General features: G+C 64.8%; 57 protein-coding genes and 1 tRNA gene. 24 read left to right on the top strand and 34 right to left on the bottom strand.

Annotated features, from left to right (window positions below; all coding sequences use genetic code 11):
• Both K940_RS0117825 and K940_RS0117820 read left to right on the top strand, forming a co-directional pair.
• Positions 1 to 872: beta-ketoacyl reductase (locus tag K940_RS0117825; RefSeq protein ID WP_028478654.1), on the top strand; the 872-nt coding region annotated here is incomplete at its 5' end.
• Positions 869 to 2,257, top strand: coding sequence for an aminotransferase class I/II-fold pyridoxal phosphate-dependent enzyme (locus tag K940_RS0117820; protein ID WP_028478653.1), 1,389 nt, complete (start codon positions 869 to 871; stop codon positions 2,255 to 2,257). The genes K940_RS0117825 and K940_RS0117820, both read left to right, overlap by 4 nt.
• Here the strand turns inward: K940_RS0117820 and K940_RS28930 are convergent.
• On the bottom strand, positions 2,254 to 3,249 hold the full coding sequence (locus tag K940_RS28930; RefSeq protein ID WP_081706454.1) for a hydrogen peroxide-inducible genes activator: 996 nt from the start codon (positions 3,247 to 3,249) through the stop codon (positions 2,254 to 2,256). The genes K940_RS0117820 and K940_RS28930 overlap by 4 nt on opposite strands.
• 108 nt (positions 3,250 to 3,357) lie before the next feature.
• Here K940_RS28930 and K940_RS0117810 point away from each other — a divergent pair, with 108 nt between their 5' ends.
• The 4 genes from K940_RS0117810 to hrpA all read left to right on the top strand — a co-directional run bounded on the left by K940_RS0117810 (position 3,358) and on the right by hrpA (position 9,508).
• Positions 3,358 to 3,945, top strand: coding sequence for a peroxiredoxin (locus tag K940_RS0117810; protein WP_028478652.1), 588 nt, complete (start codon positions 3,358 to 3,360; stop codon positions 3,943 to 3,945).
• Positions 3,946 to 4,081: 136 nt separating this feature from the next.
• Positions 4,082 to 4,621, top strand: coding sequence for a carboxymuconolactone decarboxylase family protein (locus K940_RS0117805; RefSeq protein WP_028478651.1), 540 nt, complete (start codon positions 4,082 to 4,084; stop codon positions 4,619 to 4,621).
• A 52-nt stretch (positions 4,622 to 4,673) separates the two neighbouring features.
• The gene (locus tag K940_RS0117800; RefSeq protein ID WP_028478650.1) at positions 4,674 to 5,348 is read left to right on the top strand and encodes a PhzF family phenazine biosynthesis protein; all 675 of its coding nucleotides are present in this window, start codon (positions 4,674 to 4,676) and stop codon (positions 5,346 to 5,348) included.
• A gap of 32 nt (positions 5,349 to 5,380) precedes the next feature.
• On the top strand, positions 5,381 to 9,508 hold the full coding sequence (gene hrpA, locus K940_RS0117795) for an ATP-dependent RNA helicase HrpA (protein WP_028478649.1): 4,128 nt from the start codon (positions 5,381 to 5,383) through the stop codon (positions 9,506 to 9,508).
• A 44-nt stretch (positions 9,509 to 9,552) separates the two neighbouring features.
• Here hrpA and nrdR read toward each other — a convergent pair whose 3' ends face one another.
• Positions 9,553 to 10,023, bottom strand: a complete 471-nt coding sequence (gene nrdR, locus K940_RS0117790) for a transcriptional regulator NrdR (protein ID WP_028478648.1) — start codon at positions 10,021 to 10,023, stop codon at positions 9,553 to 9,555.
• Positions 10,024 to 10,343: 320 nt separating this feature from the next.
• A complete protein-coding gene (locus K940_RS0117785; RefSeq protein ID WP_028478647.1) occupies positions 10,344 to 10,535 on the bottom strand; it encodes a hypothetical protein in 192 nt (63 codons plus the stop codon).
• A gap of 504 nt (positions 10,536 to 11,039) precedes the next feature.
• Between K940_RS0117785 and lexA the strand changes: the two genes are divergently transcribed.
• Positions 11,040 to 11,717 carry a transcriptional repressor LexA gene (gene lexA, locus K940_RS0117775; protein ID WP_369797522.1) on the top strand — a complete coding sequence of 226 codons (678 nt, stop codon included), beginning with the start codon at positions 11,040 to 11,042 and terminating at the stop codon, positions 11,715 to 11,717.
• A 71-nt stretch (positions 11,718 to 11,788) separates the two neighbouring features.
• Here the strand turns inward: lexA and K940_RS0117770 are convergent, their stop codons facing one another.
• The 6 genes from K940_RS0117770 to K940_RS0117745 all read right to left on the bottom strand — a co-directional run bounded on the left by K940_RS0117770 (position 11,789) and on the right by K940_RS0117745 (position 18,729).
• Positions 11,789 to 12,934 (bottom strand): acyl-CoA dehydrogenase family protein, encoded by a 1,146-nt coding sequence (locus tag K940_RS0117770; RefSeq protein ID WP_028478645.1) that lies wholly within the window; start codon positions 12,932 to 12,934, stop codon positions 11,789 to 11,791.
• Between the two features lie 278 nt (positions 12,935 to 13,212).
• Positions 13,213 to 14,103, bottom strand: coding sequence for a lysophospholipid acyltransferase family protein (locus K940_RS0117765; RefSeq protein ID WP_051407320.1), 891 nt, complete (start codon positions 14,101 to 14,103; stop codon positions 13,213 to 13,215).
• 268 nt (positions 14,104 to 14,371) lie between these two features.
• Positions 14,372 to 15,820: a GTPase HflX gene (gene hflX, locus K940_RS0117760; protein WP_051407319.1), complete on the bottom strand. Its 1,449-nt coding sequence runs from the start codon at positions 15,818 to 15,820 to the stop codon at positions 14,372 to 14,374.
• Positions 15,821 to 16,012: 192 nt separating this feature from the next.
• The gene (gene dapF, locus K940_RS0117755; protein WP_028478642.1) at positions 16,013 to 16,894 is read right to left on the bottom strand and encodes a diaminopimelate epimerase; all 882 of its coding nucleotides are present in this window, start codon (positions 16,892 to 16,894) and stop codon (positions 16,013 to 16,015) included.
• Between the two features lie 129 nt (positions 16,895 to 17,023).
• Complete coding sequence (gene miaA, locus K940_RS0117750) at positions 17,024 to 17,968, bottom strand: tRNA (adenosine(37)-N6)-dimethylallyltransferase MiaA (protein WP_028478641.1); 945 nt, start codon at positions 17,966 to 17,968, stop codon at positions 17,024 to 17,026.
• Positions 17,965 to 18,729: a hypothetical protein gene (locus K940_RS0117745; RefSeq protein WP_028478640.1), complete on the bottom strand. Its 765-nt coding sequence runs from the start codon at positions 18,727 to 18,729 to the stop codon at positions 17,965 to 17,967. The genes miaA and K940_RS0117745 overlap by 4 nt, the downstream gene beginning before the upstream one ends.
• Before the next feature lie 248 nt (positions 18,730 to 18,977).
• Here K940_RS0117745 and K940_RS0117740 point away from each other — a divergent pair, with 248 nt between their 5' ends.
• Entirely contained in the window at positions 18,978 to 20,354 is a 1,377-nt protein-coding gene (locus K940_RS0117740) for a DUF349 domain-containing protein (RefSeq protein WP_028478639.1), read from the top strand.
• A 223-nt stretch (positions 20,355 to 20,577) separates the two neighbouring features.
• Here the strand turns inward: K940_RS0117740 and K940_RS28925 are convergent, their stop codons facing one another.
• Both K940_RS28925 and miaB read right to left on the bottom strand, forming a co-directional pair.
• The gene (locus K940_RS28925; protein ID WP_231390419.1) at positions 20,578 to 21,303 is read right to left on the bottom strand and encodes a hypothetical protein; all 726 of its coding nucleotides are present in this window, start codon (positions 21,301 to 21,303) and stop codon (positions 20,578 to 20,580) included.
• Positions 21,300 to 22,766 (bottom strand): tRNA (N6-isopentenyl adenosine(37)-C2)-methylthiotransferase MiaB, encoded by a 1,467-nt coding sequence (miaB, locus tag K940_RS0117730; RefSeq protein WP_051407318.1) that lies wholly within the window; start codon positions 22,764 to 22,766, stop codon positions 21,300 to 21,302. The genes K940_RS28925 and miaB overlap by 4 nt, the downstream gene beginning before the upstream one ends.
• A 445-nt stretch (positions 22,767 to 23,211) precedes the next feature.
• Here miaB and K940_RS0117725 point away from each other — a divergent pair, with 445 nt between their 5' ends.
• From K940_RS0117725 to K940_RS0117710, 4 genes are all read left to right on the top strand, one after another.
• Entirely contained in the window at positions 23,212 to 23,940 is a 729-nt protein-coding gene (locus K940_RS0117725) for an amino acid ABC transporter ATP-binding protein (protein WP_036529087.1), read from the top strand.
• Between the two features lie 50 nt (positions 23,941 to 23,990).
• On the top strand, positions 23,991 to 24,827 hold the full coding sequence (locus K940_RS0117720) for a glutamate ABC transporter substrate-binding protein (RefSeq protein ID WP_028478635.1): 837 nt from the start codon (positions 23,991 to 23,993) through the stop codon (positions 24,825 to 24,827).
• 106 nt (positions 24,828 to 24,933) lie between these two features.
• Complete coding sequence (locus K940_RS0117715) at positions 24,934 to 25,614, top strand: amino acid ABC transporter permease (RefSeq protein WP_028478634.1); 681 nt, start codon at positions 24,934 to 24,936, stop codon at positions 25,612 to 25,614.
• On the top strand, positions 25,611 to 26,507 hold the full coding sequence (locus tag K940_RS0117710) for an amino acid ABC transporter permease (RefSeq protein WP_028478633.1): 897 nt from the start codon (positions 25,611 to 25,613) through the stop codon (positions 26,505 to 26,507). Before K940_RS0117715 ends, K940_RS0117710 begins: the two co-directional genes overlap by 4 nt.
• A 22-nt stretch (positions 26,508 to 26,529) precedes the next feature.
• Here K940_RS0117710 and recX read toward each other — a convergent pair whose 3' ends face one another.
• The 4 genes from recX to K940_RS0117690 form a co-directional block, all read right to left on the bottom strand.
• A complete protein-coding gene (gene recX, locus K940_RS0117705) occupies positions 26,530 to 27,099 on the bottom strand; it encodes a recombination regulator RecX (RefSeq protein ID WP_081706451.1) in 570 nt (189 codons plus the stop codon).
• Between the two features lie 4 nt (positions 27,100 to 27,103).
• Positions 27,104 to 28,135 (bottom strand): recombinase RecA, encoded by a 1,032-nt coding sequence (gene recA, locus K940_RS0117700; protein WP_028478631.1) that lies wholly within the window; start codon positions 28,133 to 28,135, stop codon positions 27,104 to 27,106.
• A 159-nt stretch (positions 28,136 to 28,294) separates the two neighbouring features.
• Positions 28,295 to 29,188: a pyridoxamine 5'-phosphate oxidase family protein gene (locus tag K940_RS0117695; RefSeq protein WP_028478630.1), complete on the bottom strand. Its 894-nt coding sequence runs from the start codon at positions 29,186 to 29,188 to the stop codon at positions 28,295 to 28,297.
• Positions 29,189 to 29,216: 28 nt separating this feature from the next.
• Positions 29,217 to 29,678 (bottom strand): VOC family protein, encoded by a 462-nt coding sequence (locus tag K940_RS0117690; protein WP_028478629.1) that lies wholly within the window; start codon positions 29,676 to 29,678, stop codon positions 29,217 to 29,219.
• Positions 29,679 to 29,828: 150 nt separating this feature from the next.
• Here K940_RS0117690 and K940_RS0117685 point away from each other — a divergent pair, with 150 nt between their 5' ends.
• Positions 29,829 to 30,344, top strand: coding sequence for a CGNR zinc finger domain-containing protein (locus tag K940_RS0117685; RefSeq protein WP_028478628.1), 516 nt, complete (start codon positions 29,829 to 29,831; stop codon positions 30,342 to 30,344).
• An 80-nt stretch (positions 30,345 to 30,424) separates the two neighbouring features.
• On the opposite strand, the gene K940_RS0117680 is transcribed toward K940_RS0117685, so the two are convergent.
• The 5 genes from K940_RS0117680 to K940_RS0117660 form a co-directional block, all read right to left on the bottom strand.
• Entirely contained in the window at positions 30,425 to 30,619 is a 195-nt protein-coding gene (locus K940_RS0117680) for a DUF3046 domain-containing protein (RefSeq protein WP_028478627.1), read from the bottom strand.
• 69 nt (positions 30,620 to 30,688) lie between these two features.
• Positions 30,689 to 31,846, bottom strand: a complete 1,158-nt coding sequence (locus tag K940_RS0117675) for a glycosyltransferase (RefSeq protein WP_028478626.1) — start codon at positions 31,844 to 31,846, stop codon at positions 30,689 to 30,691.
• 144 nt (positions 31,847 to 31,990) lie between these two features.
• The gene (locus K940_RS0117670; RefSeq protein WP_028478625.1) at positions 31,991 to 32,164 is read right to left on the bottom strand and encodes a hypothetical protein; all 174 of its coding nucleotides are present in this window, start codon (positions 32,162 to 32,164) and stop codon (positions 31,991 to 31,993) included.
• Positions 32,165 to 32,305: 141 nt separating this feature from the next.
• Positions 32,306 to 33,517, bottom strand: a complete 1,212-nt coding sequence (locus K940_RS0117665; protein WP_028478624.1) for an NADH:flavin oxidoreductase — start codon at positions 33,515 to 33,517, stop codon at positions 32,306 to 32,308.
• Complete coding sequence (locus K940_RS0117660; RefSeq protein WP_369797521.1) at positions 33,514 to 34,152, bottom strand: TetR/AcrR family transcriptional regulator; 639 nt, start codon at positions 34,150 to 34,152, stop codon at positions 33,514 to 33,516. The genes K940_RS0117665 and K940_RS0117660 overlap by 4 nt, the downstream gene beginning before the upstream one ends.
• A gap of 206 nt (positions 34,153 to 34,358) precedes the next feature.
• Between K940_RS0117660 and K940_RS0117655 the strand changes: the two genes are divergently transcribed.
• Positions 34,359 to 35,423: an NAD-binding protein gene (locus tag K940_RS0117655; protein WP_028478622.1), complete on the top strand. Its 1,065-nt coding sequence runs from the start codon at positions 34,359 to 34,361 to the stop codon at positions 35,421 to 35,423.
• Positions 35,424 to 35,570: 147 nt separating this feature from the next.
• A complete protein-coding gene (locus tag K940_RS0117650) occupies positions 35,571 to 36,413 on the top strand; it encodes a helix-turn-helix domain-containing protein (RefSeq protein ID WP_028478621.1) in 843 nt (280 codons plus the stop codon).
• Positions 36,414 to 36,537: 124 nt separating this feature from the next.
• Here the strand turns inward: K940_RS0117650 and K940_RS28920 are convergent, their stop codons facing one another.
• Both K940_RS28920 and K940_RS32410 read right to left on the bottom strand, forming a co-directional pair.
• Positions 36,538 to 37,134 carry a PRC-barrel domain-containing protein gene (locus K940_RS28920; protein ID WP_051407315.1) on the bottom strand — a complete coding sequence of 199 codons (597 nt, stop codon included), beginning with the start codon at positions 37,132 to 37,134 and terminating at the stop codon, positions 36,538 to 36,540.
• A gap of 73 nt (positions 37,135 to 37,207) precedes the next feature.
• Positions 37,208 to 37,375 (bottom strand): hypothetical protein, encoded by a 168-nt coding sequence (locus K940_RS32410; protein WP_155980936.1) that lies wholly within the window; start codon positions 37,373 to 37,375, stop codon positions 37,208 to 37,210.
• 460 nt (positions 37,376 to 37,835) lie between these two features.
• Here K940_RS32410 and K940_RS0117630 point away from each other — a divergent pair, with 460 nt between their 5' ends.
• Complete coding sequence (locus K940_RS0117630; protein ID WP_155980935.1) at positions 37,836 to 38,102, top strand: hypothetical protein; 267 nt, start codon at positions 37,836 to 37,838, stop codon at positions 38,100 to 38,102.
• Here K940_RS0117630 and K940_RS0117625 read toward each other — a convergent pair.
• From K940_RS0117625 to pgsA, 5 genes are all read right to left on the bottom strand, one after another.
• The gene (locus K940_RS0117625; RefSeq protein ID WP_051407314.1) at positions 38,045 to 38,926 is read right to left on the bottom strand and encodes a hypothetical protein; all 882 of its coding nucleotides are present in this window, start codon (positions 38,924 to 38,926) and stop codon (positions 38,045 to 38,047) included. The genes K940_RS0117630 and K940_RS0117625 overlap by 58 nt on opposite strands.
• 95 nt (positions 38,927 to 39,021) lie before the next feature.
• Positions 39,022 to 39,843, bottom strand: a complete 822-nt coding sequence (pspA, locus tag K940_RS0117620; protein WP_028478618.1) for a phage shock protein PspA — start codon at positions 39,841 to 39,843, stop codon at positions 39,022 to 39,024.
• 201 nt (positions 39,844 to 40,044) lie between these two features.
• Entirely contained in the window at positions 40,045 to 40,386 is a 342-nt protein-coding gene (locus tag K940_RS0117615; protein WP_028478617.1) for a helix-turn-helix domain-containing protein, read from the bottom strand.
• 111 nt (positions 40,387 to 40,497) lie between these two features.
• Complete coding sequence (locus K940_RS28915) at positions 40,498 to 41,040, bottom strand: CinA family protein (RefSeq protein ID WP_051407317.1); 543 nt, start codon at positions 41,038 to 41,040, stop codon at positions 40,498 to 40,500.
• Positions 41,037 to 41,702, bottom strand: coding sequence for a CDP-diacylglycerol--glycerol-3-phosphate 3-phosphatidyltransferase (gene pgsA, locus K940_RS0117605; RefSeq protein ID WP_028478616.1), 666 nt, complete (start codon positions 41,700 to 41,702; stop codon positions 41,037 to 41,039). Before pgsA ends, K940_RS28915 begins: the two co-directional genes overlap by 4 nt.
• Positions 41,703 to 42,022: 320 nt before the next feature.
• Between pgsA and K940_RS0117600 the strand changes: the two genes are divergently transcribed.
• The 3 genes from K940_RS0117600 (at position 42,023) to K940_RS0117590 (ending at position 43,467) form a co-directional block, all read left to right on the top strand.
• A complete protein-coding gene (locus tag K940_RS0117600; protein WP_028478615.1) occupies positions 42,023 to 42,508 on the top strand; it encodes an amino-acid N-acetyltransferase in 486 nt (161 codons plus the stop codon).
• Between the two features lie 24 nt (positions 42,509 to 42,532).
• Positions 42,533 to 42,832: a YciI family protein gene (locus K940_RS0117595; RefSeq protein WP_028478614.1), complete on the top strand. Its 300-nt coding sequence runs from the start codon at positions 42,533 to 42,535 to the stop codon at positions 42,830 to 42,832.
• Between the two features lie 561 nt (positions 42,833 to 43,393).
• Positions 43,394 to 43,467 (top strand) — tRNA-Leu (locus K940_RS0117590).
• An 86-nt stretch (positions 43,468 to 43,553) separates the two neighbouring features.
• On the opposite strand, the gene K940_RS0117585 is transcribed toward K940_RS0117590, so the two are convergent.
• The 3 genes from K940_RS0117585 to K940_RS0117580 form a co-directional block, all read right to left on the bottom strand.
• Positions 43,554 to 44,126, bottom strand: coding sequence for a maleylpyruvate isomerase family mycothiol-dependent enzyme (locus K940_RS0117585; RefSeq protein WP_028478613.1), 573 nt, complete (start codon positions 44,124 to 44,126; stop codon positions 43,554 to 43,556).
• 509 nt (positions 44,127 to 44,635) lie between these two features.
• Entirely contained in the window at positions 44,636 to 44,836 is a 201-nt protein-coding gene (locus K940_RS31750) for a DUF397 domain-containing protein (protein WP_081706450.1), read from the bottom strand.
• On the bottom strand, positions 44,833 to 45,723 hold the full coding sequence (locus tag K940_RS0117580; protein WP_028478612.1) for a helix-turn-helix transcriptional regulator: 891 nt from the start codon (positions 45,721 to 45,723) through the stop codon (positions 44,833 to 44,835). Before K940_RS0117580 ends, K940_RS31750 begins: the two co-directional genes overlap by 4 nt.
• 1,292 nt (positions 45,724 to 47,015) lie before the next feature.
• On the opposite strand from K940_RS0117580, the gene K940_RS0117570 reads away from it, so the two are divergent.
• From K940_RS0117570 to K940_RS0117560, 3 genes are all read left to right on the top strand, one after another.
• Positions 47,016 to 47,666 (top strand): ArsR/SmtB family transcription factor, encoded by a 651-nt coding sequence (locus K940_RS0117570; RefSeq protein ID WP_369797520.1) that lies wholly within the window; start codon positions 47,016 to 47,018, stop codon positions 47,664 to 47,666.
• Positions 47,663 to 48,397: an SRPBCC domain-containing protein gene (locus K940_RS0117565; RefSeq protein ID WP_028478609.1), complete on the top strand. Its 735-nt coding sequence runs from the start codon at positions 47,663 to 47,665 to the stop codon at positions 48,395 to 48,397. The genes K940_RS0117570 and K940_RS0117565 overlap by 4 nt, the downstream gene beginning before the upstream one ends.
• 72 nt (positions 48,398 to 48,469) lie before the next feature.
• On the top strand, positions 48,470 to 49,042 hold the full coding sequence (locus K940_RS0117560; RefSeq protein ID WP_028478608.1) for a dihydrofolate reductase family protein: 573 nt from the start codon (positions 48,470 to 48,472) through the stop codon (positions 49,040 to 49,042).
• On the opposite strand, the gene K940_RS0117555 is transcribed toward K940_RS0117560, so the two are convergent.
• Genes K940_RS0117555 through K940_RS0117540 form a run of 4 tightly spaced genes read right to left on the bottom strand, consistent with a single transcriptional unit; the run spans position 49,039 to position 51,727 of the window.
• On the bottom strand, positions 49,039 to 49,602 hold the full coding sequence (locus K940_RS0117555; RefSeq protein ID WP_028478607.1) for a class IV adenylate cyclase: 564 nt from the start codon (positions 49,600 to 49,602) through the stop codon (positions 49,039 to 49,041). The genes K940_RS0117560 and K940_RS0117555 overlap by 4 nt on opposite strands.
• Positions 49,599 to 50,279 (bottom strand): bifunctional 2-polyprenyl-6-hydroxyphenol methylase/3-demethylubiquinol 3-O-methyltransferase UbiG, encoded by a 681-nt coding sequence (locus K940_RS28910; protein ID WP_051407313.1) that lies wholly within the window; start codon positions 50,277 to 50,279, stop codon positions 49,599 to 49,601. The genes K940_RS0117555 and K940_RS28910 overlap by 4 nt, the downstream gene beginning before the upstream one ends.
• Positions 50,266 to 50,835 (bottom strand): hypothetical protein, encoded by a 570-nt coding sequence (locus tag K940_RS0117545; RefSeq protein WP_155980934.1) that lies wholly within the window; start codon positions 50,833 to 50,835, stop codon positions 50,266 to 50,268. Before K940_RS0117545 ends, K940_RS28910 begins: the two co-directional genes overlap by 14 nt.
• The gene (locus tag K940_RS0117540) at positions 50,828 to 51,727 is read right to left on the bottom strand and encodes a radical SAM protein (protein WP_028478605.1); all 900 of its coding nucleotides are present in this window, start codon (positions 51,725 to 51,727) and stop codon (positions 50,828 to 50,830) included. Before K940_RS0117540 ends, K940_RS0117545 begins: the two co-directional genes overlap by 8 nt.
• A gap of 160 nt (positions 51,728 to 51,887) precedes the next feature.
• Here K940_RS0117540 and K940_RS0117535 point away from each other — a divergent pair, with 160 nt between their 5' ends.
• Together K940_RS0117535 and K940_RS0117530 are read left to right on the top strand one after the other, a co-directional pair.
• Positions 51,888 to 52,619: a helix-turn-helix transcriptional regulator gene (locus K940_RS0117535; RefSeq protein ID WP_028478604.1), complete on the top strand. Its 732-nt coding sequence runs from the start codon at positions 51,888 to 51,890 to the stop codon at positions 52,617 to 52,619.
• A 13-nt stretch (positions 52,620 to 52,632) separates the two neighbouring features.
• On the top strand, positions 52,633 to 53,019 hold a 387-nt coding region (locus K940_RS0117530), incomplete at its 3' end, for an NUDIX domain-containing protein (RefSeq protein ID WP_028478655.1).

The following is a 53,019-nucleotide window of genomic DNA, read 5'->3' as shown; positions in this document are numbered from 1 at the left end:
CCGCCGGCGTACTGGACGACGTGAAAATCGAGGCATTGACCCGCGAGAGCCTGGACCGGGTGCTGGCGCCGAAGATCGACGGATGCCGCGCGGTGTGGAACGGTCTCCGAGCGGCCGGGGTCAACCCCGACTTCCTGGTTCTGTTCTCTTCGGGCAGCTCCATCTTCGGTGGTGTCGGCCAGTACACCTACACCGCGGCCAATATGGCCGTGAAGTCGTTCGCCGAAGCGATCGCTCGCGAAGGCGCCAACGTGCTGACGGTCGGTTGGGGTCATATGACCGGTGCGGGCATGCTGGCCACCGACGACAACCTGACCCGCTACCTGGTCAATGCCGGATTCGATCGCGTCGACATGGAGGAAGGTCCGATATACCTGGAAGAAGCACTGCGACTGGGTGTCACTCGAGTGGATCTGTTCCCGATCACGTGGTCCCGGGTCGTGGCCACCGGTGGCGAACGCGTGGTCCAGACCGGTCGGCTTCAAAAGATGATCGCGACCGCGGCACAACAAGGCTCTGCATCCCTGCAATTGCGAGCCGATCTGCTCGCACTCGAAGAAGCCAAACGCAACGAGGTCGTCACGTTCATGCTCGCCGAACAATTGGCCGCGGTCATGGGTGTCGAGGCGGATTCGATCGACCTCACCATCCCGGTGCCGGAGCTCGGATTGGACTCGCTGATGGGGGTCGAATTCGGCTCGCTGGTCGCCCAACGCTTGGACATCGACTTGATGTCGCTCAAGCTCGGGCGCTCGTTCAGCCTCGAGCAGGCCGGCGCCGTGGTGGCCAACGCGATCATCGAAGGCGCCGGATCGCACGGCATGCAGGGGACATCGGATTCTACACCAGCAACAGAGGAGGTTCCCGCATGAGCGAGTCGGCACAGGATCTGGCACGCCGACTACTGGCAAGCAGCAGTCCTACCCCGAGCACGAAGACCTCGACAGTGACGCCATCCAAACCTACGAGGGCGACCACCGGGACGCGCACACGCCGAGGACCGGGAAAGCAGTTTGCCGACCATCCCGACGTCGTCGCGTCCATGGACCGGCGAGAGCTGACCGCCGCGATGTATGCGCAATCCAGCATGGTGGTCCCGACGTTCCTGGCTCGCACGGGGTCGAACGACACCGTGGTGCGAGTCACGGAGCCGACCCTCGCCGACACCGATTTGACGAATTTCAACGCCTACGACTATCTGGGCCTGAGCAAACACCCACAGGTGATCGAGAGTGCGAAACAAGCGCTCGACCAGTACGGCTGCTCGGCAGCGGCCGCCCGTGGCGTCGGTGGCGAAATCCCGTTGTACCGAGAACTGGAGCAGCGGCTGGCGGACATCTACGACGTCGACGACGCGTTGGTGAGTGCCAGCGGGTTCCTGACCAACGCCGGGGTCATCGGATTCCTACTCAAACCAGGCGATGTCGCGATCTGCGACACGCTCATCCACGGTAGCGTGATCTCCGGAATACAATGGTCCGGTGCGCGGCGACTGACCTTCCGGCACAACGATCCGGAGTCACTGCGCGCGGTGCTGCGGACCTCGCGCGATTCCTTCGATCGTGCACTGGTGGTCGTCGAGGGCCTCTACAGCATGGAAGGCACCGTCGGCCGGGTTCGCGAGATTGCTGATGTAGCCCGTGAATTCGATTGCGCAGTCATGGTCGATGAAGCGCACTCCTTCGGAGTCTTCGGCGACCATGGCTACGGGATCCGTGAGCACTATCGGATGGCTGGCGACAGCGTGGACATCTGGATGGGCACACTGTCGAAAGCGTTGGGTAGCTCCGGCGGGTTCGTCGCCGCCAATCGCGATCTCATCGGGGCCATGAAGTGGAATTCGCCTGCCGCTACGCTCACGGTCGGCCCGACTCCGCCGGCGATCGCCGCCACGTTGAAGGCGTTGGATATCATGGAAGCCGAGCCGGAGCGCCTGAAACGGCTCTGGTCCAACGCGACCGAATTCCAGGCACTGCTCATCGAGCGCGGTTTGGATCTCGGCTCCGCCGAGGGGACGCCGATATGCCCGGTGATGATGCCCGGTGAGATTCGCTCCGGCTACGCGTCGTCCATGCTGCTACAGCGCGGTGTCTATGCGGGCTGCATCGTCTCTCCGACGGTACCGATGGGCCAGGAACGACTGCGACTGTTCGTGACGTCCGAACACAAGGAGTCTCAGCTGGTCTCGGCTGCCGATGTCATCGCGGAGGTGGTGGAGTTGGCCAAACAACTTCCGGATATCAAGGTCAGTATCTAGCCGGTACCGGTTGGGGCTGGACGGGTACGAACTCCAGCCCGACCGCAATCACCCACGTCTTCGCCGCGACCGCTCAGCGCTCCTCGACCGGGCCGGTGCGCGCGGATGATTGCGGCCAGCTGCTCGTAGTCTTCTGCATGTGCGCTGGAACCGCGAAACGCCAAGCCGATCGTCCGGTTGGGGGCCGGCGCGGCGAATCGCACCACATCGAGGGTGCCGCGCGCGGTCTCCGCTGCCACGGCCATCTCCGGAATGAGCGTGATGCCGAGTCCTCCCGCGACACAGTGCACGACGGTCGCCAGCGAGGCGGCCCTGGTATCGCCGACGTCGACGGGATTGGCCTCCGCCAACCGACACACCTCGAGGGTCTGGTCCCGCAGACAGTGCCCCTCGTCCAAGAGCAGCAACGGCTGCGAGTCCAGCGCCGAGGGCGACAGGTCGGACCGTCCGGACAGTTCGTGACCACGGGGAGTGACGAGGACGAACTCCTCGGTGTAGAGCGGAATCTCGATCAAACCAGGTATGTCGGTGGGAAGAGCCAGCAATGCGACATCTACCAGACCGGTACGCACACCGTCGAGCAGCCGAGCAGTCTGGTCCTCGATGATCTGCGGACGAAGCACAGGCAAGCGTTTCCCCAGCGCGGGTAGCAACTCGGGCAGAACATAGGGGGCGACCGTCGGAATGATACCCATCCGCAACCTGCCGGCAAGTCCGTCTCCGGCTGCCGACGCGACGAATCGATCGGCGGCCTCCAAGGTGGCTATCGCCTGGGGAAGTAAGCGCACCCCAGCGGCGGTTACCAACACGCGTCGGGTGCTGCGTTCGATCAGCTGGATGCGCAGCCCGTGTTCGAGCGCCGCAAGCGCCTGGGATAGTGTGGGCTGGCTCACAGCAAGTCGCGCGGCGGCGGTGCCGAAATGACGATATTCCGCAATCGCCACGAACGCACGCAGCTGCGACAGGGTTGGCTGATAAGTCTGATCAGTCATGCCTATCAGTCTAGTGTGACCAATCACCTTTACCTTTTGCCGATCCTTCGGCAAGATCGTCCGTGAGCCCTTTGCACGCATACACACGAATATGACGAGGAGACGAGCATGGCCCTGCTGACCATCGGCGACCAATTCCCGGCATACAACCTCACCGCAGTCATCGGCGGTGACCTGTCGAAGGTCGACGCTCAGCAGCCCGACGACTACTTCACCCAGATCACCAGCGACGACCACGCCGGTAAATGGCGGATCGTCTTCTTCTGGCCGAAGGACTTCACCTTCGTGTGCCCTACGGAGATCGCCGCGTTCGGCAAGCTGAACGAGGAGTTCGAGGATAGGGACGCACAGGTGCTCGGCGCGTCGGTGGACAACGAATTCGTGCACTTCCAGTGGCGGGCCCAGCACGAGGACCTCAAAACCCTCCCCTTCCCCATGCTCTCGGACCTCAAGCGTGAACTCGCTACCGCGACCGGTGTGCTCAATGCCGACGGCGTCGCCGACCGCGCCACCTTCATCGTGGACCCGAACAACGAGATCCAGTTCGTGTCGGTCACCGCTGGTTCGGTCGGCCGCAACGTCGATGAGGTGCTCCGCGTGCTGGACGCGCTGCAGTCCGACGAATTGTGTGCGTGCAACTGGAAGAAGGGCGACCCGACCATCGACGCCGGCGAACTGCTGGCCGCCAGCGTCTGATCTCCGCCGAGTATCCAGAGCGTGCCCCGAACCATCGGCCACTCGCTGGTCGCGGCGAGGGGCCACGCGCTCGACCGGCCCACCCCGGCCACGAACCACCGCCCGCACCGGGCCGATCGAACAGAGGTATCGCACGATGAGTATCGAGAACCTGAAGAATTCCCTCCCCGGATACGCCAAGGACCTCAAGCTCAACCTGTCATCGATCGTGCGTAGCACGGTGCTGAACGAACAACAGCTGTGGGGAACTCTCCTGGCGACCGCTGCCGCGACTCGATCGACCACCACGCTGCGGGAGATCGCCGAAGAGGCCGACGACGTGCTGTCGGCGCAGGCCTACGACGCCGCACTCGGTAGTGCCTCGATCATGGGTATGAACAATGTGTTCTACCGCGGAAAGGCATTTCTCGGTGGCCGCTACGACGACCTGCGAGCTGGGCTACGCATGCAGATCATCGGCTCCCCGGGCGTCGACAAAGCCGATTTCGAACTGTGGTCCTTCGCGGTCTCCTCGATCAACGGATGCGCGCATTGCCTCGAAGCCCACGAGCACACGGTGCGCGCAGCAGGACTGTCGCGCGAAGTGATCTTCGAATCGTTGCGTGCCGCGGCCATCGTGGCCGGCGTCGGCCAGGCGGTGCAAATGGCCGAGGCGCTCAGCACCGCCGCGATCTGATGCCCGCCTGCGAAGTCCGCAGCGCCATCCGGTGCGGGTAGGCTCGGCGAGCATGGGCACGCACGTTGAGGTAGTTCGAGTGTTCACCGACGCCACTGGCCATTTCGGCAACGAACTCGGAATCGCCCGGGCGGCGGACGTGGCCGTGGCGGATCGGCAGGCGCTCGCGGCACGCGCCGGCTACAGCGAGACCGTGATCGTCGACGACCCGGTCGACGGTGTCGCCGGGGTACAAATCTTCACCCCGGCGGTGGAACTCCCCTTTGCTGGGCACCCGTCGGTGGGAACCGCATGGTGGTTTGCCGCCCGAGGCGTTCCCGTGCGAACCCTAGATGTTCCCGCGGGTGCGGTCGCGGTGGAGCTCACCGACGGATTGACCTGGATCACCGCTCGGGGTGAGTGGGCGCCGACGTTCACGTTCCATCGACTCGACGATGTCGAAGAATTGGCTGCCGCGCGCGCGAGCGATTTTCCCGACGGCGCGCATTATCTATGGACCTGGGTGGACGAACACCGCGGGACGCTGCGCGCGCGCATGTTCGCTCCGACCCTGGGTGTTGCCGAAGACGAGGCGACCGGCGCCGCGGCCGTGGCGCTCACCGCTCAGCTACGACAGAGCTTGATCATTACTCAAGGCCAGGGCTCCCAATTGTTCACACAGTGGGATTCCGACGGGTGGGTGCGCTTGGGTGGCCGTGTCGCCGCCGCCGAACCGGTGCGGGTCTAGCGTCCGCGGGTTTCGCTAGTCTGATCGATGCAATGACCACGACAGCCGCCACCGATTTCGCCGAGCTTCGAACCCGGCTGACGAATCTGTCACTTCGCGACGAGCACCGCCTTCGTCGCAAGCTGGACCGTGCTCGCAAGGGTGACCTCGACAAGGTGGCAACCGAGATCGCGGCCGCCGAACTGCGGATCGAAGCACGCCGCGCAGCCCGTCCGCGGATCGACTACCCGCAACACCTTCCGGTGACCACCCGCCGCGCGGATATCGCCGCCGCTATCGAGAAACACCAAGTAGTGATCGTCGCGGGCGAAACCGGCTCGGGCAAGACCACCCAAATCCCGAAGATCTGCCTCGAACTGGGCCGAGGTATTCGGGGCACGATCGGACACACCCAGCCTCGCAGACTCGCCGCACGTACCGTCGCCGAGCGCATCGCACAGGAGGTGGGTACCGAACTCGGCGATGTCGTCGGCTACTCGGTGCGGTTCGCCGACCAAGCCTCCGAGCACACCTTGATCAAGCTGATGACCGACGGCATCCTCTTGGCCGAGATTCAGCGCGACCGGCTCCTGCGCCGCTACGACACGATCATCATCGACGAAGCGCACGAACGCAGTCTCAATATCGACTTCCTGTTGGGCTACCTCGCGCAACTGCTGCCCAGACGTCCCGATCTCAAGGTGATCATCACATCGGCGACAATCGATCCGGAGCGCTTCGCCGGCCATTTCGCCGACGAGCAGGGCGTGCCCGCACCCATCGTCGAAGTCTCCGGCCGCTCGTATCCGGTGGAGATCCGCTACCGGCCACTAACGGTGCAGTATCCGGTTCCCGCCGACGGCAACACGACCGGAACCGACGGCTCCGGCGACGGGGACCACGCCCGGATCGTCGAGCGTGACCCGATCGATGCGATCGGCGAAGCGGTGACCGAATTGTTCGCCGCCGGCGACGGCGACGTACTGGTGTTCCTGTCGGGTGAACGTGAAATCCGTGATGCCGCCGATGCGCTCGGCGATCTGCGGCTGCCGCACACCGAGATTCTGCCCCTGTACGCGCGTCTGTCGACGGCCGAACAGCATCGGGTCTTCGCCCCGCATATCGGGCGCAGGGTGGTGCTGGCGACCAATGTGGCCGAAACCTCGTTGACGGTGCCCGGAATTCGATACGTTATCGACCCGGGGACAGCCCGGATCTCGCGGTACTCGATGCGAACGAAGGTGCAGCGACTGCCGATCGAGCCAGTGTCTCAGGCGTCGGCACGGCAACGGGCCGGTCGCTGTGGCCGAGTTGCCGACGGTATCTGTATCCGGCTGTACTCCGAAGAAGACTTCGACTCTCGACCGGCATTCACCGAACCAGAGATTCTGCGCACCAACCTGGCTGCAGTCATTCTGCAGATGACCGCGCTCGGGCTCGGCGATATCGAGAAGTTCCCCTTCGTGGAGGCGCCGGACCGTCGCGCCATCCGCGACGGAATCGCCCTGCTCGAAGAACTCGGCGCACTCGAACGGCGTCGAGGTTCGCCCACACCGGCGGCGAATACCGCAGGCGAGCGCAGTCTGTCGCTGACACCGACCGGGCGGGACATGGCTGCCTTACCCGTCGATCCCAGGATGGCACGGATGCTGGTGGAGGCGCACCGCACCGGTTGTCTGGCCGAGGTCCTGATCATCGTCGCGGCGCTGTCGATCCAGGACGTGCGGGAACGGCCTGTCGAACAACAGCAGGCCGCCGATGCTGCACATGCTCGATTCACCGTCGAGGGGTCGGACTTCTCGACCTACCTCCGTCTATGGGACTACCTCGGCCACCAGCGCGCGTCGTTGTCGTCCAATCGGTTTCGTCGACTGTGCCGACAGGAATATCTACACTACTTGCGGATTCGCGAATGGCAGGATCTGCATGGGCAACTGCGTACGATCACCACCGGCCTCGGATGGCCAGCGCAGCGGGTCCGGCGCCGATCCGGGATCACAGCTGACCCGCCGACTCGGACCGGCAAGAGACCACGGCGTAACGATTCCGGTCGCCCACGTGGCGACCGACCCTCCAGTGGGACACTCGACCGCCGGGCCACGACTGTGCACGACGACGACACCGACCCCTGGGACACCCTCGCGATCCATCGAGCGCTGTTGGCAGGCATGCTGTCGCATATCGGTGTCCGGGAGGCGGAATCCCGGGAATTCCTCGGCGCGCGAGGCGCCAAGTTCATGGTGTTCCCCGGTTCAGCGCTGGCTAAGAAACCTCCCCGCTGGGTCATGGCCGCCGAACTGGTGGAGACATCGCGGCTGTGGGGCCGGATCGCCGCGAAGATCGAGCCAGAATGGGCTGAACAACTGGCAACAGACCTTGTCAAACGCAGCTACTCCGAGCCACATTGGTCGGCCAAGCGGGGTGCGGCGCGCGCCTACGAGCGTGTCACGCTCTACGGTATCCCGCTGGTCACCGGAAGACTGGTGGGATTGGACCGGATCGATCCCGAACTGTCACGCGAGTTGTTCATCAGACACGCCCTGGTGCAGGGTGAGTGGCAGACTCGGCACGAGTTCTTCCACCGTAATCGAGCGCTGCTCCATGATGTCGCCGATCTGGAACACCGCACGCGCCGCCGCGACATCCTTGTCGACGACGAGGTGCTGTATGCGTTCTACGACGAGCACCTGCCCACCGACATCGTCTCGGTACGCCACTTCGACACCTGGTGGCGGTCGACTCGACGCACCGACCCGACACTGCTGGACTTCACGACGTCCACCGTGGTCAACGCGAACGCGGCCAGCTTGGACCCGTCGGACTTCCCCACCTCGTGGCGGCAGGGCGAACTGGCTTTCCCGCTCACCTATCAGTTCGAACCGGGCACCGAGGACGATGGCGTCACCGTTCGAATCCCGGTGGAGCAACTCGCACACGTCCGCGCGGTCGGCTTCGACTGGCTGGTACCGGGCATGCGCGAAGAGTTGGCCGTCGCGCTGATCAAGACCTTGCCGAAATCGGTGCGGCGCATGGTCGTGCCTGCCCCCGACTTCGCGGTCGCCGCGCTCGCAGCGCTGACTCCACGAGCCGAGCCGCTGCGCATCGGGCTGGCTCGAGAGTTGTCCCGGCGCAGCGCGGTCACGATCGCGCCCACCGACTTCGATCCGGCCGCGCTGCCCGATCACTTGCGTATGGCGTTCGCGGTCATCGACGACGAAGGCCGGACATTGGCGCGTAGCAAGAGCCTTGCGGAGGTCAAAAAACTTCTGGCCGAAGAAGTTTCCGCCTCGGTCGCCCGTGCCACTGCAGGAGCGGAACGACCTCCGGCCACCGTGTGGACCTCGGAGTCACTCGGCGACCTCGCACCGACGATTCGTCGGGAAGTGTCCGGGCAGGTCGTTACCGGCTATCCCGCACTGGTCACCGAAGGCGCGGGCGTGGCAGTCCGGGTGCTCAGCTCCCCTGCGGCGCAGGCTGCCGCGATGGGCACGGGCACTCGAATGCTCCTACTGCACGCATTGCCTCTGTCCGTGCGCACCCTCACCGCGGATTTGTCGCCCACGGATCGGCTTGCGCTGAGCCAGAGTCCGCACGGTTCGCTGGAGGCTCTGGTCGAAGACTGCCGTGCCGCCGCTGTCGACGAGCTGCTGACTGCTGCGGGTGGTCCCGTACACAGCCCGACCGAGTTCGACTCGCTCGTCACGCGAATCCGCCCCGACTACACCGCCGCGGTCGCCCGTGTCCTGCGATTGGTGGTACCGATTCTCGGCAGCGCCCAGCAGGTTTCGTTGGCGCTCGCACGGACCCGCGAACGCGACATCGCCGAGGACGTCCGCGACCAGGTCGACAACTTGGTATTTCGTGGTTTCGTCACCGAATTCGGCAGCGCCAGACTACGCGAACTGCCCCGCTATCTCCGGGCGGCGGCGCTGCGACTGCAGGCCTTGCCCGGATCGGCGGCTCGTGACCGCCGCAGCATGGCCGAACTCGATCGGGTGTTGGCCAGCTACGACCAGCTGATCGAATCGCTCCCACAACACCGCCGGCACGCCTCGGTAGTCACCGATATCTGGTGGATGGTGGAAGAGCTACGGGTCAGCCTGTTCGCACAGCAACTGGGTACTCCCTTCCCGGTGTCGGCCAAGCGAATCGAGAAGGCGATCGCGGCAGTCCGACGCTGAGATGGTGAAGCATCGATCGGCGGCCGACTGCCGCAGGGTCCCGATCAGTCGGCAGCCGACAACGCCTCGGCTCGCGCCTGGCGCATCTGCTGGATTTCTCGTTCGAAATCCGCGGCAGAGGAGAACGAGCGGTACACCGAGGCGAATCGCAGGTAGCCCACTTCGTCGAGGTCACGTAGCGGACCCAGAATCGCCAGTCCAACCTCGTGGCTGGGTACCTCGGGAGAACCTTTGGCCCGCACCGTGTCCTCCACCTGCTGTGCGAGCAGGTTCAGAGCGTCGTCATCCACTTCACGACCCTGGCACGCGCGGCGCACCCCACGGATGACCTTCTCGCGACTGAACGGCTCGGTGACCCCGCTGCGTTTGATCACCGACAACAGGGCGGTTTCCACGGTGGTGAATCTGCGCCCGCACTGCGGGCATGCGCGGCGACGGCGAATAGCCGCGCCTTCGTCGGCTTCACGCGAGTCCACGACCCGGGAGTCGGGATGTCGGCAGTACGGGCAATGCATCCGAAAATCCTTCGTCAATGCGCATACTCGCGTCCGGACCTGCACCGATCACGACGATCGGCCCGGCGAGCACGTGTACAGAGGGCAATACCCCAGCGCCGGAATTCCTCGCACAACACGCGGAGTACCGGCACAACACCTCGAGAATACCTGGTGAAGTACTCGAAACCAGGTACTCACCCCGCCCACCGACCCTACACCGTGCTCATCGGTCGATCAGTGAATGCGCGGCGGCGACCAGCAGTGGGAAAACGCATGGCCGGCCGTTCGCCGATCCTCGGGTCCACACGCGGAATCCGGGTCCCGACGCCCTCCCACGGTCAGCGCCCCTGGGCGTCGCCCCCATCACCTCGCCCGCTCACCACACCAACCGGCGATTCCTCGAACCCGCCGACCCAGTCACCCGCACGCGCATGCGCCACCACGATCAGGCCCATCACGACGACAGCTGTGCACAGGGCCGCGGCGGTGAGAACCGCAAAGCCGAGCTTCGCCCGCTCGACCCGATACATCGGGTCGCCACCACCGGATCGCCGGCCACCACACGCCGGGGGCCCACCTGTGCGCCCCGAACAATGGTCCTGCACCGAGCCCCGGCCAACGCGCCGGCGGCCGGACGCCGCGCCCGAACAACCTCTCGCCGAGATAGTGCTGATTGCAGTGCTCATCGGATAGACCTCCGTCGTAGGCGCTCCATTACCGTTCGAGCCAGTGCCGTTCGTTCGAATACCCGAACCGAGAGCATTCGATCAAACGTTCGAATACGTGATATCCGAGTTCTACCACGCGCGCCCGACACGATCGCGGCAAACGGCCGACACATGTCGAACAGATGTTTGATACATCCGCGCGACCGGACTAGATTCTGAAGAACCGAAGACACAACGACGAACACACGCGCCGGGCGCGAACGAATCTGGCGCACAGGAGAGGCGGTTGCGGTGAGGCACACGGGCGACACGGGTAGCGAGACCGGGGGCGGCGGCGACGCGTCGGGTACCGCTGCGGATCTCACCGTGCGTCAGCGCAAGGTACTCGAGGTGATCCGGACCTCGGTCAACGAGCGTGGCTACCCGCCGAGTATTCGAGAGATCGGCGACGCCGTGGGACTCACCTCCACCTCCTCGGTCGCGCATCAACTCCGCGCCTTGGAGCGCAAGGGCTTCCTGCGGCGCGACCCGAATCGGCCGCGCGCAGTGGATGTCCGGGGTTTGGACGAGGCAGTGCGGTCGGTGACCAAGCTGCCGGTCACCGCGGTCGATCGAGTCACTGCGAGCGAGCAGGTCGTGGAGCCCGTGGCGGCCGACGCCGATCGGCCGGCGCCCACCTTCGTCCCGGTACTCGGACGCATTGCCGCCGGCGGACCGATTCTGGCCGAACAGGCCGTCGAAGACGTCTTTCCCTTGCCGCGCGAGCTGGTCGGCGACGGTTCGCTGTTTCTACTGAAAGTCGTTGGCCAATCCATGATCGACGCGGCGATCTGCGATGGCGACTGGGTGGTCGTGCGACAGCAGAACGTCGCCGACAGCGGCGACATCGTGGCGGCGATGATCGATGGAGAGGCCACCGTGAAAACCTTCAAGCGCATCGGCAAGGACGTCTGGTTGATGCCGCACAACCCGGTGTTCGACCCGATCTCGGGCAACGATGCTCAGATCTTGGGCAAGGTCGTCACGGTCATCCGTAAAATCTGACGCTCGAGTCGGCCTGCTCGGATCCGAGCAGGCCGACTCGAGCAATGCGCAGCCGACGCCGGAGGTCGGGCTCAGGACAACTTCATGCTGCGTCCGATGATCTCCTTCATGATCTCGGTCGTACCGCCGTAGATGGTTTGGATGCGAGCATCCACATACGCCTTCGCGATGGGGTATTCGTTCATGTAGCCATAGCCGCCGTGCAGTTGCAAACAACGGTTGATCAGATCGACCTGCTCCTCGGTGCTCCACCATTTGGCCATGGCGGCTTCCTCCGCGGTGAGCTTGTCCTCGTTGAGCAACTCGACGAACTTGTCGACCATCAGGCGCACGGCTGTGGTCTTGGTGGCGAGTTCGGCGAGCACGAAGCGGGTGTTCTGCAAGCTACCGATGGGCCTGCCGAACGCCTTGCGGTCACGCACGTACTCGATCGTGGTATTCAGGCAGAATTCCATCGCTGCCGCCGCCATGACGGCGATCGACAGCCGCTCTTGGGGCAGATTGTGCATGAGATGGATGAACCCCATACCCTCGGTACCGAGCAGGTTCCGGCCGGGGACGCGCACATCGCTGAAACTCAATTCTGCGGTGTCCTGCGCTTTGAGCCCGATTTTGTCCAAGTTGCGACCCCGCTCGAAGCCGGGCATCCCACGTTCGACCACGAACAGACTGAATCCCATCGCCCCTTTGTCGGGATCGGTCTGCGCGACGACGATCACCAGATCGGCGTTGATGCCGTTGGTGATGAAGGTCTTGGAACCGTTGAGAATCCAATCGTCCCCGTCACGCACCGCGCGAGTCTTGATGCCTTGCAGGTCCGAGCCCGCACCGGGCTCGGTCATCGCGATCGCGGTAATGATCTCTCCGGAGCAGAAGCCCGGCAACCACCGCTGCTTCTGTTCATCGTTGGCCAAGCTCAGTAGATACGGGGCTACCACATCGTTGTGCAATGCGAAGCCGAGACCGGAATACTGGCCGTGTACGGTCTCCTCGGAAACGATGGCGTTGTAGCGAAAATCCACCACCCCGCCACCACCGTATTCCTCCGGGACCGCCATGCCGAGAAAGCCCTGTTTACCCGCCTCGAGCCAGACCGATCGGTCGGCGAATCCCTGCTCTTCCCATGCATCGTGGTGCGGGGCCACGTGCGACGCGAGAAATTTGCGGTACGACTCGCGGAACAGTTCGTGCTCAGGTTCGAACAGTGTGCGCTCCACGCCAACCTCCTAGTGACCACGCTGGTCGATCCACACTGACCAGTCGTTGCCTCATACCGTACCTGCTAGGAGAATCGGGATTCACTTCTGGGCGTCGATGACGGGCACCTCCCGAAGCGTCGACAGGGAATTAGCGGCCCCATCTCGACTATTGCACCACCAAGGCGCTACGCCGGGACGTTGACACCACATGAATCCTGATTAATGCGACCGATCGGTCTGCTGAGTGTGCACGCCACACCCCGAGGATCGGCCGAATGGCTCGCGAAGCGCAGAGTTCAGCGGGTCAGCCACCTGCGGGCACGTCCGGTCAGAGTACGGCCCGCGTCGCGCTCCCGTTCGGCGAACAAGAAGTTCATCTCCTCTTCCAGCGCTTTGCGCACCACGTCGCGCAATTCCACCGCCGCAGTATCCATGTCGTCAGCATCGAGCCACGGCGCCGGATCGATCGGTGCGCCCGCAGAGAAGTAGAACCGCTCGGGGCGTGGGATCACAGTAGGGCCGACTCCCCGAACCAGTGGTGGCGTCAGCTCACGACTGAGACCGAGCGCCTCGACGGTCCAACGCAGAGGACGCAAGACCGGATGGTCACCGTCGACCACGATGTCGAAGGCGTCATCGACGCCGATCGACGCGACCGGAACGATCGGAGCGCCAGCGGCGATCGCCATGCGCGCGAAGCCCGTGCGACCCTCCCATTTCAGAACGTACTTCTCGTTCTTGCGACGCACGGCCTCACGTCCACCTCCGGGAAACACGATGGCCGCCTCGCCACGCTGCAGCAGAGTCGAGCAGTTGGGCCTCGTCCCACGCACCGCACCGAAGTGGTGCAGTATATGGCGTACTCCAGGGACGTCGATCAGGACGTTCTCGGCGAGACCCCGGATGAGGCGACCGCGGCGGCGAAGTATTTCGCCCATCAACAGCGGAGCGTCGACGACACCCAGCAGATTGTGGTTGCCGACGAGTAGCACCGAACCGTCGGCGGGAATGTTCTCGAAGCCGTAGCAGCGCGGACTGGTCCACGCCCGTATCGGTCCGAGCAGGGTATCGATCAGCCATAGGTCGGTATCGGTCAACGACACCGAGAGCGGAGCACCGTCGCTGAGCGTCGGATCCGCGCTGCCGGGGTGAGGAGTAGTAGTGGAATCGAAGCGGCCGTGCGACATGAACCCTCCTGATGTCGACTCGACGATAGCGTAGCGAAATCGACTGCGTCGCATCGGTTGTGCTCGCGAATTCGCGAAAGTTCTTCTCCGATCAGCGATCCCTGTGCCCGTCAGGCCGCAACGTCGCACGGAACGTGCATGTCATGGGCGCATTTGCTGGGAAGCACGCTGGCGTGCGCAGCTGCGATGTGAAAGTACCCACATCGCAGCGGCACTCGTGCACGGGCAGTGCCCCGGATCTCCCGCCACCGGCCGGCGAGAACCTATGTCACACCGAGACGTGGTCGGCGACGTGTGGCACAGAGGACGTTCCGGCGTGCGCATAGTCCGCCAAGGCCGCGGCCAGGGCATGTGGGACGCGCGCGTGCACCCGGGTTCCGCTCTCCTCGTGGTGGGAACTCACGATGCGTCCGTCGGCATGTATGCGTGACAACAAATCACCCCGGGTATACGGCAGCAAGACGCTGATCTCCACATCCAGCCCCCCGAGTGCTTCGGCGAGCCGCTCGCGGAGCGCGTCGATACCGGTACCGCCGTGCGCGGAAACGAACGATGCTTCCGGCAACAGTGCACGCAGATGAGTGAGGTCTGTCGGACCAACCGCGTCGATCTTGTTGACCACCAGCAGTTCCGGCGGGGTGGGCAGGCCGGAATCCTTGATCACGTCCGTGACCACCTCGCGCACCGAGGCGATCTGCTCGGCCGGCAGCATGTCCGAACCGTCCACCACGTGTAACAACAGGTCGGCGCCGGAGACCTCCTCCAGGGTCGACCGAAAAGCCTCGACGAGCTGTGTCGGCAGGTGACGAACGAAGCCTACGGTGTCGGTGAAGACGACCTCGCGCCCATCGCGCAACTCGGCCCGCCGGGTGGTCGGGTCGAGTGTCGCGAACAGCGCGTCTTGGACGAGTACTCCGGCTCCGGTGAGTCTGTTCATCAGGCTCGATTTGCCGGCGTTGGTATAGCCGATGATCGCCACGGACGGGATGCCGCTGGAGGTACGACGCGCCCGCTTGGTGTCGCGTGCAATCTTCATGGCACGGATCTCACGACGCAGCTTCGACATGCGCTCACGAATCCGGCGGCGATCGGTTTCGATCTTGGTTTCGCCTGGGCCACGCAGACCCACGCCACCGTTGCTGCCCGCACGACCACCGGCCTGCCGGGACATGGACTCACCCCAACCACGCAGTCGCGGCAACATGTATTCCATCTGGGCCAGGGAGACCTGTGCTTTGCCTTCGCGTGAAGTGGCGTGCTGGGCGAAGATATCGAGGATCAACGCCGTCCGGTCCACCACCTTGACCTTGACCACCTTCTCCAGCGCGGTCAGCTGCGCGGGCGCCAGCTCACCGTCACAGATCACCGTGTCGGCCTCGGTCTCCAGCACGACCGAGCGCAGTTCGTCGGCCTTGCCGGCGCCGATATAGGTCGCCGGGTCGGGCCGATCACGGCGTTGGATCAGCGCCTCCATCACCTCCGAACCGGCGGTCTCGGCCAGCGCCGCCAGTTCGGCCATACTCGCCTCCGCTTGGGTCGCGGTCCCTGTGGTCCAGACACCGACCAGCACGACACGCTCCAAGCGCAGCTGCCGGTACTCGACCTCGGTGATGTCGGTCAGCTCGGTCGACAGGCCCGCCACGCGCCGCAGTGACGTGCGGTCTTCCAGTTGGAGTTCGCCCGTGGTCGGGTCTGCCGACCAGCCGGACCGACTCATCCGCGCGGCATGCTCGGCCACGACATCGCCCGTCGGCGCGTCCGGGGGCACGCTCGAGTCCTCGGCGGGCTCGGCAGAGCGGTCACGGGCGACCGCTGGGGTGAATTCGTACGTATCCGACTTTCTCATACACCGTCCATGCTGCCACGACATCCCCGGCGGGGGCATCTGATTATTTGCACCCCACACCGCTCACAGGTGGTCCCACCACGACCGGTTGAACCGGCCGGTGGCCACCAGCACCGATGGCCCACGCAGCCAGGCCGAGCCGCGGGTCAGGCCGACGACGACTTCTCCGCCGGGTATGCGAACACGCACGTCGCCGGAGTCCTCGGCGAGCCGAAAGCCCTCGGCGGTCAGCGCTGCGGCTGCCGCTGCGACGGTGCCCGTTCCGCACGAACGGGTTTCGCCGACGCCACGCTCGTAGACCCGCATATCGATCGCGCGCTCGGCATCCAACCCGGTGGCGATCTCGACGTTCGCTCCATACGGGAACAGGTCCGGATCGAAGCCAGGGGCAACGGTCAGATCGAGCTTGCCGAGCTCGTCTGCCGACATCCCCGGATCGACGCAGGCGAGATGCGGGTTGCCGACGTCGATACCGATCCCGGACAGGGCCCACCCCGCGACCGTCGCCGTGGACTGCCCGAGTTCGCGCACCGGACCCATACCGACAGTGACATCGGCGTCGACCGCGGTCGCTGTATGTACCGTGACCGAGCGCGCGCCGGCGCGACTGCCGACGATGTGGTCGCGGCGGTCCTCCAACCCGGACACTGCCAGGTAGTGCGCGAAGACACGCATTCCGTTGCCGCACATCTCGGCGATCGAACCATCGGCGTTGCGGTAGTCCATGAACCAGTCCTGCTCGCCGACTCCCTCCGGGATCTCGGTGAGCACCCCTGCGGCGTGGAGAGCGCCGGCGCGCGCGACCCGCAGCACGCCGTCGGCGCCGAGGCCACGCTGCCGATCACACAAGGCGCCGACCCGCGTGGCGGACAATGTCAGCTCGGCCTGCGGGTCGGGCAGCACCACGAAGTCGTTCTGCGTGCCATGCCCCTTGGTGAACTCGATATCCGGCACCGGCCCTGTCTCCCTTGTTCGTCGTCATCTGGCCAACGCCGGGCGCGGCCGGGAAATTTCGCGCGGCCACGGCCGGGTAAGGCATGTCCGGCCTTCGGGGCTCGCACGCTCGTCGAGTCACTACGTGTGGTCTCGAGCGTCGAATCGTCGCCGCTCATCGAGCATCGGCAATACCGTCGCTACCAGATCGGGTGCGGCGGCGTCCACCCACCGCACCCGCGGGTCACGGCGAAACCAGGAGCGTTGCCGGCGCACGTAGCGGCGCGTGCCGATCAGCGTGCGCTCCTGCGCGTGGCTCAAGTCGCATTCCTCGTCCAGGTACGACAAGACCTGCGCGTACCCGATCGCGCGCCGCGCGGTGACACCGTCGCGCAGACCGTGCTCGGTCAGGGCGCGCACCTCATCGACCAGCCCGCCGGCGAACATCGCCGCCGTGCGCCGCTCGATACGGCTGTCCAACGCCGCGGTATCCCGGTCGATCCCGATGATCACCGTCCCCCAGCGGGGTCGCCCGATCGTCGGCGCCGATGCGGCGAAAGGCCGGCCGGTCAATTCCACGACCTCGAGCGCCCGCACCATGCGGCGCCCGTCCGTGGGCAGAATGGCGCCCGCAGCGACGGGGTCGGCCTTGCGCAGCGCGGCGTGCACAGCCGCAGCGCCGCCTTCGAGCAGCACCGCTTCCCAGCGGGCTCGCACGGCCGGATCGGTGGCGGGAAACTCCCATCGGTCCAGTAGCGCTTGGATGTACATCATCGAACCACCCACGATGATCGGCACATGTCCGCGGTCGACGATCGCGGCCACGTCGGCGCTCGCCGCGACCTGATACGCCGCCACGGATGCGGTGTCGGTCACGTCGAGCACGTCGAGCTGGTGGTGCGCGATCCCGCGACGTTGCGCGACCGGCAACTTGGCGGTGCCGATGTCCATGCCGCGGTAGAGCTGCATCGCGTCGATGTTCACGATCTCACCACCGAGGCGCTCGGCGAGATCGAGAGCCAGGTCGGATTTTCCGGTCGCGGTCGGGCCGACGATCGCGATCGGGGCGATTGCGAAATCCGTCACCGGGCATCGTCTCCCGCGGGCCGCCAGAGGGCTACGTGGTAGCCGACTCCGAAGGGCGCGCCGCGATAACGCGTGTCGACGACCGGATCGCCCCGAAAGAGCCCGGCCAGCACCTGGTAGGCGGCTCGACCGGTGAGGACCAACTCCGTACACAACCGCGGATCGAGCTCCCCGAGCCCAGCCCGATTGCCCCTGGAGAGGAACAGATCGAGTCGGTCCTGCACGCCCTGGGCGCGGTCGTCGAGGTAGCCGGGCGCCGTGGTGGACAGCGTCGCTGCGCCGTCCACCACGACGAGAACGCCACGCGGTGTCTCGGTTCGGTCCAGATCGACGCGCAGCTTCGCGCCGTATTCGTGGCAGTACTGCGGCGCGGCGTCGGCGGACACGATGCGCGCCTCGACGGTCGCGCTCGGCGCTACCCGCCCTCGCAACCACCCGGCGATCAACGCGCCCAACGGTAGTTGCGGATCGGCTCGATCTGCGCCTGCGAGCGCCGCGGCGGAAAAGCCGACTCGGACGTCGACGCCGAATCCACGGAAAGTCCCGACGGTCTGTGGCCCCAGAGTACGTTCGATGGCGTCGGTGCCGATCACCATCCACTCACTGGTGAGGGCAGCGAAGGTCCGCATGGCGTCGAACACGGCGGCACGTAGCGCAACGACCGGGTCACGATCGCTGGTTTCGGCCCCGTCCGATACGCCGCCACACAACTGCGGCACCAGAATGGGCGGCGATGGAACCACGGCAGCGATGGTGAACACATCGCCACCGTAGTCGCCGCCGAGACCACCGGTCTGCGCCGGCTGCGAGTGTCTCGGCGGCAATCAGAGCCGGGATTGATAGTGTTCGATAGACGACGACCCAGGTCATCGGGTTGGAATCCACGGGCTTCCGCAACGGCAGCGCATGGATCAATGGTCACAACGGCTCGGACCGGGTTGAATGGAATGAGATGGAATGAGCTAGGGCGTAACCAGGCAGCCGTGACGCGCGGCAGGGACGAGGAGACATGACCGACAGCAACGGAACCGCGAAAGCCGGCCCCGGCAATATGCCGCGCACGTCCGGTACCCCGAATTCCGGCAGCTCGATCCAACCGCCCAAGCCGCACGCGATCAAGCCCGCCCCGGGCCCGGCCCATCAGCATCCACATCCAGTCGTCGTGCCCACGGTCTCCGACCCCAGTCTGTGGGGCCGGGTCGACGAGGACGGCACGGCCTGGGTGAAAACCGGCGACGGTGAACGGCAGGTCGGCTCCTGGCAAGCCGGTGATGCCGCCGAGGGCCTGGCGCACTTCGGTCGCCGGTTCGACGACTTGGCCACCGAGGTCGCGCTCCTGGAAGCCCGGCTGGCCGCGGGCGCCGACGCGCGCAAAACCAAAGCTGCGGCTGTTTCGCTGGCCGAATCGTTGTCGACCGCGGCCGTGATCGGCGATATCGACGGTCTCGCCCGACGTCTGGCCGCCATCGCCGAGCACTCCGAAGAGGCGGCTGCGCACGCCCGAGAGGAAAAGGAGCGCACCCGCCACGAACACACCGAACGCAAGGAAGCGTTGGCCGCCGAAGCGGAGAAGATCGCCAGCGAGTCCACCCAGTGGAAGGCGGCCGGCGACCGACTGCGCGAAATCCTCGATGAATGGAAGTCCATCCGGGGGGTGGACCGCAAGGTCGACGACGCGCTGTGGCGGCGCTATTCCAAGGCGCGAGAGGCGTTCAATCGTCGTCGTGGCGCCCACTTCGCCGAGCTGGACCGCGAGCGCGCCGCCGCCAAGGCACGCAAGGAAGACCTGTGTAGCCGCGCCGAGGATCTGAGCGGCTCCACCGACTGGGTGGCCACCGCGGGCATCTTCCGGGAACTGCTCGCCGAGTGGAAGGCCGCCGGGCGCGCACCACGCGACGCCGACGAAGCGCTGTGGCGTCGGTTCAAGAGCGCCCAAGACGTCTTCTTCGCCGCGCGAAACGCGGCGGTCTCCGAGCGTGAGGCCGAATTCGAGCAGAACGCGGCCGCGAAGGAGGAGCTGCTGGGCCTGTATGCCGATATCGATCCCGCAGCCGACCTGGAAGCCGCGCGCGCCGCGCTGCGCGAACTTCAAGACAAGTGGGACACCATCGGCAAAGTGCCACGAGAGCGCATGCACGAACTGGAAGGCAAACTTCGCGCCATCGAAAAGCGGGTCCGCGACGCCGTCGACGCGCAATGGCGGCGCACCGACCCCGAAGCGGTGGCGCGTGCCGCGCAGTTCCGGGAACGAGTTGCCCAGTTCGAGGAACAAGCCGCCAAGGCGCAGGCCGCCGGTAATGTCCGCAGTGCGGAGAAGGCACTCGAGCAGGCCCAACAATGGCGCGAGTGGGCCGAGGCCGCTGAGGGGGCGGTCAGCAACCGCTGAGCCCCGATGCGGAGTGCGCCCTCGATGATCGTTCGGACAAGAAGCCGAGACATGGCACTCGAACTGCTGGGATGGCACGAGGCCGCTCCCTCGGATAGCGGCGCTTCCGTCAGGGCAGGCCCAGGTCTGCCCCGACAATGCCCGATCTCCCACGCACGTGCGCGGTGTAGTGAGCCTCGATCATCGAGAACGCGCGCATCTCGGTCGGTCAGCGGCAGGCTGGTCAGGAGTCGCGGCCGAAGCGACGACGATCGCGCTCTTCTGTTGCCGCAGCCGCGTTGCGGCGTTGCTCTTCGATAGCCAGCTGCGCAGCAGTTCGAGTCCACACCACGCGGACCCAGTGGAACGTGAGCACGATTGCCACGAGGGCGCCGAGGATCAGACCGAGGCCTGGACCCTCGCCCTGATAATTGTCCAGGCCGGGCGTCTGGCGGTGCCAGATCGAGAGCATGCCGAATACACTGCCGACAGCGCTGCCCGCGGCGGCGATCCAAGCGAACACCCAGCGGCGGGTCATCAGGGCCAGCGCGGAGAATCCGACGCCGAAGACCATGAGAAACCAGACGAACAGCTGGGAGGGAAGCCCGATGTGTTCGACACGGGCCACATCGGTGTTCAACAACACATCGAAACCGCGCGCTGTGCCGGCGTGCGACAGCGCCATCGACAGCAGCAGCACGGCCACCGCACCCGCTACGACAATGGCACGGGTGCCCGGATCGATCTCGCTGGCGACCTTGCTTTCGACGGCATCGAGGTCGTCACGGAACTGTTCGAAGTCGCCGATTCGCTCGACCGAGCTCACTGAATCCTCTTTTCGTTCGTCGTCTGGGCGGCCATCGTCCGGTGTGCGAGCCGAACCTCGCGCAGCAGCGGAACGATCGTCGCCGCTGGCTTCCCGAGCGCCGCCACTGCCCGCGTCGGCGTCGTCGTTCGGACGAGTGCTCATTCGCCGCACCCGCTGCTGCAGCCCGCGGCCACAGGTTCCGGGTCGGGCGCTCCAAAACGAGGCAGACCGAGACCCACGCCCACCGGCGCGGTCTTCGGGGTGGCCCCGCGCTCGTACGCGTCGCCGGCACGGGTGCGGCGGTGGGTGGTGATCCCGGCGTCGGCAATCAGGTGGTGCGGGGCCGCGCCGGTGACCTGAACGGTAACCAGATCTCCGGGGCGAATCGATTCCGCGGTACCTCCAGGACGGAAGTGCACCAGCCTACCGTCCCGGCTGCGCCCACTCATCCGGGCGGTCGCCGCATTCTTCTTGCCCGCACCTGCGGCCACGAGCAACTCCACCTCGCTACCGACCAATTCCTCGTTGGCTGCCAACGAGATCTCCTCTTGCAGGGCGACCAGCCGGTCGTAGCGTTCCTGTACGACGGCTTTCGGCAGCTGGTCGGGCAACTGGGCTGCGGGAGTACCGGGACGCTTGGAGTATTGGAAGGTGTACGCGCTGGTGAAACGCGCCTGGCGAACCACGTCCAGCGTTTCCTGGAAGTCCTCTTCCGTCTCGCCGGGAAAGCCGACGATGATGTCGGTGGTGATCGCCGCATGTGGCATCGCGGCCCGTACCTTGTCGATGATGCCGAGATAGCGAGCCTTGCGGTAGGAACGGCGCATCGCTTTGAGCACTCGATCGGACCCGGATTGCAACGGCATGTGCAGTTGCGGACAGATGTTGGCGGTCGCGGCCATCGCCTCGATCACGTCGTCGGTGAATTCGGCTGGGTGCGGCGAAGTGAACCGGACCCGCTCCAGGCCCTCGATGGTTCCACATGCCCGCAAGAGTTTGGCGAACGCACCACGATCGCGCGGTTCGGTCGGATCGGCGAACGACACGCCATAGGAGTTCACGTTCTGGCCGAGCAGAGTCACCTCGTGCACGCCCTGGTCGACCAGCGCCTGCACTTCGGCGAGTACGTCGCCTGGGCGGCGGTCGATCTCCTTACCGCGCAGCGCGGGCACGATACAGAAAGTGCAGGTGTTGTTGCAGCCCACCGAGATCGACACCCACCCGGCGTAGGCGGATTCCCGCTTGGCGGGCAAGGTGGACGGAAACGCCTCCAGCGACTCCAGAATTTCCACCTGAGCTTGCCGATTGTGCCGTGCTCGCTCCAGCAACACAGGTAGGGAGCCGATGTTGTGCGTGCCGAAGACCACGTCCACCCAAGGCGCCTTGTCCCGCACGGCGTCGCGGTCCTTCTGTGCCAGGCAGCCACCGACCGCGATCTGCATACCGGGATTGCTCGCCTTGATCGGCGCCAGATGTCCGAGTGTGCCGTAGAGCTTGTTGTCGGCGTTCTCCCGCACCGCGCAGGTATTGAAAACGACGAGGTCGGCCGGCGCGCCAGCGGTGGCTTTCACGTACCCGGCGTCCTCCAGCAGGCCCGCCATCCGTTCGGAGTCGTGCACGTTCATCTGGCATCCGAAGGTGCGGACCTCGTAACTGCGTCCCGCGCCGGTGCCGGACCCGAGGGTCGATACCGTGCCCACGGCAGACCCAGGTGCCGACTCTGGCTGTGCGATCGAATCCACTTGTTCAGAGTACGGGGCCGCCTCGACAGCGCGACGCGGGCATCGCCACCGGCTCCGAGACGTCGTCGACGCAGGCCAAGAGGGCGCAAGCGCAGGGCAGAACGCCATCGGCGTAGCGTTGCGGCATCAGAGTGACGTTGAGTAACACGCAAGAAACCGCAACATTACTCCCGGGTGTCGGGCCGGTGTGGCGAGTCGGTGTGTCACCGAAACTCGGGCAAATCTCCACTCTTTGCTTAGAGTCATGGCCATGACCGACGACGATGACGCCTCCGTCACAATCGGGGACGCGACCGGGGAGGTCGGCGCCGCTACCGACGCACCGCCGATGATCTCGATGCTGAATGTGGACAAATACTTCGGCGACCTGCACGTTCTCGACGACATCACCCTGGAGGTCCCGCGGGGACAAGTCGTTGTGGTGTTGGGCCCCTCCGGGTCGGGTAAGTCGACACTGTGCCGCACGATCAATCGGTTGGAGCCGGTCGACTCCGGCAGCATCGCGATCGACGGCGTACCCCTGCCCGCCGAGGGCCGGGCATTGGCAGCGCTGCGTGCCGATGTGGGAATGGTGTTCCAGTCGTTCAACCTGTTCGCTCACAAGACGATCGTGGAGAACGTCACGCTCGCCCCGATCAAGGTCCGCAAGGTGCGCAAGGGTGACGCACGCACCCTGGCCATGGAGTTGCTCGACCGGGTCGGCATTGCCGATCAGGCACAGAAATACCCCGCCCAACTCTCCGGCGGCCAGCAGCAACGCGTGGCGATCGCCCGTGCGCTCGCGATGAGCCCGAAGGTGATGCTGTTCGACGAACCCACCTCCGCGTTGGACCCGGAGATGGTCAATGAAGTGCTCGACGTCATGGCGTCGCTGGCCAAGGATGGGATGACCATGCTGGTCGTCACTCATGAGATGGGTTTCGCCCGCCGCGCCGCAGACCGGGTGCTGTTCATGGCCGACGGCCGCGTGGTGGAGGACGCATCGCCCGAAGCTTTCTTCACCGCGCCACGGTCCGAACGCGCCAAGGACTTCCTGGGCAAGATTTTGAGCCACTGACCGCCCGAATCCACCGGCCGGTTCACCCACGATAGAAAGAAGAAGAACAGATGAGGATCACACGTGCCCTGCGAGTCGGTGTCGGGGCGATCGCCCTGGCAGTCACCGCCGCGACCGCGACCGCCTGCGGAGGCGGCGACGACAAGTCCGCTCTCGACCGCGCCGCAGAGGGTCAACTCACCATCGGCATCAAATTCGACCAACCGGGCCTGGGGCTGCGCACCAAGGACGGCTCCTATACCGGCTTCGACGTGGAAGTGGCCACCTATATCGCAGGCAAGCTCGGCGTCGAACCCGACGGCATCACATGGAAGGAGGCTCCTTCCGGCCAGCGCGAGACGCTGATCGAGAACGGCCAGGTGGACTACATCGTCGCGACCTACTCGATCACCGACAAGCGCAAGGAGCGCGTCGACTTCGCGGGCCCATACTACGTCGCGGGGCAATCGCTGCTGGTGCGCGCCGACAACACCGACATCACCAGTCAGGAAGACCTGGCGGGCAAGAAGGTCTGTTCGGTGACGGGCGCGACTCCAGCCCAGAATATCGAGAAGAACTTCCCCGACACCCAACTGCAGACCAACGACACCTACTCGCTGTGTTTCGAGGGTCTGCAGGCGGGCTCATGGGACGCTGTGACGACCGACGACATCATTCTGGCCGGCTACGCCACCCAGAATGCCGGCGCTTTCAAGCTGGTCGGCGAACCGTTCACCACCGAAAACTACGGCATCGGGGTCCAGAAGGGCGACCAGGAACTGCGCGACAAGGTCAACGACGCCATCGAGGAAATGATCGCCGACGGCTCCTGGGAGAAGGCGTTCGAGTCCTCACTCGGCGCGTCGGGCTACGCGGCCCCGCAACCGCCGACCGTCGACCGGTACTGAGAGTCACGTCGCCTCGGCGAGCACGAGTGGCCCGGTTTCGACCGGACCGGGCCGCTCGTCGCACTTCTATTGACCATCGAGACCCGATCGGAGGGCCACGTCCGCTGTGTTCGACCTGATTTCGAGGTACGGCACCGACATCCTGGAAGCCTTCTGGGTGACCATCGAACTGACCGTGCTGTCGGCGATCGGCGCGCTGATCATAGGCACTGTTGTCGCTGCGATGCGGGTATCGCCCGTGCCAGTGGCTCGCTGGATCGGTACCGCCTATGTCACCGTCTTCCGCAATACCCCGCTGACGCTGATCATCGTGTTCATGTCGCTGGGTTTGTACACCACCATGGGCTGGCGCCTCGCGGGCGAGGGCCCGAACTCACTGGCGCAGAACAATTTCCGCTTCGCCGTGGCCGGCCTGAGTCTGTATACCGCGGCATTCGTCTGTGAATCCCTGCGCGCAGGGATCAATACCGTGCCGATGGGGCAATCCGAGGCGGGCCGCTCGCTGGGCTTCGGCTTCGTGCAGAACCTGCGGCTGGTCGTGTTGCCCCAAGCCTTCCGCTCGGTGATCGCTCCACTGGGCAGCGTGGTGATCGCGCTGACCAAGAACTCCACCATCGCATCGGCCATCGGGGTCGCCGAGGCGGCCATGCTGATGAAGAAGATGACCGAAAACGAAGCCGCAGCACTGGCGATCGGTGCGATCTTCGCGCTCGGCTTCGTGGTGCTCACCCTGCCGACCGGCTTGTTCTTCGGTTGGCTCGCCAAACGATACGAGGTGGCCCGATGAGCGCGCACGCGTCGGTGCTGTTCGACGCACCCGGACCGAAGGCGCGGGTGCGCAACATCATCTACTCGGTCGTGGTCGCCGTCGCCGTCGCCGTCGCCGTCTGGTCGCTCTACCGTGGCTTCGCCGACAAGGGGCAGTTCACCGCCGAGAAGTGGAAGCCGTTCCTGGAGGCCGATGTCTGGTCGACCTATCTGCTGCCCGGTCTGCGCGGCACGATCGTCGCCGCAATACTGTCGATCGTGTTCGCGATGGCGCTCGGCATGCTCTTCGGCATCCTGCGACTATCGGACCATCGAGTCGTGCGCTGGCTGGCGGGCACCATCGTCGAAGTGGCACGCGCGGTCCCTGTGCTGATCTTGATGATCTTTCTGTTCGCCGTGTTCTCCGACTACAAACTGTTCGCGTCCGAGGACCTCGCGCTCGCCGCGGTGGTGGCCGCGTTGACCACCTACAACGGCTCGGTCATCGCCGAGATCGTGCGCGCAGGAATCCGGTCGCTGCCGACCGGGCAAACCGAGGCGGCCACCGCACTGGGTATGCGCAAGGGGCAAGTGATGCGGTTGATCTTGCTGCCGCAGGCGATCACGGCAATGCTGCCCGCGCTGATCTCTCAAATGGTGGTCGCGCTCAAGGACTCGGCACTGGGATACCAGATCACCTACGTGGAGATCGTGCGCTCGGGTGGACAACTCGGCGCGGCCGAACAGAACACCGTGCCGGCGTTGATGGTGGTCGCGGTCATCATGATTGCCCTCAATATGACTCTGACGCTGGTCGCCACGAAACTGGAGCAACAGCTGCGAGCGCGCAAACGCGGCCGCAGCGGTGGTGCTGTCGTCGCGGCGACCTCTGGGACCACCACGACGCCTGGCGTCGATTTCGGCAAGCCGTGAAGCATGCTCGCCACATCACGGTTCAGTCGATCGGGGCTACGGTATCGCCACCGTCGCCTCGATCGGCCAGAGCTGCCTCGACCACGCGGTAAGCCATGTGCTGCTGGTAGCCACGGCGGACGAGCATGCCGACGAGGCGACGGAAAACTTTGTCGCGATCCTGTGCACCGGTCAGGGTGCGTACCTTGCGCTGAACCAACCGAGTGGCGCGGGATTCCTCGTCGTCGGTCGTAATAGCGGCCAGGGCCGACGCGATGTTCGACTGCGCGACGCCCTTGCGTCGGAGTTCCTGCGCGAGGGCCTGTCTGCCTTTGCCGGAGATGTGGTGCCGGGAGTGCACCCACTGCTCGGCAAAAGCCGCGTCATCCACGAGGCCGACCGTGGTCAGGCGATCGAGGGCCTGCTCACTCACCTCGGGCGGGTACCCCTTCGCCGCCAGACGCTTGGCCAGCTCGGCCCGAGAGTGCGCGCGGAGGCCGAGCAGGCGAAGGCACACCTGCTTCGCCTGCTCCACTGTCGCGCCGGACCCGGCCGACTTCGACGACCGCTCGGGCTCGGATGGACTCGACTCGGGTGACCATCGGGCATGCATGGGTTCAGAAATCGGCGGGCGTCTCTGCCGTTACGTCCGCGCCGATACCGAGCTTCTCCTTGATCTTCTTCTCGACCTCGTCGCGGATATCGATGTTCTCCAGCAAGAACCTGCGGGCGTTTTCCTTGCCTTGGCCGAGTTGGTCGCCCTCGTAGGTGTACCAGGAGCCGGACTTGCGGATGAAGCCGTGCTCGACACCCATATCGATGAGAGAGCCCTCCTTGGAGATACCGTGCCCATAGAGGATGTCGAACTCGGCTTGCTTGAACGGCGGCGAGACCTTGTTCTTCACGACCTTCACCCGCGTGCGGTTGCCCACCGCGTCGCTGCCGTCCTTGAGGGTCTCGATCCGGCGCACGTCCAAACGCACCGATGCGTAGAACTTCAACGCCTTGCCGCCGGTGGTCGTCTCCGGCGAGCCGAACATCACGCCGATCTTGTCGCGCAGCTGATTGATGAAGACCGCGGTGGTTCCGGAGTTGTTCAGCGCGCTGGTCATCTTGCGCAATGCCTGACTCATCAGCCGGGCCTGCAAGCCGACATGACTGTCGCCCATTTCGCCCTCGATCTCGGCTCGCGGCACCAATGCGGCCACCGAGTCGATGACAATGATGTCGATGGCGCCGGAGCGCACCAGCATATCGGCGATCTCCAGCGCCTGCTCGCCGGTGTCGGGCTGGGAAACCAACAACGCATCAGTGTCGACGCCGAGCTTCCGGGCGTAATCCGGGTCGAGTGCATGCTCGGCGTCGATGAATGCCGCGACACCGCCCGCGGCTTGTGCATTGGCCACCGCGTGCAGCGCGACGGTGGTCTTACCCGAAGATTCCGGACCATAGATCTCGACGACACGCCCACGTGGTAGACCGCCGATACCCAGCGCCACATCGAGCGCGATCGAACCGGTAGGGATCACCGAGATCGGCGGACGCACCTCCTCGCCCAGGCGCATGACGGCGCCTTTACCGAAGTTCTTCTCCACCTGGGCCAAGGCGAGCTCGAGCGCCTTGTCCCGGTCGTACGCCTGTGGTGCCATGTCGTGATCCCCTCTTCGGCGAGTACGTCTCGTTACTGTGGTTGGCGCCTACAGTAGAGCGTGGCACCGACACGTTCCGACACTCAGCCTAGACGAACACGTGTTCGAGTCAAGCAACTTCCCGGCGTTTTCGCTTCGCCTTCGGCAACCACCACGCGATCAGCGGATATCGGGGTTGACGGGTGACAGCTCCGCAGGCCCCCAGCGCAACGGTCCACCCTGCCACTCGATCACTGCGTCGATGGTGAAGTCGAGGTAGCACAGGCCTCCCTCGGTGGATGCCTCGGGCGCCCAGACCGTTTCGGCAACACCGGTGAGCTGCAGAGATGTCCCGTTGGACCAGTCCAGTGCCAGAATTCCGCACGAGGGATTCACCTCGATGTTGCCGAGTGTCATGAACATCGAGTTGCCACGGTATTCCGGCCACCGCAATCGCGTTGGGGAGAGCACCTGGAGGAAGCCGGGGTTTCCCCCACGATGCGACGCATCGGCATTGCCGTCCGTGTCAGCGGTGGCCACGAAGAACGTATCCGCCGCCGCCAGGGCAGCGCGCTGAGGTGCGTCGAGTTCACTGCCGCGGCGCACCACCCGAGACACCGCCTCCGGCGTGTAGCTGACGATTTCCCGGCGAGAGATGTACTTCGGGCAGTTCGAGTACACCTGGTCGGTGACGATACGCAGACCGCGACCATCCGGCGTCGAGCGACCGTTGGCCCGCATTCGTCTGCGCCTCGACGGTTGCACGACGATCATGCCGACGCGGGCCGGACGTCTGGCCATGTCGCCCAGAGGATCGACCGACGCGGGTCGGGCGTCGACGACAATCGTGCGCTCATCGACCGCGCGCACGAATCCCGGCGGTCCGACCAGATCACTTGCCCACATCCGACCCGCGGTATCGGCGCCGGCGAGTATTACCAGTCGCTGCGCGGCCAAGAAGCCGGCGGCGACCGCAGGAATATCGGGACGGATCGTTCGAGCGACCCGGTCGGCCGTATGCGTCCTACCCATCCGGCGCTGAACGCCTCGTTCTCCAGCGTGGAACGGCTCCATCACGATCTCCTGGTCACCACCGAGACGATCAGAAGAATCCACACGTGGGCGCGACCCCACTGGGAGCGGGAGCGGACTCGGCGCCACGGGGTGCGTAGATCTCGAGCCGAATTCCATCCGGATCGCTGAAGAAGATCCCACCGGAAGCCGCGCCCTCACCGTGGGCGACCACTCCGTCGTAGGCGAAGGTGACCGACAACTCGCGCAAGGCCAGTTCCACCGCACGCACCTGATCGATGCTGTCGACCCGGAACGAGAGATGGTGCAAACCAGGCGTCTCGGCAGAGAACACACCTGCGCTCTGTTCCCACAGCGTGATGACGGGTTCGTCACCCGTGCCCAAGAACGCCCATCGGCGTTCGGCGCCGACGCTCGCGGCGAGCTGCTGGAAGCCCAGCACGCGACAGTAGAAATCTACCGAGCGATCCAGATCGGAGACGTTCAAGCCGATGTGGCCGGTATCGAATCGGGGCGTGGCGACCGAGATCATGACTTCTCCCTCGAGGGTTAACCTTTTATTTGATGTTTGACAGTTAGAACATAGCGATGACAGCGAACCTCGTCAACCATTGAAATCGAATTGAGTAGTTACACAGGGGTGGCTGCAATGGACTGGAGTGGAGTCTCGATACCCTCGGGCATGTCCGATCCACGCCCTCACCTCGGGGAGCCCCTGGCGCTCGACCTGCTGAACACGAGGTGGAGCGAGCACGGGCCACACGATCTGCTCACGGATGTGGCGGGGCTGCGCATCTGGCTGACCTCGGCGGGCCTCGGCGACCGCGCGGTCGCCGACGCAGCCACTCTGACCGCACTGCTCGTCGCCCGCGCAGCCATCTACGACGTCGTCGTGCATACCCGTCACAGCGGGCTCAACACCGTGCTCGAGCACGGCAGAATACGACGTGAACTCACCGAATCCGGACCCGCCGACCATCCGGACGTCCCCGAACGATCCTGGCTGCCCGCCTGGCTGGCAGCAGATGACCTGCTACGACTGATGGTCGCGGCGCCCGACCGGATCCGACAGTGCGCGCACCCGGAGTGCACGCTGTTCTTCTACGACACCTCGAAGAACGGGACCCGACGCTGGCACTCGATGGCGACCTGCGGCAACCGCACCAAGGCGGCCCGACATTACGCGCGAAAGGTGTGACGCTCGTCCGCCGGACACTTCCCGGCGCGACTAGGTTCGGCGGCGCTCGTCGAACCCGACAACGAGCCGACCGAACGCACTCACCAGCGCGCCTTGGGCACGTCGAACTCCGCACACAGCGCACGCCACACGTCTCGGGGATCGACTCCCGCCTCGATCGCATCGGCGCCGGTGCGCCCACCCAACGCGGGTATCACGTGGTCGGCCAGCAGCGCATCGCCGCGGAGTACGCCGAACTCGGTGTGCAACAGTTCCTGAAACTCGGTCAACCGCACCGGGCCGAATCTACTCTCCCCGCACCGCTGTCGGGGTCGGCGGACCACGCCGCCGACTCGCGCATACGCTCACGAGTGACTGGGTTGCAGGAGACGACGGCACAGCGCGGTGGGATCGGGAAACGTGGTCGGTACAGCGGCCATCGCCGCGTGCGATGCATAGCGCGGATCTGCGAGGATTTTCTCGACCGCGGCCCGTAGTACGTCGGGCGACAACGGACGCACGACGATGGAACTGCCTTGACGCGCGGCGCGATTGGCCAGCTCCCACTGGTCGCCTCCACCGGGAACAGTGACGATCGGAACACCGGCGGACAACGATTTGGCGAGCAGACCGTGCCCGCCCCCGCCGACGACCACCGAGGCGTGCGCCAACAATTCGTCCTGACGCCCCAGTCCCGCGCTCGCCCACACGGGCAATGTGGCGGGCGGTGTGTCCAGCATCGAAATCGCCACACGCACGCCGGTCCCGTCCAGGGCGTCCAGGACGGTTTCGACCATGCCCGCGACGCCCGTGTGTGCGGTCGAAGGGGCGACCATGACCAGCGGTCCATCACCGGGCGGGAGGTCCAGGACTGCGTCGGTCGGCTCCCATAGCAACGGACCGATGAGGTGTGTCGACTCCGGCCAGTCCGGGCGCGGCACCTCGAGCGCGGGCAAGGTGGCGATCAAGCGGGCAGCAGGGCCCGGGTCGGTGGCCGGCAAGCCGACACTTTCGCGGGCACGCTCGCGCTGGTGACGACCGTGTCGAATGGCGCGGGCGGTCAGAGTGCGCAAGACGCTGTCGCGCATCCGCCCCCGCAACCCTTCGCCTGGAGCGAGTCCGCTACCGATCGGCGGCAACGCCTTCGACGGCAGGTACAGCGGATGCGGCGACAGCTCCACCCATGGGACGCCGAGTCGCTCCGCGGCCATTCCGCCACCGGCGGTCAGCACATCGGACACCACGAGATCCGGCATCGTGGCACGCAGCGACGGCAGGATCTCGGTGGAGATGTACGCGGCTCTTTCGTGAATACGCGCGCCGGCGTCGGCGTCGTCGTCGATCGCCCGTGGCGCCAGGCCTTCGAGCCGGCACACCTCGATTCCGGCCGCACTGGCCGCGTCGAGCCACCGCGGGCCGGTGAACAGCACTGGATGGTCCCCGGCTGCCAGGAAGCGCAGGCACAACGCGATAGCTGGGAACGCATGCCCCGGATCGGGTCCTGCGACAACGGCTACTCGCATCCGCTCAGCCTGCCACACGGCCGCCGCTACATCGCGCATGCTCCGGGTAGAGCGTGGCGATGTTCTGCCGCGCCGTGGGCATCGTGCCGATCGTGGGCGTCCGCTATTGCGCCAGGTCTGCTCGCTGCACAGCCGGGGCTGTGGTCACAGCTTGCTCACCGTCGAGTTGTCCGAGCCCGCCATCGCCTTGTAGAGCAGATACAGTCCGAACACGATTGCGGAGATCACCAGGATCGGGAACAATCCCTTGATCAACGCACCGATTGCGGCCAGCGCGATCCAGACGACCGCGACGATGCCGATGATCTTCCACACCATGTCATACCTCCCGAGGTTCGTGTGCCCTTCGAGCATGACACTCGATCCGACAAAGGTCAGCCGACGCGACGTGAAATCGGGGGAAGATCAGGGTTCACCCCGACACCCACAGCGCATCCCACTGCGATCGAGCGCACGCTGCTACGTCCGGGTCGCCGGTGGCGACAGTGGAATCGGCTCGCCCGGCTGCTCGGGCCGATAGACGCATCGGGTCGCGCTGTAGATGGTGGGCATGCACTTGTTGCAGTGCACACACGCCGACCGGGTTGCGGGGTTGGACCGAATACGGAGCAGGAGATCCGGCTCGCGCAGCAGCGCACGGCCCATGGCGACGAAGTCGAAGCCTTCGACCATGGCCAACCGCATCGCGTCCACATCGGTCACGCCGCCCAGCAGGATCAGCGGCATCGACAACTCACGACGAAACTGGCGAGCCTGCTCGAGCAGGTAGAGATCCCGATAGGGATAGTGCTTCAGAAACGCCCGACCGACAACCCGGAAGGCCCATCGGGCAGGGACCGGAAGCACGTCGGCGAATTCTCGCCGTGGTGCATCGCCGTGAAACAGCAGCATCGGATTCAACAGAGAACTGCCGGCGGTCAACTCGAGGGCATCGCACGCGCCATCTGCTTCGAGCCATGCGGCCACCTGCAGCGATTCCGGGACGGTCAATCCGCGCCGGACGCCGTCCTCCATGTTCAACTTCACGGTGACCGCGAGCCGATCCCCCACGGCTTCCCGCACTGCGCAGGCAATTTCGCGAGCCATACGCGCCCGATTGCGCGTCGAACCACCGTAGCGGTCGGTGCGTCGATTCAACCGTGGGCTCAGAAACGAACTCACCAGATAGTTGTGGCCGAAATGAATTTCGACCGCGTCGAATCCGGAATGTTCGGCCAACCGCGCCGCCTCGGCGTGTGCCGCGACTATCTGCCGAATCTCCGACTCGTCGGGTACTTTTGCCGGACGCATGCCCAGCGGGTTGAACATCCGGCTCGGCGCCAGCGCCGGGACACCGTTGGAGGCAGCATTGGCGACCGGCCCGGCGTGGCCGATCTGGGCGCAGGCCGCAGCTCCCTCGGCATGGACGGCATCGGTCAGCTTCCGTAGGCCGGGCACGGCCTCTGGCCGCATCCAGAGTTGATGCCGGTCGGTGCGACCACCGGGCGCAACGGCGCAATACGCGACGGTCGTCATGGCCACTCCACCCGCCGCCACCTGCCGATGAAATGCGATCAACTCGTCGGTGGCCACCGCATGCGGCGTGCGACCCTCGAAGGTTGCGGCCTTGATCACTTTGTTACGCAGAGTGATCGGACCCAATGCGGCAGGAGCGAATACATCCTTGTTCATCGTCCACTCTCCGTCGACGTAGCGGTCAACCCGGCCACGACGAAGTCGCGTAGCGCATCGACCGCCTGCTCGGACAGGTCTCTTTCCTCGATCGCGGCCGCCGCGAACCGCATGATGATCAGGTCGAATGCCAACATCCATCGGCGGCGGCTATCGCCTTCACCGCCCACCGGCAGTAGGTCGACCCACGAATCGATCCGGAACCATCGCTGGGTCCACTCCATCCGATGCCGGCCCAAGATCAGCTGAGCCAACAACTGCAGGTGCACACGGCCGACGGGATCGGTCGACAACTCCACGAACGGTGCGATGACGGCGTCGACCACCGTGAGAACCGAACCGTGTTCGGCGGTCACCGCAGCCAGTCGCGCAGCCCACAACGGGCCGAGTCGATCTTCGAGGAGCGCTACCACCAGAGCTTGTTTCGATCCGAAGTGGTAGTGCACGGCAGCAGGGTTGACCCCGGCCTGCGCACAGATCCCGCGGACCGAGACGCCGTCGTAGCGCTCGGTCGACAACAGCTGTTCCGCCGCGACCAGCAGCCGCTCGCGGGTATCCGCGGGCGCTGCCGATGAATTCCTCACCGCCGGGACCTTCACCGCCGGGGCCTTCACTGCCGAGACGTCCTGCTTCACGCAATCCAGTGAACCACGAGATCCATCATTGTTTCAATCATTGATTGAAACAATGATGGATGCCGTCGGGCCGGTCGACCCATCCCATCCACGCGCAGGGCCGTGGCGAGACCGGGTGTCGCACCGAAACAGCGGCCGATACGGCGCCATCTGTGCCTGCAAGACGACCGCCTATGGTGGGGACCCAGTCGATCCAAGGAAGAAAAGTGCTGTTTGTTCTGTCCCGGTTGTTCGCCCGCCTGGGCTTACCGGCCCTGCTTCGACGGTGGGCAACGCCGATGGTGGTGGCAGCCTTTGTCTTCTTCACCAGTTGGCCCCTATTGGCTATAACCGAACCCGCCGGCAGCCCCCTGGTACAGCCGGCCAACTACTGGTGGTACTTCGTCGTCACCGCGTCCACCGTGGGATACGGCGACCTCTACCCGCAGACCGGAATGGGTCACGTAGTGGGCTGCTACGTGATCATCGGCGGCATCGCGACCATGACAACGGTGTTCACCAAACTGACAGCGGTCATGGCGGACGCGAAAGGACGACGCATGCAAGGAACGATCACGAGCTCCGCCGCGAAGCACACGGTAGTGCTCGGCTACTGCCCGGGGCGAACCGAACGCATCGTCGGTGAGCTCACCGCAGAGGGGGGCCGCACGCTCGTGTTGTGCGCCTGGAGCGACACCATGACACATCCGATGCCAGAGCAAAAGCTGGACTTCGTGCGTGGCGAACTGACCGACGAGAGCGTGCTTCGGCGCGCCGGCGTGCACCGGGCCGACACGGTGCTGGTGGACGCGCGCGACGACAACGAGGCATTGGCGATCGCCGTGCTGGTCGCCCACCTCAACGACCGGGCACACACCGTGGTCGCGCTGCGTGACCTGGACCGGGCCGACATGGTCCGGTACGTGGACAGCGGAATACGAGCCGTACAGTGGCATTCACCACGCATGATCACCGAGGAATTGACCTCGCCCGGCATCACCGAGGTCTACGCCGAACTGATGACCCACGGTGGCGCCAACACCTACTCGGTGGCACTGCCGGAGGCCATCGGCCCGGTAGTGGTCGAGCAGTGCCAGACCGCACTCGGACAACAGTATGCGGCGACCGTGCTCGCCGCCCGATCGGGCGGGCAGCTCATGGTCAATCCGGACTGGCGCACGACACTGGCCCCGGGCAGCATCCTGTACTACATCGCGCCACGACGCCTGAGCGACGAGCAGATCCATCTGGCCCTGAGCCGGTCCGACGCCGCTCGACGACAGCACTGCTGACCACGACGATACCGTCCCCGGCGATAGCCTGCGACCAGCTACACGACCGAGACCTCCCGCGGCGCCAACCCCCTGCGCGCGCCGCGGGAGCCGGTGTAGCGTCGAGAATCATGCCCGCGGCAGTGCGTCGGCAGGCGATCGGAGCTCATGAACCAGCACGTGTTGCGTTCGGATCTGGACACCACGCTGGCGCCCTTCTCGGCGTCGGCGTTGCGCGCCATCGGTGCCATTTCGGTCCGGTTCTTCGCAGCACGCGCGGAGTCGGATGTTCTGCGGATCGCCGCAGAGTCGGTGCCGAGTATCGGATGTTGCCACACGCTGGCCTGCTACCGCTGGGTCGATGGCGCCGGTCTGCCGTGTCCGCGGATCCCCTCGCCGCCAGCCGATCTCGAGACCCACCTGCGCGTGCACCACGGCGAAGGACGCCTGCGTCTTCCCGACTGGCACTGGGGATGGTCCCTGCCCGTGAACAACGGGTCGGAAACGGTGGGCACGCTGATCGTCGCTGCCGAACACGAACCCACGCAGGAGGAGATCTTCCTGCTGACAATGCTCACCCAGCTCGCTGGAGCCGCACTCGCGAACGCCGTGCCGCGCGAACGGACCGCGACAACCGACGTGGAGCTGCGTTCAGGGGCCCCGGGCGTGCCGATCGCATCCGACGGACTGGGTTTCTATCGCTTGGTCGACGCTGCGCAGGCGAATGGCCAGGCACAGCAATTCGTGCGCAGCTGGCTCGGCGTCCTACTCGACTACGACCGCGACCGCCGCGCGAACCTGGTGTGCACGTTGAGCCGATATCTCGAATGCGGCGGCAACTACGACGACTCGGCGGCAGCTCTGCACATCCATCGCAGCACCCTGCGCTACCGACTGGGGCGTATCCGTGAGCTCACCGGGTTCGATCTGCGTGATGTCGACACCCGATTCAACCTGCAGGCCGCCACACGAGCGTGGCAGTTCCTGGCGTTGGTGGACCAGCCGACCTGACCGGTCCAGGGAGCGACCCCCGCCCACCAGGGTCACTCTCGGCCCGAGGGAAACGCGATTGGCCCCGATCCGAACGCATCAGGCGCGCTGGCCAGAATCCAGCGCGCCTGGTCCGGTCTTGCGATCAGAGACCGCGCCGCTCGGGGTCGGGAGCCCCGTCGGTCAGACGATCGCCGAGATCGGCCACGTACTGCTCGGCGATCGCCTCATTGCGCAGCCGCAGTCGCTCATCGCCCGACGATGTCTGGAGCGCCTCGTCGCCCCTCTCCAGATACGCGCGCATCCGTGCGACCCCGATTTCCTCTTGCTCAGCGCCGATGTCCCAGCGTTCCCGGGTGGAGGTCGCGGAATCGGCTCGCCCCGTCTGCTCGATCAGGACGCTGTCGTCGTAGTCGTCCTCGATGCCATCGTCCGGCTCGATCTGGTAGTGATCGAACAATTCCTGCTCGGCCTGCGGACTGATCTGTCCGTCCCGGTCCACTTGCGGCGCGGCCTTCACCGCGTCCTTCTCGACCTGCACCTGCAGCGTGGCCGAGTCGGCGGAATGTTCGGCTCCGACCAGCGGGACCAACGCGTCCGGACTGAACAGACCGGTGGATACGGCGACCCAGGTGGGCACTCCGGAGTTGTTGTCGACATACACCCGCTTGACCTTGCCGATCTTGGCGCCGCCGGGATCGTAAACAGAGCTGCCGATGAGCGTTTCCAGCATTTCGGTCATGGTTCCTCCGCAGTTCGTTCGATGCGATGCGCAACCCGACAGAACGCGGCTGGACACCGCGCTGAGCCGCGAGTCAGTCGCTTGTGGATGGATCGGTCACGTCGAGTCCGGCGGCAACTCGCCGCGTGCCGCACTGCTGTCGCGCCGGCTCCTGCGTGGATTCACCTGCCAGATACCGGCTGATATCCAGCCGCTGCGTATCCTGGTCGAGCAGCAATCGACGGTAGGAAACATCAAGCATGACGCGCTCCTGCCCTGTAGTGCATGTCCCCGGCCCCCACCGTCCGGGTCGATCAGCTACAGGGTGGCGACTACCCGGGTAATTGGTAGTCAAACCAGAATTGCCGGCCAATTCGACCGAGTTTTCCACGGGCAGACTCCAACAGCTACCGAGTAGCTACCCGCCTGTCTCCATCCACCGCCACCGTCGTCGAGCGCAATTCGGTGGGCGCGAGCCCGCGTCGGTTCGCGACGAGCTCCCCGATATGGCCCGAGTGCCGAACCCCGAAAACCCGCCGGCCGGCGACCATCCCCGTGACATCATCACTTCGGACGGACATACCTCGGCCAGTGCACGACTGTACTCTGCTCTAGGGCCACGCAGTACCTTGCGCGACAACAGGAAAGGGACACCCGATCGATGCCGATACCGCACGCAGCACACAGCAATGCACCGGAACACACCTGACGGTCAGGGTCCGATGGAAAACACGATCGAGCTGGCGCAGGAACTCGCGGGGGCAGCGCGCCGACATGGTTGCGCGATCGCGGGAATCGTCGGCTCGGCGGCACGCAAGGTGTCCTGGGAGGTGCTGGATTTTGTGGCCGAGAGCCGCGACCTGATGGGTGCGGCATGGCAGGCCGCCGCCGCGGATCTGCACTGCCGGAGTCGATCACGCGACGGCGACGATCAGGCCAGTGGCTGCGACCCGGTTGCCGATCGGTCGGCGACTTCGGTGAGGGCCTGAGCCCATCCATCCAGTCGGTCGGAGGCGTGACGTAAGTCCGCCACGATGGCGTCGAAGTTGTGCTGCACCACAGCGCTTTCCGGTATCGCCAGTATTCGACCGGCCGCGGCGAGGATCTGTTCGTACTCGACGATCCCGGCGTCCAGCCGACCCAACGTGTGCCGCAGGGTCGCGGTGAGTGTCTCCGCCGCAGGTGAATGCGCCGCCTGCCCCATCGCGCGAATACCCTGCTCCATCGCGGTGATGTCGGCGGCCAACGCATGCAGAGCCGCGGCTCCCGAAGCCGCCGTCTCGAGCATGTCGGACAGTTCGTCCGCCGGAAGTCGGTTCGAGCGGGAAAGTTGTGCCCCGAGCCCATACAGCGCCTTCTCCGCACGTAACAGTCGAACGATCGATGGCCGGGCTTTCGACCACAGCGGCGGCTGCTTGCGCGGGACGAAAGCCGCCGGCGGCAGCGGCGCCCCCCGCAACCGCAGATAGCGGCGCGCGGTGACCGCCGCACCGGTCACCAGGGCGACTGCGCCGCCTCCGACCACGACCACGGCCCATACCGGCGCGGAGACGAGTATCAGTCCTACAGCTCCCGCCGTCGTGAGACCGGAGATCGCACCGAGCTGTACGCTACGGCGGCGGACCCTGCGGCGACGGCGAAGCTCCCGTTCACGCGGGTCGGCCCAGCGCCGCACCGCAACCAAGGCGTTCTCACCGAGGTCGCGCAGGGTGTCGGGCACACTGCCCGGCTGTGGTACGCGCGTGAGCTGTGCCGGGATCTGCGGAATACGCCGCGACCCGAGGTGACGATCACGAAATTCGCTGCCGCTCATGCCTTCTCTCCCACCGGCCGAGCAACCCTACGGCTCGACCGCACCGACGCCGGCGGTCGACTGCCCGACATCCCGCGCCGAACATCCGACCATCGCTACTGCTGGGCAGCTTGCCCCTTGTTCATCGGCGGCTGCGATGCATTGACCTGCGCCGGATTGATCGTGGGCTGGGCACCCCCGGCGGGCAATTGATCTCCGCGCATCGAGGCGCGGATCTGCTCGAGCTTGCTGTGCCCGGCCATCTGGACGCTGGCCTGCTGCACCTCGAGCATCCGCCCCTGGACGGTGTTCTGTGCGAGTTCGGCAGCACCGAGCGCGTTTGCATAGCGGCGCTCGATCTTCTCCCGTACCGCGTCCAAGCTCGGTGTGCTGCCCGGAGCAGACAGTGTCGAATCCATCTGCTGCAGCGACGCGGATACCTGTTCCTGCATCTTTGCTTGTTCCAGTTGACTGAGCAGTTTGGTGCGCTCGGCGACCTTCTGTTGCAGCAGCATCGCGTTCTGTTCCACGGCCTTCTTGGCCTGAGCAGCAGCCTGCAACGACTGATCGTGTAAGACCTTCAGATCCTCGACGGACTGCTCGGCGGTGACCAGCTGCGCGGCGAACGCTTCGGCAGCGTTCGTATACTGGATCGCCTTCGGGGTATCACCCGCGGCGGTGGCCTGGTCGGCGAGCAACACCGCTTGGCGCGCATTTGCGTTGAGTTTCTCGACTTCGTCCAACTGTCGGTTCAGTTTCATCTCCAGCTGACGCTGGTTACCGATGACCGATGCGGCCTGCTGGGACAGAGCCTGGTGCTGCCGCTGGGCTTCCTCGATAGCCTGCTGAATCTGGACCTTCGGATCCGCGTGCTCTTCGATCTTGGAATCGAAGAGGGCCATCAGGTACTTCCAGGCCTTGACGAACGGATTAGCCATCGATTGTTCCCGCCTCCATTTGACGTGCCGCGCGGCCAGCGCGACTCCGGTGCGCGACCGTCACGCACTGGATATGTGCCTATCCTCCACCATCTGGCACCCGGGTCGAACACGTCCGACCCGATCGACGCCTTATAGAGAATCTATCCGCTTTTCGCACCGGCCCGCAGCGCTGCCGCGCCGAGCATGTCCGGTTACGCGCTAGATTCCCTTGACCAGGACCAGAGTGTCCGAGCTCGGAGCGGGAATGACGACTCTGGTGTCTTCGGCCACCGACAGCGATCGCGGGCTCGTATCGGCCGCCCCGCCGTCGGCATCTGCCATGATCGTGCTCACATCCCACAGCACCTGCGACAACGGCACATCCAGTGCCCCGCAGATGGCCGCGAGCAACTCGCTCGATGCTTCCTTACGACCGCGCTCCACTTCGGAGAGATATCCCAAACTCACCCGCGCCGACGCGGACACCTCGCGTAGAGTCCGATGCCGGGCGAGACGCGCACGCCGCAGACTGTCCCCGATCGCCTCTCGAAGCAGCGTCATCTCGTTCTCCTTCGCTCCCGGTCGCCGGGCCGACGCGATTCGTGACCCCACGCATGCCGTTCTTTCTCGCACAACGTCGGAACAGGGCGAGTTGGTTCCCGCCGGAGTGGCTCAATCACTCGGTCCGACATCATTCGGTCCTACGCGATCGACAGGACCCGTGTCGGCTGCATGGACACGTCGTAACAGAGCACGCACGGCCGCGTGCACCGCCTCGATTCTGATCGTCCACCGGTTGCCGGGGAGTTTCAACCGGTGGACCTCGTTGTGGTCCGGACCCGCGATCCCGACGAAGACGGTGCCGACCGGGTGTCCGTCCTGGGGGTCGGGCCCGGCAACCCCGGTCAGTCCGATACCCCAGGTCGACCCGCACCGGGTGCGCGCTCCAACGGCCAGTTGCTCGGCGGTGCGCGCCGCCACCGGTCCATCCGCTGTGAGCACGCTCGCGTCGACACCCGCGAGATCGCGTTTGAGATCGGTGGCATACACGATCAGTCCGCCACGCAGCACCGCGCTGGCGCCGGGTATACCGGCAATGGTGGCCGCCAGTAGCCCAGCGGTGAGCGATTCCGCCGTCGACACCGTGTGGTGCGCGGCACCCAGTGCCCGGACGAGTTCATCGGCGGGCACGCCCGTGACGAGCGGATCACTCACCGGCCGCGCACCCTGGCGGCTGGTCGGCCGGCGAACCACACCCTGGCCGCCTGGCCGACATAGTCCAGCCCCGTGATCACGGTCAGTGCAACGGCCAGGTACATCAGACCCATCCCGATCTCGGCATACGTACCCGACAGCGGCAACAGCAGCATCGCGATGGCCAACGACTGCACCAGGGTCTTGAGTTTGCCTCCTCGTCCGGCCGGAATCACTCCTCGGCGCACCACGACCAGCCGCAGCAACGTCACCCCGATCTCCCGACCGCAGATGACGATGGTCACCCACCAGGCCAGGTCGCCGAGCAGCGACAAACAGATCACCGCCGCCCCGATCAGCGCCTTGTCCGCGATCGGGTCGGCGAGCTTGCCGAAATCGGTGACCAGGCCGTGTCTGCGGGCCAGTTGCCCGTCCAACCTATCGGTGATCGCCGCCAGGCCGAACAGCACGACGGCGGTGATCCGCCAGCCGGTCTCGTGACCACCGCCGACGAACAACGCGACGACGAACAACGGCACGATCGCCAGGCGCAGCATCGTGAGCACGTTCGCAATGTTGAGCAATGGCGCGTCGGCCTCGGCACGGACCGGCGCGAAACCGGGGCGGCGGATCTGGCCGGACGCCGGCTGGAACCACTCGGATTCGTCGGGTTGCACGCTCATGCTGTGTCCCTTCCGGCATGAGTGCCCTCGCTCGTGCAGTATCCCGTCTGGCACGAGCGGGACCGCGCGCGGTCACGCTCCATTGCCGCCTCCAGACTCGGCGGCGCACGCCTTCGGCTCGGCCGCGACCGGCTGAGTCATGGCCGCCCGATCATCTCGGCACGATGCGGTGAGCGGGGCGGGCGGATCTGCGACACACGTTCAGACTATCGGTAGCCGGGCCGACTACTGTGCACCCCATGACCTCTCGGGGACCATTGGATGGTTCGACTCGCGCTACCTGCTCGGACGCGGCCTCGGCCGCACAACCCTCCGTCCCGATGGTCCGACGCGCACGAACCTCCGATGTACCCGCGATCAAAGGCCTCGTCGACATCTATGCCGGTCGCATCCTACTGGAGAAGAATCTGGTCACGCTCTACGAGGCCGTGCAGGAGTTCTGGGTCGCCGAACTGGACGGCCGCATCGTCGGCTGCGGAGCGCTGCACGTGTTGTGGTCCGACCTCGGGGAGGTGCGCACCGTTGCGGTGCATCCCGACGTCACCGGCATGGGTGTGGGCAAGCTCATCGTGCAGCGGCTCGTCGACGTGGCTCGCGATCTCGAGCTGCGACGGGTGTTCGTGCTGACCTTCGAGGTGTCGTTCTTCACCGGTCACGGTTTCGTCGAGATCGACGGCACACCGGTCACCGCCGAGGTCTACGCGGAAATGTGCCGCTCCTACGACACCGGCGTCGCGGAATTCCTCGACCTGAGTTACGTCAAGCCCAATACCCTCGGCAACACTCGAATGTTGCTGACGCTCTGAGCACCACCCGAGAAAGCGAGCCTCGTGCCGATCTTCGCCGTTCATTACGAGTACTCCGCGGCCACCGTCCCTGGCCGTGATGCGCATCGACCCGCCCACCGGACCTGGCTGGCCGGCCTGCTCACGTCCGGCACGCTGCTCACCAGCGGACCGTACCCGGACGGGTCCGGCGCATTGCTTCTCTTCCGGTCGGCGAGCCCGGCCGAGCTACAGGGTCTGCTCGCTCGGGATCCATTCGCCCGCGAGGGGCTGATCGACGACGTCCGGGTGGTCGAGTGGGTACCCGTACTGGGTGCCTTCACCGCCGAAGCGACCACCGCCTGACCTCGGCGCTGGGCTGCGATCAGGTCCCGGCGATGGTGTCACGTGCCACCATCGCCGGAAGTGACGAGGACGACCGTTGTCGCGATGAGGACGACATCGAGACGCCGAGGCCCGAGCAGACCGCCGTTCGCACTCCACGACGTGGGCGCACTGTGGACTCTCGGTCGACTGCGCGTATCCGACCACGGCCACGCCGGGGAATGAATTTCACAACACGTGAATCGGATGTTATTTTCGACACAGTCGATACCGCAGGGAAGGCAAACGCAATGACGGTGATGGTGCGGCGGTCCGTGGCCCACAGCGCTGCCCTATCGTTGCGCAATCATGCCCTCCTATCGTCCGCGTCCATCGTCGACCGCTGGACGCACGCGCGGAGCGGCCTTTGAGTACGTCGTGTCGCAGGCCCGTAGAAATGGGGCACCCCGCACGGCGAATCGCCTAGGGACGGCCCCAATTCTTTTTCGTACTCTCCGCGCAGTTTCGCGATCGCCGCTGTCGCTGTCGCGCGTTCGAGTCGCGTGCTCCGCCCACGCCATGTGATCGGACCTCACCTACCGATCCCTCGTAGCCCAATAGGTAGAGGCGCCGGATCTAGATTCCGGGAGTTGCGAGTTCGAATCTCGCCGAGGGAACTGTGCGCAACAGCGCGCGCGGAGTCGCACAACAGCGCACGCGGAGTCGATTTACGTCGGAATGCGACTACACGCCGTCGCGAATTCTAACGGCCGGTCGCAACGAGCAGCAGATCGATTGCTTGCTCCTGGATCTCTTGATGTCCATCTCCGTAGGTCCACTCTATGTCGGTCGCAGTCAACCGCGCGCCGCGCAAGCGTTTGCGCGCACCGTAGAACCGGCTGGTGAGCACATGGTCGAGAGCGACCACGACCCGCTCGGCGGATGGCTGCCAGGTTCGTCCGAGCGGGCGGGCGATGTCTTGTCCGTGGACGATGATGTCCACCAACGGATCCACCGGCGCCGCACCGGGTGCCCGATGGGCCGAGCCCGCCATGTCGCGGAGCTGTGCGATCAGCTGCGTGGGCGTGAACCGTGCAGCCTGCTCGCGCGCAAGGTCCGCGGTCATCCGGTCCCAGTCGCCCCGGGCGCGGATCATGCCGACGAGGGCCGTCCGTAGGGTGTCGCGGACGGTGATGTGGGCGAGCACGTCGTGAATGGTCCAGCCAGAACACAGCGAGTCCTGCGCCCATTCGGTTTCGCCCAGGTCCTCGAGGAAGTCGGCGAGGGCGAGGCGCTCTGCACGCACCCAGGTCAGGATCAGGTCACGGTCTGTCATCTGCTCTCCCGGTCGAGGATCTGTCATCGATATCGACGGGTCCGGACACCGAAACTCATCTGTGCGGTGGCGTCGGCCGCAAGGCCGGCTGAAGCGCCGTCCCGTTCGGACTGCATCCACATCCATAGCCGGCACGCCCACCGAACCTCCCCGATTGCCGTCAGGGTTCGCGAACCATCGTCGCCGAGATCGCTGCACGGCGTGTGACACCGGCAACCGATGGAGACTGCTTTGTCGACAACGAGTTACGGGCCAGGGTCCGCTGCGCGTCGCCACTTCGCCGAGCTTCCGAGCAACCCCATGGTGCGCAACTCTCGGGTTCCTGCTCCATTCAGGGACTACCGATCAGGGCAATCCGACGGACCGCTATCGATAGCGACGCGGTGAACGGACCCAAGGACTTCGACTGGTGCGCCGCCAGATGGCGGCGCGCCGAGAACGACATACACCGGCCGAGTCAGCGAATCTGCTGACCTTCCGAGTCAACTTCAGCAGTACACAGCCTCGAGTCAGGTGAACCCGCCATCGATTACGCCAGCGGTAAAGGAATCCCATTCGCCTGGGGTGAAGACCAGCGCCGCACCTGCAGGATCCTTCGAGTCACGTACTCCGACGAAACCCCCATCTAGGTGCGCGACTTCGACGCAGTCGCCACCATGCTGGCTATGACTACTCTTGAACCAGCTTGCGCCAGACGAGTCCAATGTCACGAGGCATACTCCTTCGCAATCTTCTGCACCAGCCCCCTGGTGGCATCGTCACTCAACGCTACCTCGCGCAGCGCTGCCACGGCCGTCTTGTGACGCTCGATCACACCTTCATCCTCCAGAAACAATGCGCCTGTGAAACCTTCCACGAATACGACCGGAGGCTCTGCCGTTCGACTGGCACGCAACGAAGGAAACTCGAAAAGAGTAAACGACTGGACCACCAACCCGATGTGTGCGCCAGCGTCAAACGGGATCACCCGGATAGAGACATTCGGCAGACTCCCGATATCGGCGAGATGCAGCAACTGCTCCGCCATTGTGCCTCGCCCACCGACCTGGTGGCGCAACACCGACTCTGACAGTAGTACTTCCAGCGAGAAATCCGGATCCTCAGCCAGCCGTTGCTGCCGACGGGAAATCAACTCCAAGTGACGGTCGATATCCACTGCCGATATATACGGGTCGGTTGTGCTCATGATCCATCTGCGATACGCAGGAGTCTGCAACAGTCCGGGCAGCAAGGTGAGGTGAAACCCGGTCAGTCGGGAACATGCCTGCTCGAGGCTCATGAAGTGATCGAAGTGCGGGTTCACCACATCGGAGTAGGCCCGCCACCAACCGCTCGACGGATCTCCCTTGATCGCTCTGACTTCTTGGAGAAGTCCCAACACTTCGGCGCTGGAATCCTGGTCTGCGCCGTAGAAGTTCAACAGGTCTTTGAACTGCGCGGTACTGACTCTGGCCGGGATCCCATCCTCGACTCTGCCGACTGTTTGTTTGGAAACCTCGATCGCCAACCCAGCTGCGAGTCGACTCTTTCCCGCATCGATGCGCAGATCGCGCAAGAGGCGACCGAGGGCGCGCCGCGGAAGCGTGGAACCTGACATTGCATAGCCTCGCTATCTTTTTGCGGTCCGCAATGGACCGTGTTGTGGTGAACCATATTGCGCTGGACCGACGTATGATGGACTACCCCTGATCGGACATCCGGCAATTCTGATGAAAATCCCGTATCGAACCGACAAGATCGCCCCCACTGTTGTGTACTGGGTGTGCAACCGGCAGCATGAGCGGAAACATCGCTCATGCTGGGTAATTTACGTCCCCCTCCCCTTCACCGACGACGAATGACCGAAACCGGATGCGCCGAATACCCTCCAACGAGTAGAGGCCTTCATGGATTGCAGCATATTCGAACACCCCGGATACCTCTTCGGTACAACGATATTCGACAGCGGTCGGCCGATCGCATACCGAGCGAACCATTGTGGAAGGACCATCGTCCACGAAACAGTCGGGTCGTGCTGAAAAGGTCACTTCCGCTGAGGGCTCCACTCATGGGACCACACCCGGCCACCGGTTGGGGCGCACCACTGGAGGTGCTGGAAACCTTCGCGAAAGCAATCCGGACCTGGGCAGACGCCCGGCCCACGACATCGGAACAGAGCTGGGCTGTGGACACTTTCACCCCTGGTGACAACCACGAGCACGACGCAGCAACGAAGGAACGACGTGTGCTATACAGCAGGACTCGAAATGGCAAGGTCGCACAATGGCACCTTGTGGGCGCCAGTCCGCGGATATCGCGATTTCATATATCTGCCGCGGAATCGACCCAACGGTGGATGGTCGAATTCGATCCACGGTTCCCGCCGGATCTCGCACAGGCCCGAGCGGATTTCCCAGCGCACCATGATCTCTGGGATGCGGTCCGACACGACTACTGGCTCGTACTGGCCGGTGGCGCTATTCGCGTGCCTCGAGATCGTTCCTGAATCCGACCGCTACGGGCAACCGGGCGACGTCGTGCCCACAGAAGTCGAGAAGTCGACGACGCGAGAATCCTCACCGGAAGGGAAGGTCGACGTTGAGCTGGATTCAGGACTATTGCACGGACGGAAATGCGCCGCAGGACGCCCGGCACGCACGAGGGCTGCTCGAACTGCACGCACCCTGCGTGCCGCCGTGTCCTCGAAAGCTCTCCGCTACACGATGGCTCGCACAGCGGGTCGACACACGATCGAACCGCCCTGCACGCCGTGAACAGTGAACGGGACAGGCTCGACGAACCGGACACCTCTCGCGCACCGGAGCCCAGCATCAGCGGCTCACCGACAATTTTGGTTGTCTTGACAATATTTTTTTCCCTATCTACATTGGAACGGTGCAGGATGTCGCTGTGATCGAAGAACCTGCGGCGGCCGAGGCAGCCTTGGACCCGATACGATCGCGGGTTCTCTCCGCCCTGGCCGAACCAGGCTCGGCCGCCATGCTGGCCGTCCGACTGGAGCTCCCGAGACAGAAGGTGAACTACCACCTCAAGGAGCTGGAACGGCACGGGTTGGTCGAATTGGCGATGGAGCGGCGCAAGGGCAACGTCACCGAACGGGTGTATCGCGCCACTGCGAGGTCCTATGTGATCTCCCCGAGCGTCATGGCCGAGATCGGCCCGGACCCATCTCGGTCGCACGACCAACTGTCCGCCAGTTGGCTGCTGGCTCTGGGATCCCGGCTGGTGCAGGAAGTGGGAACCCTGCTGGTCGGTGCCTACCGGACCCGGCGACGGGTCGCTACCTTCGGCATCGACACCGAGATCCGGTTCGCCTCCGCGGCCGACCGTTCGGCCTTCGCCGAGGAATTGGCGCATACCATGGAGACCCTCGTGGGCCGCTATCACGACGAGTCCACACCTGGCGGGCGACGGCACCGAGCGGTTGTCGGGCTCCACCAGATCCCGACCGCACAGGCCGACCATCGCGCCGATCAGCAGCGGCGCCGGCAGGAAACACACACGACCGACCGGTCAGCCGGACAGGAGACCCGAGAATGACCCATCCGTTCGAGATCGAGCTGGAAGTGAGCCTGCCAGCGAGCCCCGAACAGGTCTGGGACGCGATCGCGACCGGACCGGGGATCGACTCCTGGTTCATGGGGCGCAACGAGGTCGATCCGTTCGAAGGCGGGGTCGCCGCCATGGACACCGGAGGCCGACGCGAAGAGGCCATGATCACCGCGTACGAGTATGGCGCACGCTTCGCCACCCGCTCGACCACCGCCGAGGACGGCCAATTCATGGCCTGCGAATACTTGATCGAGGGACGCGACGGCAGCAGCACCGTGCTGCGCGTGGTCCACAGCGGCATCCTCGGCGACAGCTGGCAGGACGAGTACGACGCGCTGCGCCGTGGCTGGCCCTTCCACTTGCACGTACTGCGCGAGTACCTCACGCACTTCGCCGGACGCACCGCAGTGCCCGTCTTCGCTGTGGCACACGGGAGGTCGGCGCGAGATGCTCGGGCCGCATTCGCCCGCGGGCTGTCGCTACCGATCCCGATCACGAAAGGCGCACGGGCGCATGCCGAACCAGCGGGCCTGCCGGCGTTGGATGGCGAAGTGGTCTGGTCGGACGACGAGCGCTTCGCGGTCCGCACCGTTGACGGTCTCTATACCTTTCACCATGGTCCCACTGGCCTGGCTGGGATGTTTCATCACCTGTTCGGGCCGCACACCGAGGCAGCCGAGGCTGCCTGGCAGCAGTGGCTCACCACGCTCCTTCGCTGATATTCGCAAGCGATCCATCACCCGCGTTCTACCAACACCGACCAACGACATCGAATACCAAGGGAGACATCCATGCGCACACTGATCAGCTCGGCATTCATCTCACTCGACGGTGTCGTGGAGGCCCCCGGCGGAGAGCCCGGCTACCGAAACTCCGGCTGGACCTTCAAAAACATCGAGTTCCTGCCCGAGGCCTACGACATCAAGGGACAAGAGCAGGAGGAGTCCACCGCGATCCTCCTGGGCCGGGTCAGCTACGAGGCGTTCAGTCCCGTGTGGCCGGACATGGAGGACTTCGCCGACTATGCGAAGATGCCCAAATACGTCGTCTCCTCCACTCTCACCGACGACGACCTGGTTTCGAACTGGGGCGAAACCACCATCCTGCGCTCCCTCGACCAGGTCGCTGCTCTGAAGAACACCGAAGGAGGCCCGATCATCGTCCACGGCAGCGCCACGCTGAACCAGAGCCTCTCGGACGCGGGCCTGATCGACCGCTACCACCTGCTCGTGTTCCCCCTGCTCCTCGGCGCGGGCAAGCGCCTGTTCAGCACAACGGACAAGGACACCCAGAAGCTCGAGCTGATCGAACACGAGGCGTACGCCAACGGAATACAGAAGAACGTCCTCGCGGTCGTCCGCTAGAAAGCCGCCGTTGGAGAGTTGTTGAACAGCAGAGTGGGTTCGCTCAGGATGTCGCGCCCGATCTCGGTCTTGTAGACCTCGTCTACGCTGCCGAAGCGGGCTGCGGAGTAGTCCAGGCCCAGGTCGGCGGCTGCGCTGCGTACCGCTGTTTCGTCGGGGCCTTCGATTTCGAGGAATGTCGGCAGGTCCGGCCATGTGTCCAGGTCGAACAGAATCTCCCCGAGTTGCCATTCCTCGCGATAGTTCTCCTGGTATCTGACTTCTCGCAGGCCGACGTGAGTCAGGATGTCTGCCATCGCTTTGAGATCCGCGACGATGGTTTCGATTTCGGTCGTGCCATCGATCGTGGTCGAGTCGGTGACTCGCTTCAAGGTGAGGGTGGAGCGTGTTCCCTCGTCGCGAAGGCGTACCCAGGCCCCGGCGGCGAGGGAGTCGTTTTCGAATATCTTGCGTGTCAACAGTGTTCGTGGAAACGACTGGGTAGCACCGAGGTCTGCCAGCTTCTTGCGGATGTCCTCGATGTCCACCGACAGGAACTTGGCTTCGTACTCGTGTTTCATCGTTGTCGTGTCCCAACTTCCTCGTGGTCTACCTGGTGTCGTTTCGCGAGGAGCAGTCCCATTCGGTGCGTGTGGTCGTGCAGCTGCCCCACGTGCGCGCGTTCGACGAACGCCTCAGTCTGCAACGTCAGTAGAACGGTCCAGTCGGCGGCGGTGAAGTAACGGGCGAGCTTGTCAGGTGTGGTGTAGTGCTCGATGTGCTGGTGGCGTTCTTCCACAGGCATCATGAATTCTGCGCCGAACAAGCCGCCCGGGTGTACGAGACGCTGCATTCGGGTGACGAACTCGCCGAGAGGTCGTTTGTGGTTGGCGCTGTAATGCCATGAGCAACTCGTCCAGACCGCATCGGCGGCCATCTCGATCGGGTCGACCTCGAGGAAATCCGCGCACCTGATTCGAACCAGATGATCGAGGTCCGCGCCCTTCATACGCTCCACCAGGCCAGGGGCGTAGGCGATGCCGGATGTCGGAAGCAGCACCTCACCTCCGTTCAATGCCGAGGCATCGCTCTCGATGGCGATGATCGAGTACCCGGCTTCGGCAAGCGGCAGAACGAACTTACCGTCACCGGCTCCGACGACAGCCACGGTTGCGTCCGGTCGGCACTCCTCGGTGAGTGACCGACGGAACTGTGGGAAGAAGGTCAGTGTTCGTTCCCAGAGGCTAGCGGTAGGCATGGTTTACCTCGATCGCATTCAGGGACAGGATCGCTTGCACTACTTGTTCGGGCTGCTTCCCGGTGGTCTCGACCTGATGTGCGGGGAACTGGAGATAGGCATCTGTGAGGCGGTCGGCGTTCTGTTCGCCGATTGTGTCCCAGCGGGTTGTCGCTTTCCTTCGGTGTGCCAGCCGGTGCCGTCGTTCGTGCGGATCGCATGTCAGTTGGTACACGACCGGTTGGGGTAGATCCCGTGGAAGTATCACCTCGGTCTGCGCACCGAATACCCGATGCGTGGTCAAGCAGCGTGCGAAGTAGCTCTCGACGACGACGGGTATCTCTGAATCGAGATAGCAGCGTATCTGGTCGACGGCGGTGAACAGTGCCGAGAGGAAGAAGCACATCCGCGCGTCCGGGTTGTCGTAGCCGTCCAGTTCTCGCCGTAATGGCTGGTAGAACGCTGGAACTGTGGGCAGCAACACCGCTTCACGGGCTGCGGCAAGCATAGGCGCGACCGTCGACTTCCCAGTTCCGGGCAACCCCTCGATGCTCTCGAACAAGTATCTCTCACGCATGGCCGTACACCACATCCGGAATCGCGAGTTTCAGTTCATCATTGGCAGAAGGTCGGTGCACGATGCGATCGGAGCTCTTGTCGTACCAGAAGGCATGGGAGTCCTTACCGACAGCTTTGCACGACATCGTCAACGCCCCGCGAGGGTCCGATTCGATCCGGTCGATTTCATCGCGCTCGCCCGGCACGGCACAGGCAGGGGCGCCGTCCTCCGACAGATCCTCATCCAGGATGATTTCGATTCCCAATGCGGTATTCCCCAGCTGATCACGGAGCTTCGAATAGGCGGAAGAACTGGTGACCAGCATCTCGGGGTGAAGGGCAGCGTTCCCGACCGGACGTAGCTGGTGCAGCTTCAACTGCAAGACACCGAGCGATTGCAACGTCTCGGCCAAGTCGACCACTTCGCCGATGTTGTACCGATTCACGGTCAATGTCGCACCGGTTTGCACCCCGAGACTCCTTGCCAACGCGAGTGTTTCGAGGGCAGCCGTATAGCTTCCGGCCCGGCGAATGAGGTCGTTGGTGTTGCGGATCCCTTCGAGGGAGATCCGCAGTAGGTCGACGCAGGGTGCGATGTCCCGCAGGCGCGGCCCGATGCGGTAGCCGTTGCTGCAAATCTCCACGGTCAGACCGAGGGTGTGTTTCGCATACCGAACCACTCGAGCCAGATCCTTGTAGACGAACGGTTCACCACCGAGCAACGTCACGGCTTCGGTGTCGTGCTGCGACCGCATGAGCAGCAGCAGATTGCACGCCTGCTGCGCGGTGAAGGCATCGGCGTGCTTCAGGCGCTCGCCGTGAAAGCAGTGTGCGCAGCTGAAGTTGCATCGGTACAGCAACTGAAGGTAGAGCATACGAACCTTACGGATTCCGGTGATCTCGTGAATCATATTGATCCCCTTGGGTTTCACGGATGATTCGCCAGCGTGCCGGACCGAGCTGGGACCGCGTAACCGCTTTCGGGACCAGCTGACAGACGTCCTGGGACGTTTTCGATGTCCCGGTTGTCGGCCCTTGCTGATCACCCGGTGCGTCGGCTTCCATGGAAGGGTGAACCTCCGGCTTCAGACCGTGCTGCATCAGCGGGGCATCAGGCCCGAAGCGTTGGCCGAGGTATGCCAGGTAGACCCGAAAACGGTCAGCCGATGGCTCGGGGGCAGGGTTCCGCACCCGAAACACCGCTACCGCGTCGCTCACCACCTCCGGGTCGAAGAGGCGTTCCTATGGCCACCGGAACCGGAGACACTACGGGTACCCAAGAACGTCGAATTGGTCGCGACCTACCCGAACCGCGCCGAGGTACCCAGGGAAACCTGGTTGTCGCTGCTTCGGGAGGCCATCGAGCAGATCGACGTGCTCGTCTTCTCCGCGACCTTCTTCGTACAGTCGAATCCGCAGGTGGTGAAGATGCTCACCGAACAAGCGGGGCAGGGCGCGCGGGTCCGCCTATGCTTCGGTGACCCGAACGGTGCGGCGGTTGCCGCTCGCGGTCGAGAGGAAGGAATCGGTGAGACCCTTTCGGCGAAAATCCGAGCCTCGCTGACCTATTACCGCCCACTGCTATCCCAGGAACGGTGCGAAGTTCGGCTACACGACACCACCTTGTACAACTCGCTGTTCCGCTACGACGAGAACCTGATGGTCAACCCGCACATCTGGGGACAACCCGCCAGCGCGAACCCGGTCTTCCAACTCAAACGCGTCGACAACACAGGATGGTTCGACAACTACACCGAAAGCTTCGATGCCATCTGGGCCGACGCGCAGCCCTGGGCGCCCTGACGAAAGGCAGATCATGGGCAGGATCGAGTACTACCACGACCCGAAGGCACCCAAGCCGAATTCCCTTGTCGTGGCCTGCAATCTTCTCGTCACCGACGAATCCGGAGCGATCCTGCTCCAGCGTCGCCGCGATACCGGGCAGTGGGCGCTACCGGGTGGCGCGATGGACTTCGGCGAGACCGCCGCCGAATGCGCCATCCGGGAATGCCGAGAAGAAACCGGCATCACCGCCGAAATCACCGGGTTCCTCGGTGTGTACAGCAACCCCGACCACATCGTCGCCTACACCGACGGCGAGATCCGTCAGCAGTACGAGAACACCTATATCGGCCGACCGGTCGCAGGAGAGCCGACGATCAACGACGAGGCCGACGGCGTCACCTTCGTATCACCGGAAAAC

Origin of the sequence: Nocardia sp. CNY236 (assembly GCF_000482385.1) — a bacterium.
In the GTDB taxonomy this organism is placed as follows: Bacteria; Actinomycetota; Actinomycetes; order Mycobacteriales; family Mycobacteriaceae; genus Nocardia.
The sequence above is the reverse complement of the archived record's forward strand: the minus strand, read 5'-3'. Positions and strand labels throughout refer to the sequence as shown.

Excerpts from the sequence above, each read along its gene's own strand:
- K940_RS0117820 (WP_028478653.1), top strand. The coding sequence starts at position 869 with ATGAGCGAGTCGGCACAGGATCTGGCACGCCGACTACTGGCAAGCAGC.
- K940_RS28930 (WP_081706454.1), bottom strand. The coding sequence starts at position 3,249 with ATGACTGATCAGACTTATCAGCCAACCCTGTCGCAGCTGCGTGCGTTC.
- K940_RS0117810 (WP_028478652.1), top strand. The coding sequence starts at position 3,358 with ATGGCCCTGCTGACCATCGGCGACCAATTCCCGGCATACAACCTCACC.
- K940_RS0117805 (WP_028478651.1), top strand. The coding sequence starts at position 4,082 with ATGAGTATCGAGAACCTGAAGAATTCCCTCCCCGGATACGCCAAGGAC.
- K940_RS0117800 (WP_028478650.1), top strand. The coding sequence starts at position 4,674 with ATGGGCACGCACGTTGAGGTAGTTCGAGTGTTCACCGACGCCACTGGC.
- hrpA (WP_028478649.1), top strand. The coding sequence starts at position 5,381 with ATGACCACGACAGCCGCCACCGATTTCGCCGAGCTTCGAACCCGGCTG.
- nrdR (WP_028478648.1), bottom strand. The coding sequence starts at position 10,023 with ATGCATTGCCCGTACTGCCGACATCCCGACTCCCGGGTCGTGGACTCG.
- K940_RS0117785 (WP_028478647.1), bottom strand. The coding sequence starts at position 10,535 with ATGTATCGGGTCGAGCGGGCGAAGCTCGGCTTTGCGGTTCTCACCGCC.
- K940_RS0117765 (WP_051407320.1), bottom strand. The coding sequence starts at position 14,103 with ATGTCGCACGGCCGCTTCGATTCCACTACTACTCCTCACCCCGGCAGC.
- hflX (WP_051407319.1), bottom strand. The coding sequence starts at position 15,820 with ATGAGTCGGTCCGGCTGGTCGGCAGACCCGACCACGGGCGAACTCCAA.
- K940_RS0117740 (WP_028478639.1), top strand. The coding sequence starts at position 18,978 with ATGACCGACAGCAACGGAACCGCGAAAGCCGGCCCCGGCAATATGCCG.
- K940_RS28925 (WP_231390419.1), bottom strand. The coding sequence starts at position 21,303 with ATGAGCACTCGTCCGAACGACGACGCCGACGCGGGCAGTGGCGGCGCT.
- miaB (WP_051407318.1), bottom strand. The coding sequence starts at position 22,766 with ATGAACGTGCACGACTCCGAACGGATGGCGGGCCTGCTGGAGGACGCC.
- K940_RS0117725 (WP_036529087.1), top strand. The coding sequence starts at position 23,212 with ATGATCTCGATGCTGAATGTGGACAAATACTTCGGCGACCTGCACGTT.
- K940_RS0117720 (WP_028478635.1), top strand. The coding sequence starts at position 23,991 with ATGAGGATCACACGTGCCCTGCGAGTCGGTGTCGGGGCGATCGCCCTG.
- K940_RS0117710 (WP_028478633.1), top strand. The coding sequence starts at position 25,611 with ATGAGCGCGCACGCGTCGGTGCTGTTCGACGCACCCGGACCGAAGGCG.
- recX (WP_081706451.1), bottom strand. The coding sequence starts at position 27,099 with ATGCATGCCCGATGGTCACCCGAGTCGAGTCCATCCGAGCCCGAGCGG.
- recA (WP_028478631.1), bottom strand. The coding sequence starts at position 28,135 with ATGGCACCACAGGCGTACGACCGGGACAAGGCGCTCGAGCTCGCCTTG.
- K940_RS0117695 (WP_028478630.1), bottom strand. The coding sequence starts at position 29,188 with ATGGAGCCGTTCCACGCTGGAGAACGAGGCGTTCAGCGCCGGATGGGT.
- K940_RS0117690 (WP_028478629.1), bottom strand. The coding sequence starts at position 29,678 with ATGATCTCGGTCGCCACGCCCCGATTCGATACCGGCCACATCGGCTTG.
- K940_RS0117685 (WP_028478628.1), top strand. The coding sequence starts at position 29,829 with ATGTCCGATCCACGCCCTCACCTCGGGGAGCCCCTGGCGCTCGACCTG.
- K940_RS0117675 (WP_028478626.1), bottom strand. The coding sequence starts at position 31,846 with ATGCGAGTAGCCGTTGTCGCAGGACCCGATCCGGGGCATGCGTTCCCA.
- K940_RS0117670 (WP_028478625.1), bottom strand. The coding sequence starts at position 32,164 with ATGGTGTGGAAGATCATCGGCATCGTCGCGGTCGTCTGGATCGCGCTG.
- K940_RS0117665 (WP_028478624.1), bottom strand. The coding sequence starts at position 33,517 with ATGAACAAGGATGTATTCGCTCCTGCCGCATTGGGTCCGATCACTCTG.
- K940_RS0117650 (WP_028478621.1), top strand. The coding sequence starts at position 35,571 with ATGAACCAGCACGTGTTGCGTTCGGATCTGGACACCACGCTGGCGCCC.
- K940_RS28920 (WP_051407315.1), bottom strand. The coding sequence starts at position 37,134 with ATGACCGAAATGCTGGAAACGCTCATCGGCAGCTCTGTTTACGATCCC.
- K940_RS32410 (WP_155980936.1), bottom strand. The coding sequence starts at position 37,375 with ATGCTTGATGTTTCCTACCGTCGATTGCTGCTCGACCAGGATACGCAG.
- K940_RS0117630 (WP_155980935.1), top strand. The coding sequence starts at position 37,836 with ATGGAAAACACGATCGAGCTGGCGCAGGAACTCGCGGGGGCAGCGCGC.
- K940_RS0117625 (WP_051407314.1), bottom strand. The coding sequence starts at position 38,926 with ATGAGCGGCAGCGAATTTCGTGATCGTCACCTCGGGTCGCGGCGTATT.
- pspA (WP_028478618.1), bottom strand. The coding sequence starts at position 39,843 with ATGGCTAATCCGTTCGTCAAGGCCTGGAAGTACCTGATGGCCCTCTTC.
- K940_RS0117615 (WP_028478617.1), bottom strand. The coding sequence starts at position 40,386 with ATGACGCTGCTTCGAGAGGCGATCGGGGACAGTCTGCGGCGTGCGCGT.
- pgsA (WP_028478616.1), bottom strand. The coding sequence starts at position 41,702 with ATGAGCGTGCAACCCGACGAATCCGAGTGGTTCCAGCCGGCGTCCGGC.
- K940_RS0117600 (WP_028478615.1), top strand. The coding sequence starts at position 42,023 with ATGGTCCGACGCGCACGAACCTCCGATGTACCCGCGATCAAAGGCCTC.
- K940_RS0117585 (WP_028478613.1), bottom strand. The coding sequence starts at position 44,126 with ATGACAGACCGTGACCTGATCCTGACCTGGGTGCGTGCAGAGCGCCTC.
- K940_RS0117580 (WP_028478612.1), bottom strand. The coding sequence starts at position 45,723 with ATGTCAGGTTCCACGCTTCCGCGGCGCGCCCTCGGTCGCCTCTTGCGC.
- K940_RS0117565 (WP_028478609.1), top strand. The coding sequence starts at position 47,663 with ATGACCCATCCGTTCGAGATCGAGCTGGAAGTGAGCCTGCCAGCGAGC.
- K940_RS0117560 (WP_028478608.1), top strand. The coding sequence starts at position 48,470 with ATGCGCACACTGATCAGCTCGGCATTCATCTCACTCGACGGTGTCGTG.
- K940_RS0117555 (WP_028478607.1), bottom strand. The coding sequence starts at position 49,602 with ATGAAACACGAGTACGAAGCCAAGTTCCTGTCGGTGGACATCGAGGAC.
- K940_RS28910 (WP_051407313.1), bottom strand. The coding sequence starts at position 50,279 with ATGCCTACCGCTAGCCTCTGGGAACGAACACTGACCTTCTTCCCACAG.
- K940_RS0117545 (WP_155980934.1), bottom strand. The coding sequence starts at position 50,835 with ATGCGTGAGAGATACTTGTTCGAGAGCATCGAGGGGTTGCCCGGAACT.
- K940_RS0117540 (WP_028478605.1), bottom strand. The coding sequence starts at position 51,727 with ATGATTCACGAGATCACCGGAATCCGTAAGGTTCGTATGCTCTACCTT.